The organism is Turicimonas sp. TL08 (genome assembly GCF_054660695.1).
In genome coordinates this window covers 57,139-114,809 of record NZ_BAAGDP010000009.1, presented here as the reverse complement: position 1 = coordinate 114,809, position 57,671 = coordinate 57,139, and the positions used below count along the sequence as shown (strand labels likewise).

General features: G+C 46.1%; 48 protein-coding genes, 1 other RNA gene and 2 pseudogenes (2 of these 51 only partly in view). 22 read left to right on the top strand and 29 right to left on the bottom strand.

Going from position 1 to position 57,671, the window contains the following annotated elements; genetic code table 11:
- Positions 1-264 carry the 3' portion of a DUF6429 family protein gene (locus ACYQ4O_RS06445; RefSeq protein ID WP_460175116.1) on the top strand. Its footprint begins 9 nt before the window's first position, so only the last 264 of its 273 coding nucleotides appear in the window; the start codon falls outside the window, past its left edge; it ends in the stop codon at positions 262-264.
- Positions 265-423: 159 nt separating this feature from the next.
- A complete protein-coding gene (locus ACYQ4O_RS06440) occupies positions 424-1,386 on the top strand; it encodes a LysR family transcriptional regulator (protein WP_460175115.1) in 963 nt (320 codons plus the stop codon).
- Between the two features lie 49 nt (positions 1,387-1,435).
- On the opposite strand, the gene dcuC (ACYQ4O_RS06435) is transcribed toward ACYQ4O_RS06440, so the two are convergent.
- Together dcuC (ACYQ4O_RS06435) and ACYQ4O_RS06430 are read right to left on the bottom strand one after the other, a co-directional pair.
- The gene (gene dcuC / locus ACYQ4O_RS06435) at positions 1,436-2,779 is read right to left on the bottom strand and encodes a C4-dicarboxylate transporter DcuC (protein ID WP_308513262.1); all 1,344 of its coding nucleotides are present in this window, start codon (positions 2,777-2,779) and stop codon (positions 1,436-1,438) included.
- 25 nt (positions 2,780-2,804) lie between these two features.
- Positions 2,805-4,283: an argininosuccinate lyase gene (locus ACYQ4O_RS06430; RefSeq protein WP_308513261.1), complete on the bottom strand. Its 1,479-nt coding sequence runs from the start codon at positions 4,281-4,283 to the stop codon at positions 2,805-2,807.
- A 307-nt stretch (positions 4,284-4,590) separates the two neighbouring features.
- Between ACYQ4O_RS06430 and ACYQ4O_RS06425 the strand changes: the two genes are divergently transcribed.
- Complete coding sequence (locus ACYQ4O_RS06425) at positions 4,591-5,673, top strand: RloB family protein (RefSeq protein ID WP_460175114.1); 1,083 nt, start codon at positions 4,591-4,593, stop codon at positions 5,671-5,673.
- Between the two features lie 95 nt (positions 5,674-5,768).
- On the top strand, positions 5,769-6,308 hold the full coding sequence (rbr, locus tag ACYQ4O_RS06420; RefSeq protein WP_308513259.1) for a rubrerythrin: 540 nt from the start codon (positions 5,769-5,771) through the stop codon (positions 6,306-6,308).
- 67 nt (positions 6,309-6,375) lie between these two features.
- Here rbr and ACYQ4O_RS06415 read toward each other — a convergent pair whose 3' ends face one another.
- Entirely contained in the window at positions 6,376-7,128 is a 753-nt protein-coding gene (locus tag ACYQ4O_RS06415) for a 4Fe-4S dicluster domain-containing protein (RefSeq protein ID WP_308513258.1), read from the bottom strand.
- A 222-nt stretch (positions 7,129-7,350) separates the two neighbouring features.
- On the opposite strand from ACYQ4O_RS06415, the gene coaE reads away from it, so the two are divergent.
- The 3 genes from coaE (at position 7,351) to ACYQ4O_RS06400 (ending at position 9,124) form a co-directional block, all read left to right on the top strand.
- Positions 7,351-7,962, top strand: a complete 612-nt coding sequence (coaE, locus tag ACYQ4O_RS06410) for a dephospho-CoA kinase (protein WP_308513257.1) — start codon at positions 7,351-7,353, stop codon at positions 7,960-7,962.
- 151 nt (positions 7,963-8,113) lie between these two features.
- Positions 8,114-8,887, top strand: a complete 774-nt coding sequence (gene zapD / locus ACYQ4O_RS06405) for a cell division protein ZapD (protein WP_308513256.1) — start codon at positions 8,114-8,116, stop codon at positions 8,885-8,887.
- Positions 8,888-8,893: 6 nt separating this feature from the next.
- Entirely contained in the window at positions 8,894-9,124 is a 231-nt protein-coding gene (locus ACYQ4O_RS06400; RefSeq protein ID WP_169711908.1) for a DNA gyrase inhibitor YacG, read from the top strand.
- On the opposite strand, the gene ACYQ4O_RS06395 is transcribed toward ACYQ4O_RS06400, so the two are convergent.
- The 4 genes from ACYQ4O_RS06395 to secA all read right to left on the bottom strand — a co-directional run bounded on the left by ACYQ4O_RS06395 (position 9,111) and on the right by secA (position 14,398).
- Complete coding sequence (locus ACYQ4O_RS06395; protein WP_460175113.1) at positions 9,111-9,509, bottom strand: (deoxy)nucleoside triphosphate pyrophosphohydrolase; 399 nt, start codon at positions 9,507-9,509, stop codon at positions 9,111-9,113. The genes ACYQ4O_RS06400 and ACYQ4O_RS06395 overlap by 14 nt on opposite strands.
- Positions 9,499-10,380 (bottom strand): ATP-binding protein, encoded by an 882-nt coding sequence (locus tag ACYQ4O_RS06390; RefSeq protein WP_460175112.1) that lies wholly within the window; start codon positions 10,378-10,380, stop codon positions 9,499-9,501. The genes ACYQ4O_RS06395 and ACYQ4O_RS06390 overlap by 11 nt, the downstream gene beginning before the upstream one ends.
- A 6-nt stretch (positions 10,381-10,386) precedes the next feature.
- On the bottom strand, positions 10,387-11,616 hold the full coding sequence (gene argJ / locus ACYQ4O_RS06385) for a bifunctional glutamate N-acetyltransferase/amino-acid acetyltransferase ArgJ (protein WP_460175111.1): 1,230 nt from the start codon (positions 11,614-11,616) through the stop codon (positions 10,387-10,389).
- Between the two features lie 79 nt (positions 11,617-11,695).
- The gene (secA, locus tag ACYQ4O_RS06380) at positions 11,696-14,398 is read right to left on the bottom strand and encodes a preprotein translocase subunit SecA (protein ID WP_308513252.1); all 2,703 of its coding nucleotides are present in this window, start codon (positions 14,396-14,398) and stop codon (positions 11,696-11,698) included.
- A gap of 173 nt (positions 14,399-14,571) precedes the next feature.
- On the opposite strand from secA, the gene ACYQ4O_RS06375 reads away from it, so the two are divergent.
- On the top strand, positions 14,572-14,967 hold the full coding sequence (locus tag ACYQ4O_RS06375; RefSeq protein ID WP_460175110.1) for a hypothetical protein: 396 nt from the start codon (positions 14,572-14,574) through the stop codon (positions 14,965-14,967).
- A gap of 32 nt (positions 14,968-14,999) precedes the next feature.
- Here the strand turns inward: ACYQ4O_RS06375 and ACYQ4O_RS06370 are convergent, their stop codons facing one another.
- Positions 15,000-15,746: a GntR family transcriptional regulator gene (locus ACYQ4O_RS06370; RefSeq protein WP_460175109.1), complete on the bottom strand. Its 747-nt coding sequence runs from the start codon at positions 15,744-15,746 to the stop codon at positions 15,000-15,002.
- A gap of 275 nt (positions 15,747-16,021) precedes the next feature.
- Here ACYQ4O_RS06370 and purB point away from each other — a divergent pair, with 275 nt between their 5' ends.
- Together purB and ACYQ4O_RS06360 are read left to right on the top strand one after the other, a co-directional pair.
- On the top strand, positions 16,022-17,368 hold the full coding sequence (gene purB / locus ACYQ4O_RS06365; RefSeq protein WP_460175108.1) for an adenylosuccinate lyase: 1,347 nt from the start codon (positions 16,022-16,024) through the stop codon (positions 17,366-17,368).
- Positions 17,369-17,424: 56 nt separating this feature from the next.
- Positions 17,425-18,837 carry a DASS family sodium-coupled anion symporter gene (locus tag ACYQ4O_RS06360; protein ID WP_308513248.1) on the top strand — a complete coding sequence of 471 codons (1,413 nt, stop codon included), beginning with the start codon at positions 17,425-17,427 and terminating at the stop codon, positions 18,835-18,837.
- A 97-nt stretch (positions 18,838-18,934) separates the two neighbouring features.
- Here ACYQ4O_RS06360 and lpxC read toward each other — a convergent pair whose 3' ends face one another.
- From lpxC to rnpB, 17 genes and pseudogenes are all read right to left on the bottom strand, one after another.
- Positions 18,935-19,852, bottom strand: coding sequence for a UDP-3-O-acyl-N-acetylglucosamine deacetylase (gene lpxC, locus ACYQ4O_RS06355; protein ID WP_308513247.1), 918 nt, complete (start codon positions 19,850-19,852; stop codon positions 18,935-18,937).
- Between the two features lie 729 nt (positions 19,853-20,581).
- Positions 20,582-21,652: pseudogene (ftsZ, locus tag ACYQ4O_RS06350) on the bottom strand (cell division protein FtsZ); the annotation flags it as partial.
- Positions 21,653-21,721: 69 nt separating this feature from the next.
- Positions 21,722-23,044, bottom strand: a complete 1,323-nt coding sequence (gene ftsA, locus ACYQ4O_RS06345) for a cell division protein FtsA (protein ID WP_308513246.1) — start codon at positions 23,042-23,044, stop codon at positions 21,722-21,724.
- On the bottom strand, positions 23,034-23,834 hold the full coding sequence (locus ACYQ4O_RS06340) for a cell division protein FtsQ/DivIB (RefSeq protein ID WP_308513245.1): 801 nt from the start codon (positions 23,832-23,834) through the stop codon (positions 23,034-23,036). Before ACYQ4O_RS06340 ends, ftsA begins: the two co-directional genes overlap by 11 nt.
- Before the next feature lie 3 nt (positions 23,835-23,837).
- Positions 23,838-24,788 carry a D-alanine--D-alanine ligase gene (locus ACYQ4O_RS06335; RefSeq protein ID WP_460175107.1) on the bottom strand — a complete coding sequence of 317 codons (951 nt, stop codon included), beginning with the start codon at positions 24,786-24,788 and terminating at the stop codon, positions 23,838-23,840.
- Positions 24,778-26,181 carry a UDP-N-acetylmuramate--L-alanine ligase gene (murC, locus tag ACYQ4O_RS06330; RefSeq protein WP_460175106.1) on the bottom strand — a complete coding sequence of 468 codons (1,404 nt, stop codon included), beginning with the start codon at positions 26,179-26,181 and terminating at the stop codon, positions 24,778-24,780. Before murC ends, ACYQ4O_RS06335 begins: the two co-directional genes overlap by 11 nt.
- An 8-nt stretch (positions 26,182-26,189) precedes the next feature.
- A complete protein-coding gene (gene murG / locus ACYQ4O_RS06325) occupies positions 26,190-27,266 on the bottom strand; it encodes an undecaprenyldiphospho-muramoylpentapeptide beta-N-acetylglucosaminyltransferase (RefSeq protein WP_460175105.1) in 1,077 nt (358 codons plus the stop codon).
- Complete coding sequence (gene ftsW / locus ACYQ4O_RS06320; RefSeq protein WP_460175104.1) at positions 27,263-28,498, bottom strand: putative lipid II flippase FtsW; 1,236 nt, start codon at positions 28,496-28,498, stop codon at positions 27,263-27,265. Before ftsW ends, murG begins: the two co-directional genes overlap by 4 nt.
- Positions 28,492-29,922, bottom strand: a complete 1,431-nt coding sequence (gene murD, locus ACYQ4O_RS06315) for a UDP-N-acetylmuramoyl-L-alanine--D-glutamate ligase (protein WP_460175103.1) — start codon at positions 29,920-29,922, stop codon at positions 28,492-28,494. The genes ftsW and murD overlap by 7 nt, the downstream gene beginning before the upstream one ends.
- A gap of 7 nt (positions 29,923-29,929) precedes the next feature.
- Positions 29,930-31,093 (bottom strand): phospho-N-acetylmuramoyl-pentapeptide-transferase, encoded by a 1,164-nt coding sequence (gene mraY, locus ACYQ4O_RS06310; RefSeq protein ID WP_308513239.1) that lies wholly within the window; start codon positions 31,091-31,093, stop codon positions 29,930-29,932.
- 2 nt (positions 31,094-31,095) lie between these two features.
- Complete coding sequence (locus ACYQ4O_RS06305) at positions 31,096-32,457, bottom strand: UDP-N-acetylmuramoyl-tripeptide--D-alanyl-D-alanine ligase (RefSeq protein WP_460175102.1); 1,362 nt, start codon at positions 32,455-32,457, stop codon at positions 31,096-31,098.
- Positions 32,450-33,910, bottom strand: a complete 1,461-nt coding sequence (locus tag ACYQ4O_RS06300) for a UDP-N-acetylmuramoyl-L-alanyl-D-glutamate--2,6-diaminopimelate ligase (RefSeq protein ID WP_460175101.1) — start codon at positions 33,908-33,910, stop codon at positions 32,450-32,452. Before ACYQ4O_RS06300 ends, ACYQ4O_RS06305 begins: the two co-directional genes overlap by 8 nt.
- Positions 33,903-35,834, bottom strand: a complete 1,932-nt coding sequence (locus ACYQ4O_RS06295) for a peptidoglycan D,D-transpeptidase FtsI family protein (protein WP_308513236.1) — start codon at positions 35,832-35,834, stop codon at positions 33,903-33,905. Before ACYQ4O_RS06295 ends, ACYQ4O_RS06300 begins: the two co-directional genes overlap by 8 nt.
- Positions 35,831-36,157, bottom strand: a complete 327-nt coding sequence (gene ftsL / locus ACYQ4O_RS06290) for a cell division protein FtsL (protein WP_460175100.1) — start codon at positions 36,155-36,157, stop codon at positions 35,831-35,833. Before ftsL ends, ACYQ4O_RS06295 begins: the two co-directional genes overlap by 4 nt.
- Before the next feature lie 20 nt (positions 36,158-36,177).
- Positions 36,178-37,140 (bottom strand): 16S rRNA (cytosine(1402)-N(4))-methyltransferase RsmH, encoded by a 963-nt coding sequence (gene rsmH / locus ACYQ4O_RS06285; protein ID WP_374041556.1) that lies wholly within the window; start codon positions 37,138-37,140, stop codon positions 36,178-36,180.
- A 15-nt stretch (positions 37,141-37,155) separates the two neighbouring features.
- Positions 37,156-37,587 carry a division/cell wall cluster transcriptional repressor MraZ gene (gene mraZ, locus ACYQ4O_RS06280; protein WP_277030124.1) on the bottom strand — a complete coding sequence of 144 codons (432 nt, stop codon included), beginning with the start codon at positions 37,585-37,587 and terminating at the stop codon, positions 37,156-37,158.
- Positions 37,588-37,818: 231 nt separating this feature from the next.
- An RNA gene (gene rnpB, locus ACYQ4O_RS06275) (RNase P RNA component class A) lies at positions 37,819-38,115 on the bottom strand.
- A 207-nt stretch (positions 38,116-38,322) separates the two neighbouring features.
- Between rnpB and ACYQ4O_RS06270 the strand changes: the two genes are divergently transcribed.
- From ACYQ4O_RS06270 to ACYQ4O_RS06255, 4 genes are all read left to right on the top strand, one after another.
- On the top strand, positions 38,323-39,471 hold the full coding sequence (locus ACYQ4O_RS06270; protein WP_460175099.1) for an outer membrane beta-barrel protein: 1,149 nt from the start codon (positions 38,323-38,325) through the stop codon (positions 39,469-39,471).
- A gap of 70 nt (positions 39,472-39,541) precedes the next feature.
- Positions 39,542-40,834, top strand: a complete 1,293-nt coding sequence (gene hemL, locus ACYQ4O_RS06265) for a glutamate-1-semialdehyde 2,1-aminomutase (RefSeq protein WP_460175098.1) — start codon at positions 39,542-39,544, stop codon at positions 40,832-40,834.
- Positions 40,835-40,959: 125 nt separating this feature from the next.
- A complete protein-coding gene (locus ACYQ4O_RS06260) occupies positions 40,960-42,921 on the top strand; it encodes a protein-disulfide reductase DsbD family protein (RefSeq protein ID WP_460175097.1) in 1,962 nt (653 codons plus the stop codon).
- A gap of 162 nt (positions 42,922-43,083) precedes the next feature.
- Complete coding sequence (locus ACYQ4O_RS06255) at positions 43,084-44,418, top strand: sodium-dependent transporter (protein ID WP_460175096.1); 1,335 nt, start codon at positions 43,084-43,086, stop codon at positions 44,416-44,418.
- Positions 44,419-44,553: 135 nt separating this feature from the next.
- Here ACYQ4O_RS06255 and ACYQ4O_RS06250 read toward each other — a convergent pair.
- Positions 44,554-46,173 (bottom strand): annotated as a pseudogene (locus ACYQ4O_RS06250) (NAD-dependent malic enzyme); the annotation flags it as partial.
- Positions 46,174-46,293: 120 nt separating this feature from the next.
- On the opposite strand from ACYQ4O_RS06250, the gene ACYQ4O_RS06245 reads away from it, so the two are divergent.
- The 5 genes from ACYQ4O_RS06245 (at position 46,294) to pyrF (ending at position 51,878) form a co-directional block, all read left to right on the top strand.
- Positions 46,294-47,310 (top strand): LysR substrate-binding domain-containing protein, encoded by a 1,017-nt coding sequence (locus ACYQ4O_RS06245; RefSeq protein WP_460175095.1) that lies wholly within the window; start codon positions 46,294-46,296, stop codon positions 47,308-47,310.
- A 452-nt stretch (positions 47,311-47,762) separates the two neighbouring features.
- On the top strand, positions 47,763-49,172 hold the full coding sequence (gene leuC, locus ACYQ4O_RS06240; RefSeq protein ID WP_460175094.1) for a 3-isopropylmalate dehydratase large subunit: 1,410 nt from the start codon (positions 47,763-47,765) through the stop codon (positions 49,170-49,172).
- Positions 49,173-49,176: 4 nt separating this feature from the next.
- The gene (gene leuD / locus ACYQ4O_RS06235) at positions 49,177-49,785 is read left to right on the top strand and encodes a 3-isopropylmalate dehydratase small subunit (protein ID WP_460175093.1); all 609 of its coding nucleotides are present in this window, start codon (positions 49,177-49,179) and stop codon (positions 49,783-49,785) included.
- Positions 49,786-49,826: 41 nt separating this feature from the next.
- Positions 49,827-51,041 carry an MFS transporter gene (locus ACYQ4O_RS06230; RefSeq protein ID WP_460175092.1) on the top strand — a complete coding sequence of 405 codons (1,215 nt, stop codon included), beginning with the start codon at positions 49,827-49,829 and terminating at the stop codon, positions 51,039-51,041.
- 24 nt (positions 51,042-51,065) lie between these two features.
- Positions 51,066-51,878, top strand: a complete 813-nt coding sequence (pyrF, locus tag ACYQ4O_RS06225) for an orotidine-5'-phosphate decarboxylase (protein WP_460175091.1) — start codon at positions 51,066-51,068, stop codon at positions 51,876-51,878.
- Here the strand turns inward: pyrF and ACYQ4O_RS06220 are convergent.
- Entirely contained in the window at positions 51,875-52,843 is a 969-nt protein-coding gene (locus tag ACYQ4O_RS06220; protein WP_308513223.1) for a LysR family transcriptional regulator, read from the bottom strand. The two genes, pyrF and ACYQ4O_RS06220, sit on opposite strands and share 4 nt — an antisense overlap.
- Before the next feature lie 389 nt (positions 52,844-53,232).
- Between ACYQ4O_RS06220 and ACYQ4O_RS06215 the strand changes: the two genes are divergently transcribed.
- On the top strand, positions 53,233-54,663 hold the full coding sequence (locus ACYQ4O_RS06215) for a lyase family protein (protein WP_460175090.1): 1,431 nt from the start codon (positions 53,233-53,235) through the stop codon (positions 54,661-54,663).
- 2 nt (positions 54,664-54,665) lie between these two features.
- Positions 54,666-56,036 (top strand): C4-dicarboxylate transporter DcuC, encoded by a 1,371-nt coding sequence (gene dcuC / locus ACYQ4O_RS06210; protein WP_460175089.1) that lies wholly within the window; start codon positions 54,666-54,668, stop codon positions 56,034-56,036.
- A gap of 75 nt (positions 56,037-56,111) precedes the next feature.
- Here the strand turns inward: dcuC (ACYQ4O_RS06210) and ACYQ4O_RS06205 are convergent, their stop codons facing one another.
- The gene (locus tag ACYQ4O_RS06205) at positions 56,112-56,435 is read right to left on the bottom strand and encodes a hypothetical protein (protein WP_308513220.1); all 324 of its coding nucleotides are present in this window, start codon (positions 56,433-56,435) and stop codon (positions 56,112-56,114) included.
- A gap of 61 nt (positions 56,436-56,496) precedes the next feature.
- Positions 56,497-57,117, bottom strand: coding sequence for a hypothetical protein (locus tag ACYQ4O_RS06200; protein WP_460175088.1), 621 nt, complete (start codon positions 57,115-57,117; stop codon positions 56,497-56,499).
- Positions 57,118-57,515: 398 nt separating this feature from the next.
- Between ACYQ4O_RS06200 and fdnG the strand changes: the two genes are divergently transcribed.
- On the top strand, positions 57,516-57,671 hold the beginning of the coding sequence (gene fdnG, locus ACYQ4O_RS06195) for a formate dehydrogenase-N subunit alpha (RefSeq protein WP_460175087.1). It continues 3,027 nt past the right edge of the window; only the first 156 of its 3,183 coding nucleotides appear in the window; the start codon lies at positions 57,516-57,518; its stop codon lies off the right edge, out of view.

The window sequence follows — 57,671 nt, the reverse complement described above, 5'->3', positions numbered from 1 at the left end:
AACGAAACGACTAAAGAAACTCTCGTTGAGAACTTGACTCTCGTCCTCCTGTATCTCACTAGCAGGTGCGAAGAGCTTCCGGTAACTCATGAAAAAATTTACTCGGCTTGGAAAAGTTATGACTGGAATGCTATGGATAAGCTAATTGAAGACGGCTGTGTGTTTCCTCCAAAATGTAGAAGAACACATACGAGATACTTGACCGAAGAAGGCGTAAAAAAAGCAAGAGAACTCCTGGAAGCACTACATCTGACAACAAAATAGCGTTCATAGCAGTTAAGCTCTTCTCCTGCTAAAAAAGCTCTCGTTTTGCTATGAGAACTTTTACTTAAAGAAAGACTCAATCAATTGATTCTTATGCTCCTATGCAAATGAGTCTTTGAATTAGAATGATTTCTGATCTTGGTTGTCCTAAGGTGTTTCATGCTAACAAATCAATGGAAATCCAAACATTTAGGAATGTGGGAACTCTTATTCAAAGTTTTTGAGGAAGGTTCCGTAAGTCGCGTTGCTGATGAAAATGGAATCGATCGAGGACAACTTTCTCGCATGATAAAGGCCTTGGAGAGCGAAGTCGGTTGCGAGCTGGTTGAAAGAATTGGCCGAACCGCAAAACCTACTCTTGCCGGTACCCAAGCAAGAAAGGAAATTTTACCGTTACTGGAATCTCTGGATAAAACCATCGTTGACTTAACAGCCTCCCAGCAGCTGTCCATCGGCAACATTAGATTCGGAGCCATGCCAGGCTTTCTTCAAACTCAAATCGTTCCGTTGATTGCCGAATTCCAAAAGCTTCATCCAAAAGTGACTTTTGATGTCATTGGTGACGATGATCCGAAAGCCATAATGTGCGGCCAAAGCGATGTCATGCTCTATTACGGACCAAACAATAATCCGCACCTCGTCGAACACTGGGTGACACGCTCTCTTTTCATTCCTTGTGCAGCGCCAAGTTACTTGGAACGCTATGGTTCTCCAACCTCGCCTACTCAACTCGTGGATCACGCCGGAGTGGTTTATAACGGCAAAGTCCGACCTCTCTCTCCCGTCTTGGTAAAAGGATCCCTCCAAGAAACGATCCATTGGAAATCCGAAATTCGGTTCAACAATATTTTGTTAGCCAAAACGGCTGCGCTTGAAGGCTGCGGAATAGTGCTGGATATGCCTCTGCATCACTGCTACCAAGAAATCCTCGCCGGGAAATTGGTCCCAATTCTCAACGGCTGGCATATTCCCAATCTTGATAATTACATTGGCACCACCTTAGAAGCTCATAAACTTAAAAGAGTTCAAACCTTTATCGATTGGTATGTGATGAGAAGAAGAGAAATAGAGGGAGAGCAGAAGAGGCTCGTCCAAGAAAAATTTCCTTTCATTGTTTACTAGAAAGCCTGAGCTCTTCAGGTAACAGCTCAGGCTTTCAAAAGGAAATAATTTAGAAAACGAACATACAGAAAGTTGTAACCACTAAGGCTGCGATAACGGGAATTGCTGTTCGTTTAGCAATTTCCATTGGATTAACGCCAGCCAATCCTGCAAGAATAATTACGCCGCCTGCCACTGGAGACATTGTACGGCCGAGACCTGCTGCAATTTGGGCAACCGCACCCAACTGCACAATGGTTAAGCCGAAATCTGCAGCATGAGGAGTAATTGCTTCGTTGAAAGCCAGAGCGGCGGCATTTCCGGAACCGGAAATTGCGGCCATGACAAATGGGCCAGCCGCAGCAGCGAACATAGCAACTGACTGAGAACCCTTCATGGAGTCAACCAGCGCTCCGGTAAGACCAATTGATTTCATACCGGCAGCGAATAATGCAGCTGCAGCAATAAGGATGACAACGTCACAGAATCCGTCACCGGCGCCTCGGCAGAAACGTTTGGAACAGTCGCCTATTTTTTGTTTGTTGATAATGGCAACAATCAAACCGATCGCTGTACCAATAAGCATGCAAACCGGAACAGAAAATGCTTTTGTGGGTAAGACTCCTACTTGCTTTGAAGCCAAAACAAGAAGAATAAGAGGAACGACAGGAACGACGGCGTAGATAGGATTTACCTTGAAATCCTTTTCGGTCTCTTCTGCCAACCCTCCTTCCAAAGCGTCTCCGGCGGTAGATAATTGAGTTGAGCCCACGCCTTCCTTCAAGAACATGCAAATGAGAGCGAGCACGGCAGCGACGACTAGCGCACCAATTGCGCAAGGCAAAAACTCTTGCATGATGACGATCATCGCATCAGGAGCACCAATCTCCTTTGCTTTGAATGCTATGTCGGCAATCTGAGGATTAAACATCAAGCCCGGGCTAACGACCGAACCCCAGGTTCCTGCGAACACTGCAGATGCTGCCATTACAGGTCTAACTTTTAAGGCGATCAGAGCCGGCACCAGCAGTACACCGACAGCCGCAGCAATTCCGGCAGCAGAAGGAAGGACGATATTCAGCACCCACGTAATTAATACTGCACCTGGAATAACAATCGCCGGTACGTATTTCAAAGGCTTAACCAGAGAGTTGACCAAGTGATCTGAGCACTTTGTGAATGTCATGACATATCCGAAGCCCATTACTGTTACGATGGTCGGCACTAAGCCGCCATTTACCAGCTGCTTGATGAAAGCGTCAACAGCAGCGCTTAAAGTAACATTTGATCCGCAAACGTATTGTCCTATCAAAGCCATCACAATGCCTGATAAGCACAAAACGAGACGAGCTTCATAATTCTTATATATGAGCCAAAAAGTAACGATAACTATTGCTAATCCAATCCAGATCATATGTGTCTCCTGAGATTTATTAGGTTTATAACTTTGCAAACGCTGTATCTAAATTGATTGCAGCTTCTGAGAGGTCTTGCTTTTTCTTATTTAGCCAAAGCTCATCCTGCTCGAGTTGTTTGGCAATTGAAATTAAGTTTTTAGAAGTACTTAAAGGTGAAGGAGCTCCGGTTCCGATGCGGGACCTCACAACATTTTCAGGCGCGAGATAACCTCTGAATTCCTGCTCGGAAAGTGGCAGCCTCAGGGCTTTCCCCTCCAATTTCTCTGTTATTTCTTCATAACTTTTTTGAACCGTTTCGAAAGGAATATTGTTGGGAAGCCAACCGTTTTTGCGCCCTTTTGACACCACATCGCTAGCGAAGTTATGTCCAACCCTGAAAGGCACCTTGTAGTGCATTTGAAGGGCCTCAGCCAATGCCATTGTGCATGTCCAGTCATTTTCCAGTTCTTCTAAGGCACGTTCTTTATTGACGCGCAGCATAGAAAAAGCCTGCGTAGTGAGAGCCAGCATGGATACAGTCAAAGAAAACACCTTGGCATTGTCTTCAAGCACACTTTCCTTGTTGTCATACATCCCGAGATTAAGGTTGTGCGCTCTAAAAAAAGCTGTGGTGGTGGCGCCAATTACGTCCGAGGCTCGGGCCCGAGTCTTGTTCAATATTCCGGGATTTCTTTTTTGAGGCATTGCCGATGATCCGTAAGCATCCGAATCGTCCAACATAATCCAGGGCCTGGTCTGAGAATACTGCTGAGCCAAATCTTGTATTAGTACCGTTATTCTTACGGCGATATTGGATGCAATTGAAGCCGCCTCCAATGGAATGTCGAAAAGGCTTACTTGAGAGCTATCCAATCCATTGATAATAGGTGCATCAAATCCAAGTAACTCGGCCAATCTTTCTCTTGAAAGAGGCCACGCTGAACAAGCCAGGACGCCGCTTCCCAGCGCGCACTGATTTACACGCACCCAGGCCTCTTTAAGTCTAGCTGCATCTCTTTCGAACGATTCCAAAAATGCCCAGAGATAGAATCCTAGAGTTATGGGCATTGCCTGGACACCATTGGTATAAGCCGGCATCCATGTTTCTACATTGCACTCTGCTATCGCCAACAGCTGCTTTCTTAATTTGTTCAGTTCGTCAAAAGTATCGATAACTGCTCTTCTTAAACGAGCTTGGTTGAGTGTGGCGAAAATATCCTGGCGACTTCTTCCGGTATGAATGAGAGTTGCTTCTTGTCCGCAATGTTTGATTAGAAGTTTTTCGAGAGGCATGATATCGAAAATTGGAGATGCCCCCGGCGCATTTAACTCTTTCTCAGCTTCTCGCTGTGCCTCTGCAATCTTCTTCGTTTGCTCTCTAGAAAGAATTTTCTGTTCGCTTAACATCACTAGAGAGGCTCGGTTTATTCTGTTTTGCCAATACTGCCAAGTCTCAGTAGCTGCCTCTTCACTGGTTGGGCTTAGCGTATCCGGTCCCCAAGGAATTCGAGAATTTGTCATAAGGTACCTCAAATTTGTTTCCTTCAGTCTAATTTGAGGGCTCGAAGATCGAAATGAATTTTTAAACAATAAAACGTTCAATATTTCTTCAAATAATTCTTGGAATCGACTTAGTTATTCTGCTTTTCTTTTTATATTCATAGAAAAACATGGCATACAAAGTTAATCAAAAATATTAAGTGAGGGATTTATTATTCTTACTATGTGTATTTTCTCATCATATAAGGGAATATACTTATTGAAGCTCAACCTTTACTTGTCATTATTTGTCGCAGGGGGCGAGAAAAATATAGAAAAAGGACCTCCTATGCGATTCAAGAAAAATAACAACAACTCATATAACGTGTACTCGAGTGCAAAGTCTGGCTCGCCTCTTCTATGCAAAATTTCTTTTTGTCCGTTAAAAGAAAATCCTGAAGAACAATACCAATTCGATTGGAAAATCGAGGATGAAAAAATTCGACAACAGATTTTTCGAGAGTGGAAATCCAAACAAAAGAAAATTCCGTTTCTCACTATTCTCTGCGAAGGTAAAACGGAGCTGATTTATCTGTCGGAAATTATCAAAATCCTCGGTCTTACCAATAATGTTGCCATCTCCTCTTACAACGGCGGCGATCCAAAAGTTCAATTTATTCCAGCTACGAATAATTTCCTTTGGCAAAAGCAATTCAAGCCTGACTTCAACCAGGAACTCTGGTTTGTCTTCGACAAAGACGGACATCCCGGATATAAAAGCCTGACCGAAATGCCCAAAATTAATTCCAATGGAATCTTTCTAGCTTGGTCTAATCCGTGCATTGAGTATTGGTTCTTACTTCACTGCGAAAAATTCAAGGACGAAGATCTGCCTAGGACACAAAAAGAAGAAATTGAAAGGAAGTCGTGGGTTGAAGCCGGAAATGGTGATCACGTTGAGAATGTCCTTACGCAAGTCACATACCAGTTTCACGTCTCTCCGGAAGACTGCTTTGCCAAACTCAGGTCTCTCTCTACAGGCTATAGCAAAACTGCTCCGGATCTTTTTTTTCGTTTTTCTACTCATCTTCCATTCGCACTGAACAACTGCAAAAACAGAACCAATCCGGCTCAACATGGAAGCGCAATCCCGCTTCTAATTGAACGCTTGATTAAATATTCACCTTATTCTCGTACTGCTGCTTTGGCATTGCTGGCAAAGGCCAAACCTGTAGCGAAGAAAAACAAAACTCCTCCTAAATGGTCAACACAGGAATTCAATCGTTTCAAGAGCCTGGTAGGATCCGTGCAAAGTTCTAAAACAATTAGCGATGACAATTCAGAATTTATGGTTTGTTTCCTAAAAAAACTTCTTACGAACATCTCTCAGAAAACCAAACCGGAAATTGTCAAAAACTACTTTCCTAATTGATTACTTCTATACGCTAATTTGCGTATTAACGATTTGGTGCCGAGCGTGTAGAATGAGCCAACCGTTAACTACTTCTTTCAAACTAAGGAGAACTCATGACTAAGTCTTTAAAAGGGACAAAAACTGAAAAGAATCTTTGGACAGCATTTGCCGGCGAATCCCAAGCCCGCAACAAATACGACTACTTTGCAGGAGTAGCTAAGAAGGAAGGATTCCAACAAATCGCTGCCATTTTTGAAGAAACCGCTTCCAACGAAAAAGCCCACGCTAAGATTTGGTTTAAAGAATTGCAAGGTATCGGCAACACAGCTGAAAACCTGAAAGCAGCTGCAGGCGGAGAACACTACGAATGGACCGACATGTATGACACATTCGCCAAAGAAGCTGAAGAGGAAGGATTCCCTGAATTAGCAGCTAAGTTCCGCGGCGTTGGCGCCATCGAAAAACACCACGAAGAACGTTTCTTGAAGCTTCTCGACAACATCGAAATGCAGAAAGTATTCGAAAGAAGCGAAATCGTTATGTGGCAATGCAGAGAATGCGGCAACTTGGTAATGGGCCCAAGAGCTCCAGAAGTTTGCCCGGTTTGCAGCCACCCGCAAGCCTACTTCCAGTTGCAGGAAAAGAACTTCTAATTCAACGGTTCTGAATTAGGAATAATGGCCGACGAGTCGAATGACCGCCGGCCTTTTGTTTGGTTAATTAATAGAAAAACTCATTAGCCTTTCTCACTCCGACCAACGGAGAAAGTTTTGTCAAAAGCATTTCCTGCACTTTTTGCGGAAGTGCCCTTCCTTGACTAGGACAGTTCTGCACACAGCGCATGCAATCAATACATTTCAGAGCATCAGTCTGAGTCGGATCCTCTTTTGAAATAGCGCCGACGGGACAGTTGGTCGCACAAGTCCCACATTTAAAACAAGAGACCGGATCAGCTATCGGTGCCACCGGCATTCCGGTAAATTCTCGATATGGCTGAGAGCCGGGTACTTTTGGCTCTGAGTAATCCATCTCATCGTATTTATATTTTGCGCGGTTAGCAAACGCCTCTGCTTCCTGGAAGTCTTGTTTATCCGGTCTGTCAGCGGCAACCTCCGGATGGAAAACATGTCGGGCCACAAACGCGGCACTGGCGAACACCTCAAAACCTTCGCCAACAAGAATGGTATTCAGTTCTAATAAAGCATCGTCATAAGCTCGATTTCCATACACAACCATAGTGATCGCGAGTGATAGATCTCCGCGCATGCGCTGCAATTTTTCTGCCAAAGGAACCGGAAGCCGTCCACCATAAACCGGCGCAGCAAAAATAACAATGTCTTCTCTCTGAAAGTCGAGAGGACCATCAGAACGTGTTAGATCGACGTAAATAGGATTCGGACCGAAGGTCTCAGCAACCTTGGCGGCATACTCTTGAGTGCTTCCGCACGGGCTGTAGTAAAGGCAGTAGAGCATATTTGTTTTTTTGATTTAGGTTGAGGATATTGATATTTTCTCAGAAATTCCTTGTATTGAAGAATGCAAATGCTGATTTTCCTTATCGGGATTGCGAGAGCTATACGCCGCTTTTATCCGTTCTCTGGAGCGAGTGCCGGTACTACGAGAACTCGTTGCTGGTCCATCTCGTTTTCCTCTCGACTACAATTAGTCAACTCTCTAAACATCTAAGGTGCAGCTTTGTTAATCGGACTAACTGGCGGAATCGGCTCCGGCAAAACAACGGTCTCCGATCTTTTTGCCGAGCTTGGCATAAAAATTATTGACACCGATGTTATTTCTCAGAATTTAACAGCTGCGGGCGGAAGTGCAATTTCTTTGATCTTAGAAAACTTCGGCCCGAAATCTATTGCTCTTGACGGAAGCATGGATAGAAAGTTTATGAGAGAAAAGGTCTTTAACTCTTCCGATGAAAGAAAGAAACTCGAAAGCATTCTGCATCCTCTTATCCGTGAAGAGGTTAAACGTCAAATTCAAAATTTAGACGGCCCCTACTCCATTCTCGCTGTCCCTTTGATGAATAAAGATTCAAGTTGGATTCGGCTTTGCGACAGAATTCTTTTGGTGGACTGTCCGGAAGAAGAACAAATTCGCAGAGTAAAGCATAGGAGCGGACTTGAGCCTGCAGAAATAAAAAAAATTATCGATAGTCAGTCTTCGGTTCGGGACAAACTATCTTTCGCAGACGATGTGCTTTTCAATTACAGTGAAAGAGACTACCTCAAAAAAGAGATTCTGCACTTACACCAAATTTATTTAAAGCTATCGGGACTCTGCCCAAAATCGGCCTAAATAAGACTATCCGTACTTCTATTTGGCTTTTGTTATTTAGAATGCAAACTTTTAAAAATTCCCTTTATTTGTATGCTCGGCGACTTGATTTTTAATATTTAGTCTTGGCGGTATGCTAAATTATTAAGTGGTGAATAGGGTCACAGAACACATGAGTAATGATCTTTTGAGATATGAGTTTCCGTCTACAGAAAAGACTCGTACTTTTCTGAGACTTTCTTATCTCTTTAAACAATTGGAATGGTTTGCCGAACAGGAGTTTCCGCAAGATCATCAAGCTGCAATACGAAAATATTTTGAAATCCAAGAAGTAACAAACCGCGGAGATCAAAAAAATGATATTTTGCAGGAACTAGAAAGGTTTAGAGTCTATCTGTCTCCTCTTGCCTCCAGTCCAAATGTCGATCAGTCTTCTCTTAAGAACACTCTCAATGAGATTCAAGCTTGCCGCACCGCTCTTACTAGTGTTGGAATCCGAATCTCTCATTTGGCGACCTTAAACGAATTTCTTAAGCTTCTCGCTCAGCGCTCTTCCATTCCCGCCGGCACCTGTGAGTTTGATCTCCCTATCTACCACCATTGGCTTAATTTACCGGCAGAAAGAAGAAAAGCAGACCTTCAGGGTTGGATAGCTCCCTTAAAACCTTATCACCAAGGTATCGACCTGATTCTTAAGCTTCTTAGAGGAAGTGCTGAAGTCACCGAAGCCATTGCTGCAAAAGGCGGATATCAGAAAGATCTTCAGGGTAAAACCTTCACACTTTTACAGATTTACGTAGACCCAAAATACGAGGTTGTTCCGAAAGTCTCTGCCAACCGGTATATGCTTTCTGTACGCTTTATACCGGTATCTTTTGATAAACCCGCCGTCACGGGCGCAATTTCTCAAGATATTCCTTTTAAATTGGGAATCTGCAACATTTAAAGAAAAATGGCTATCCAAGTTAAATGTCCGCAATGCGGAAAGATGACTGAGTATTCAGATAAAAACCCATGGCGCCCGTTTTGCTGTGAGAGATGCAAAATTATTGATTTAGGCGCATGGGCTAATGAGGATTACGTAATTCACGGACGTCCCATTGAAGGCGACGACGATCTGGATATCTCAAAAGATTCTTTGGCAAAAGGAAAAATCCATACCAAAAAATCTATCGAGCATTAATCAAAGAAGGCAGTAACGGCACTGTTGCCGGCAGAATAGGATCAGGAAGATTACTCTCAGAAAAGAACCCGTACTCCTGTCCCTCTTTACAAGTGATACTGCCTTCCCAGTCAGTACATCTGAAAAAATGAAGGCACACATCTGCGTGAGGATAGGAAAATTCTTCGCAATCCACCTCTTTAAAATCTTTGGGAATGATGCCTAACTCTTCTTCGAGTTCCCGGGAGAGGGCCTGCACCAAACTCTCTCCTTTTTCAACTTTGCCACCGGGAAGTTCCCAATAACCGGCATAGACCTTTGGTTCCGGACGGCTGGAAAGAAGAATTTCTCCTTCCTTGTTGATCAGTGCCGCGACTACAACTTCCGTAAACTTCTTATTTGTCATCCTTGAGCTTATTTCTGCCGGTCCAATCTCTTGCGAACTGATAAGCGACTCGTCCGGAACGAGAACCTCTTTGCAAGGCAAACTGCAAAGCTTCTACCTTCCATTCTTCATTGATTGGCCCGTTAAAGTGTCTTGTCCAACCTTCTGCAATCCTCAGGTATTCCTCCTGACTGAAAGGATAGAAACTGAGCCAAAGTCCAAACCTTTCGGATAAGGACATTTGCTCTTCCACCGTTTCCGCAGGATGAATTAATCCGGTTTCATCCATGCCGCAGTCCAAATTGTCCTGCATCTTCTCAGGCATTAAATGACGTCTGTTGGAAGTTGCATAAATAATCATGTTCTCGCTCGAGGCTGAGATAGAACCGTCAAGAATCGCTTTTAAAGCCTTATAAGCCGCCTCCCCGGGCTCAAAGGACAAGTCATCACAGAAGATAATGAACTTCTCCGGACGAGTCCGAACCAAAGCTGTTATTTCTCCGAGATACTTCAGATCAGACTTATCGACTTCGATGAGACGCAAGCCCTCAGGATAGAACTTAGACAAACACGAACGAATCAATGAAGATTTTCCGGTTCCTCTTGCACCCGTCAGCAATACATTGTTTGCCGGAAGTCCCTTCACGAACTGTTCGGTATTCAATAAAAGAATCTCCTTCTGTCTTTCGACGTTCTGAATGTTTTTTGGATCGACGAATGCAACTTCTGCGATAGGTTCCAGAGTTCCTAGCTCCACGCCGAAATAACTTTTCTGTCTCCAACGGAAGGCAGGTTTAGACCAGTCAATCTCATCAGGAGAAGGAGGCAGAAGAGGTTCGATCTTTTCGATGAAATGACCAAACCTTTCATAAAACTCTTTTCTTTGGCTCATAGACAATTAGCTGCGGTAATCGGCATTAATGGAAACGTAATCGTGAGAAAGATCAGTTGTCCATACGGTTTCGCTGGCTTCCCCTCTTCCGAGGTTGACGGTGACGAAGATTTCCGGCTTATTCATAACGGCTTGGCCATCTTCTTCTCGATAAGAGGCATAACGGCCTCCATTCTTGGCAACAAGAACGTCATCAAGCCATAAAGAAATTTTATTGGCATCCAAGTCATCGATACGAGAGTTTCCGACGGCAGCCAAAATTCTTCCGAGGTTAGGATCGGAAGCAAAGAAGGCTGTTTTGACTAAAGGAGAATGAGCAATAGCGTAAGCCACTTTAAGAGCTTCTGCTTCGTTCTTTGCACCGTCTACAGTAATTGTAATGAATTTTGTAGCACCCTCTCCGTCTCTAATCATGGACTGAGACAATTTCTGAGCCACTTCAATTAAAGAATCAAGAAGATCGTTGTATCTAGGATCTTCATCGCTTTCAATCGGAGGGCAATCCGCGCGACCGGTCGCGATAAGAATAAAAGAGTCATTCGTTGAAGTATCGCCGTCAACTGTGATGCGGTTGAATGAAGCATCTGCAACGGCACGAACTGTATCCTGAACGAGCTCAGCAGACATTCCGATATCTGTAGCAATAAAGCCGAGCATTGTTGCCATATTCGGTTCAATCATTCCTGAACCTTTGCTGATGCCAGTAACGGTAATATCAACTCCATCCAGCTCAACTCTCTTGGAAGCTGCCTTTGGCACTGTATCGGTTGTCATGATTGCTCTGGCAGCATCAATCCAATTGTTTCTGCCCATATTCTGGGCCGCTTTGGGGATGCCGGCCAAAAGTTTTGTCATGGGCAGCGGTTCCATGATCACGCCTGTTGAGAAAGGAAGAACCTTAATAGGAAGCGTGTTAAAGATATCAGCCACGGCCTGGCAGGTTTCTTCTGCATCGTGCAAACCGGTCAACCCGGTACCGGCATTAGCGCATCCTGTGTTAACTACAATTGCTCGGATGTCATTAGTCTCAAGCAAGTGCTCTCTGCAAATCTGTACCGGAGCTGCTGCAAATCGGTTCTTTGTAAAGACCCCAGCCACCTTTGATCCGGGAGCCAGTTCCATCAACATTAAATCTTTTCTGCCGACTTTCTTGATGCCAGCTTCAGCGGTTCCTAGAACCACCCCGGAGACCGGGAGAATGTCTTCAGCGACGGGAGCCTTAAGATTGACTGCCATGTTTTTTCCTTTTTAAAGTGATCTTTTTATTGTATAAAAAGAAAACCGACCATAAGGCCGGCTTCTTAAAGAAAAACCATTATTTCAGTTTTCCGTGGCAGTCTTTGAACTTCTTGCCGCTTCCGCACGGACAAGGATCATTTCTGCCTACATGAGCAAATTTCTCTGCTTCATCAGCTTCTTGTTCGAACATCGGTCCTTTCAGCTGACCTTCGGACTCATCAACATGAGCTTCCTGAGCCTGCATAGCCTGCTGCTGGGCCTGTTCTTCAGGAGTCGGCTGGCGGATCTGAACGTTCATCAGAACTCTTGTGACGTCCTCACCGACAGTCTGGAGAAGCGCACTGAACAATTCGAAAGCTTCGCGCTTGTATTCCTGCTTAGGCTGCTTCTGAGCGTAGCCGCGCAAATGAATGCCTTGACGAAGCATATCGAGCTGGCTGAGATGTTCTCTCCAATGCTGATCCAAGAACTGAAGAAGAACGTTTCTTTCGAATTCTTGCCAAGCCTCTTTGCCAACCAAAGCAACTTTACCGTCATAGACCTCATTGGAAGCCTTAATAACCATATCCAAAAGTTCTTGATCGTCGGAACTTTCAGATTTTTCAAGAGTAGCTTTCAGCGGAAGATCAAGGTTCCATTCTTCTTTAAGCACTTTTTCAAGACCGTCGAGATCCCATTGCTCTTCAACTGTGTCTTCCGGGACATAGCTGCGGAACAAAGAGGTGAAGAAGCCGTCCCTGAGTTCTTTAACCGGGCCGGATACATCTTTGTTTTCAAGAATTTCATTTCTCAAAACATAGATTTCGCGGCGCTGATCATTGGCAACGTCATCGTATTCAAGAAGCTGCTTACGAATATCGAAGTTTCTGGATTCAACCTTACGCTGGGCGCTTTCGATAGAACGAGAAACAATACCGGCTTCAATAGCTTCGCCTTCAGGGAGACGAAGCTTGTTCATCAAAGCCTGCATCTTTTCACCGGCGAAGATTCTCAAGAGAGGATCTTCCATAGAAAGATAGAATCTGGAGCTTCCCGGGTCGCCTTGACGGCCGGAACGGCCTCTGAGCTGGTTATCAATACGTCTTGATTCGTGACGCTCGGAACCAATAATTCTCAAACCGCCGAGAGCAACTACTTTCTCATGATCCAATTGCCATTGATTCTTGATGGCATCAATCTGAGCTTTCTTTTCGTCAGCAGTGAGATTCGGGTTGTTTTCTACTTCGGAAACAGCTTTGCTGATACCGCCGCCAAGCACGATATCGGTACCGCGGCCAGCCATATTAGTAGCAATAGTGACCATGCCGGGACGACCGGCTTCCAACACGATCTGAGCTTCTTTTTCATGCTGCTTAGCATTCAGAACATTGTGCGGAATGCCCTCTTTGTCAAGCATGTGGCTGATGAGCTCGGAATTCTCAATGGATGTAGTACCTACAAGAACCGGCTGTCCGCGTTTGTAGCAGTCTTTGACGTCATCGAGAATAGCTTTATATTTCTCAGCTGCAGTTCTGTAAACCTTATCCTGTTGGTCATCACGAATCATCTGGCGGTGAGTCGGAATAACAACAGTTTCCAAGCCGTAAATTTCCTGGAATTCGTATGCTTCCGTATCAGCAGTACCGGTCATGCCGGAGAGCTTTTCGTACATACGGAAGTAGTTCTGGAAAGTAATGGAGGCAAAAGTTTGGTTTTCCTGCTGGATCTTCACGCCTTCCTTAGCTTCAACCGCCTGGTGAAGACCGTCGGACCATCTTCTGCCCTGCATCAAACGGCCGGTAAATTCGTCAACAATAATGACTTCACCGTTCTGAACAACGTAGTGCTGATCCTTGATAAAGATTGTATGAGCTCTCAATGCTGCATTGAGATAGTGGAGAAGCATGATGTTCTGAGGAGAATACAAGCTTTGTCCTTCAGGAAGAAGGCCCATTCTGCTCATAATTGCTTCAACTTTTTCGTGACCGGCTTCAGACAACTGAACGGTATGAGCCTTCTCATCCACCCAATAATCGCCCTCACCTTTTTCTTCTTTCTGTCGAGTCAGCTGATCCGGAATCTTATCGATCTGGACATAAACGTCTGTCTTGCCTTCGGCAGGACCGGAAATAATCAAGGGTGTTCTTGCCTCGTCGATCAAGATGGAGTCCACTTCGTCGACGATTGCAAAGAAGAGACCTCTTTGGCGTCTGGCGTTGACGTCATATTCCATGTTGTCGCGCAGATAATCGAAACCATATTCATTATTGGTTCCGTAAGTAATATCTGCTTGATAAGCGGCCTGTTTTTCTGCATTCGGCTGGTTAGAGAGAATGGTACCGACCGACATGCCCAAGAAGTTATAAACCTTGCCCATCCATTCAGCGTCACGCTTTGCCAAATAGTCGTTAACTGTAACGACGTGTGCGCCTTTGCCGGGCAAAGCATTCAAATAGACGGCTAGAGTGGCGGTCAGAGTCTTACCTTCGCCGGTTCTCATTTCAGCAATTTTGCCGTCATTCAAAACCATACCGCCGATGAGCTGTACGTCAAAATGTCTCATTCCTAAGACGCGCCAGCTGGCCTCTCTTACTACAGCAAAGGCTTCAGGCAAAAGCTTGTCTAAGGTTTCACCGTCAGCGAGTCTCTTTCTGAACTCAACGGTCTTGGCCTTTAATTCTTCGTCACTCAGAGCCTTAATTGAAGGTTCGAGCTTGTTAATTTCTTCAACTTTACGGCGATATTGTTTGATAAGTCTGTCGTTGCGACTTCCAAAAATCTTCGTCAGAAAACTAGCCATTCAGTATTCTCTTTTAATTGAGGGCGTCAATATAGAACCCTGACACCCGATTTCTCACATATAAACTTGGTGATTTTACACTCTATCTTGGTACTTCTTGTCGGTAAATGTGAATTTAACTATTATTGATAAAACGTGTTGAAAAAATCTTTTCTAACTATTTCCGTAACGCAATGATTCCATTTGCAAAAAGAAAAATTTCTGCCTATGACAGATTGAAGAGAACTCCTATTGGAGTTGCGGTCATGAATGCTGAATTAGCCGACAGAATCGCGCGCATTATCAACCCTATTTGCAAACGAATGAATTTGGGTATGGAGATCACCGGAGCACAGTGCTTTTTGACTCGGGAGACGGTTAGAAAAAAAGATAATAACCCGTACGATATCGACCCGAACGAGGATCCGAACTTCGCTTATGAAAATGTTCTCGTTTTAAATCTTCTTTTTCCTCACCCTGCTTATCTCGCGAAATTTGCGTCAATTAAGCCGGAGGTAGAAAACGCTTTAATACTAAACGGAATTACAACGTTAAAAGTCGTAGGCAAAGTTGTCCATCCTCAGAAGTGAAAGTCTCTACCTTGGCTTCCGATTCTAAAAAATCACGACAAAAAACCGAAGGAATGCTTTTTGCGATTGACAACGGTAAAAGCAAAACGCTCTGCAGGATGAAAAGATTCTGAGGCCGTTATTGTATTTCCTTCGCGGTCCAAATAGCATCGAACAATTTTCAAAGCCGGTTCTCCCGGTTTCGAATTGAAGTGTTCAGCCACCTCCGGGCTCATATGCACCGCCGAAAAAGTTTGTCTTACTTCAGCACATTCAATGTCGAGAAGTCCTTCGATCAAAGACACGATCAGTTCTCTCGGATGTCTTCTCGCTTCCTCAGCCACGTAGGCTATGCTTTTTCTGACGTAGACATAAGTTACAACCACCGGCTCATTTAAGTTTTTATCGGCCACGCGAATATTTTTAAATCTGACCCACGGCTCATTTTCAGTCAAACAGAGCTGTTCGGAGAGCGCTTTTGTTACAAGCACATCCTCCGTCGCTTCTATAAGACGCGGAAATTGATTACCGTAGTAGTCAATCGCACGAATATCAGAGAGTTCATGGAGAAATTTGCCATTCTGGACTTTACTTTTAACTCGCGTTCCAATATGAGGACGTCTTTCAACAAACTCTGCCTTCACCATGGCATCCAGCGCCTTTCTAACCGTATCTCGGCTGACCGAGAGCTGCTCGGCCAGTTCAATTTCTCCCGGGATAATTGAGCCCACGGGCCAATCTCCGCTTGTAATCTTCGCAACGAGCTTTTCCGAGACTTCCTGCCACAACTTTTTTCTCATGCTTCCTCTTTTGTTGGGACGAAATAGACACAAAACCAAATTCATTTTCTTGTGAACTCACTGGGAATAAGGCTTCTTCTATTTGTTGCCTACATAATATGTCTTATTTGTTTGCCAACATATCACAACTATTTAATTTTTAAAAAGAATATAAACCCTAACCCCGAAAAAGTTTGATCAGCATCAAAACATATTCATTCTTTTGTACGTACATATACTCACTCCAGCACAATAACAACAACCTATTCATTGTTAAGTTTCTTAAGGAGATTAAAGTGCCTTCTACAGCTATCGACAGCCAAATCCACGGATGCATGTTCAGCACCGACGAAATGAGAAAAACTCTGAGTGACGAAGCGTGGGTCCAAAAATGGCTTGATACCGAAGCCGCTCTTGCAAAAGCTCAAGGCGAACTTGGAATTATTCCAAAAGACAAAGCTGACACCATTCAGAAATATGCCAAAGCCGAGCTTCTGGATATTCCTTCAATCGGAGAGTTCTACAAAAGCTCCATCACCATTGTTCCTTTGCTGAAAGCCTTCAAGAAGGTCCTTCCTGACAATGCAGGCGAGTTCGTTCACTGGGGTGCCACCAGCCAGGACATTGTTGATACAGGTATTGTTCTTCTTGAAAGAGATGCCTATGAAATCATCCTTCGTGATATAAAGCTTTGTCAAGAATATTGTTTGGACCTTGCCAAAAAGCACCGCAACACTGTTATGTCCGGGAGAACCCACGTTGTACATGCTCTTCCGATTACTTTCGGCTACAAGGCCGCTATCTGGGCAGATGAGCTCGGACGTGACATCGAACGCTTAGAACAAATCAAAGACCGAGTTTTTGTCGGTGAAATGGCCGGCGCGGTTGGGACTCTAGCATCCCAGCCAGAACACGGACTTGCCGTGCAGAAGAGGATGATGGAAATTCTCGGTCTCAATGTTCCTACAATTGCATGGCACGTTGCTCGTGATAATCAGGCAGAGTTTGTTTCCGTTTTAGCTCTTTGTGCCGGAACCCTCGGCCGCATCATCCATGAGATTCTGACTCTCCAGAGAACAGAAATTCTTGAACTTGAAGAGCCCTTCTTCATGGGCAAAGTCGGTTCTTCCACGATGCCACATAAACGCAACCCTGCCGTCCTAGAAAACGTTTTAGCCCTTCTTCGCAACGTGCGCTCTATTGCACCATCCATCGTTGAATCGATGATTAGCGAAAACGAAAGAGACTGGGGATGCTTCCTTTCCGAATGGGAAGCCATTCCTCGCGCCTGCCACATGATGGCAGCTGCCCTTGAGAAGTCCAAGAACATTCTCAAAAACTTGATTGTTTATGAGAAGCACATGGAACGAAATCTTTTCAAACAAAAAGGCCTGATGATGAGTGAATGCGTCATGATGCATATGGCTCCGCGTCTTGGCCGAATGACAGCGCATGAAATCATCTACAAAGGTGCTATGGAAGCCTACGAAAAAGAAATTCCGTTCAAAGATGTGCTGATGAATACTCCGGCAGTCAAGGAAGAGTTTACCGAAGAGGAAATTGATCACATGCTCAATCCTCACTCCTACATCGGATTGGCTCCGGAATTCGTCGATCGAGTTCTGGCCAAATATTCCAAATAATTTCTTTTCATCCGGCTGCTTTACCAGCAGCCGAACCTCAATTCAAAGGTATTTGTATGCCTCAACGTTCAATCAAGCTGTGGCAGGCAGTTGTTCCTGTCCTCGTGTGTTTACTCATATGGCTATATCCGGTGCCGGAAGGCCTAAAGCCTGAAGCTTGGCACATGTTTGCCATCTTCGTTGCAACCATTGTCGGTATTCTTTGCGCTCCGCTTCCGTCAGGCGCCATTATGTTCATTTCTTTGGCGGTCTGTATTTTTACAAATACGCTGACCTTTAAAGCGGCTTTATCCGGTTTTGCCTCCGGCACAGTATGGATGATTTTTGCCGCTTATGTTCTGTCTCTAGGCTTTGTCCAGTCCGGACTCGGCCGGCGCATTGCTTACAAGACACTTTCTTTATTCGGCGGTTCTTCACTTGGCATCGCGTACTCTCTAGGCCTAGCAGATTTATTCCTAGCACCTGCTATGCCGAGTGTAACAGCACGTTCCGGCGGCATCATTCTGCCGATTTCAAAGTCTATTAACCAAGTGCTCGACAGTGAACCGGGCCCGAAGCAGAAACGGCTTGGTGAGTTCTTAACCATGACCTGCTTTCAGTTCACACCGATCACCGGCGCTATGTTTATGACCGGTATGGCTGCAAATCCATTGTGCGCGACACTTGCTAAAGAAGGTCTAGGCCTTGAGCTCTCTTGGATTGGCTGGTTCTGGGCTGCCGTTGTCCCATCCATGATTTGTTTCTTCCTGATGCCTCTTCTTTCTTACAAGATTCTCAACCCCGGCTTGAAGAAAACTCCCGAAGCCAAAGTCATGGGAAAAGAACAGCTTCTTGCAATGGGTCCGATGTCCTCGCAAGAAAAGAAAGTAGCTCTCGGTTTCATCATCGCGTTATTAGGCTGGGGGACCACAATGTGGACCGGTTATAACGCCAATGCCATCGCTATCGCTCTTGCTGCTTTCTTGTTTGCAACCGGCGCAGTTAATTGGAAAGACGTCTTGAATGATAAGGCAGCTTGGGATACCGTAGTTTGGTTCGGCATCATTATTTCCTTAGCTACCGGCCTCACCTCTTTAGGGTTCATTAAATGGATGAGTGCAGGATTTGCTTCCATGCTCACAGGCATGGACTGGATGGTCGCGTTCGTCCTTCTCGGCTTCCTGTACATCTACCTTCACTATGTCTTTGCCACAGCCTCCGGCCATGTTGCAGCCATGTACGTTCCGTTCTCTATGGTTGCGATCGGCGCAGGCGCTCCTCCGATGATGGTTGCAATCTGTTTTGCAATCTTCTCGAACTTTATGTGGGGAATTACGGAATACGCCGGCGGACCAGGCCCGATCTATTACGGCCAGGGCTACTTCGAAAGACCTCGGTTCTACGGAATCAACTTTGTACTGGTAACCATTAACGTTCTGATTGTTTTTGCCAGCGGTATGCTTTGGTGGAAACTTATCGGCCTCTATTAAGCCTAGAGCAATCTTGAAAACACAGAGGATGCCATCAGGCATCCTCTATGTTTTTGGCGTCTAAAGTTCTTTTGAAAAGTATCAGAAGAACAAATGATCAGATATTTGGAATAACAAGTGCATTGGTAAAGGCAGGAGGGGCCTTTGAGCTGTCTTCAAAAGTCACGAATTCCCAGCTGTCCGGTTCGGACAATAGTTTCCTGAGAAGCTTATTGTTCAAATCATGACCGGACTTGAAGGCCTTGTAATGAGCAACGAGAGGATGTCCTAAAACATACAGGTCTCCCATGGCGTCAAGGAGCTTATGTTTGGCAAATTCGTCATTGGAGCGAAGACCGTCCGGGTTAAGAACGTGGTAATCATCCATCACAACGGCGTTATCTAATGTACCGCCCTGGGCCAAGCCGTACGAGCGAAGCATCTCCAAATCATTGACGAAACCAAAAGTACGGGCTTTGGCGACATCGTTGATATAGGTATGGTTGTCAAAGTCAACTTCGACAAACTGTGCTGTTGCATCAATAGCGGGATGACCGAAATCAATGGCGAAGGACAGCTTATAACCGTTAAACGGTTCTAAGGATGCCCACTTATCACCGGCGTGAATTTCAATTGGCTTTTTAACGCGAACAAATTTTCTTGGTGCGTCTTGTTCTTCAACGCCTGCCGCTTTAATCAAGAAAACAAAGGATGCACCGGAACCGTCCATGATTGGAATCTCAGCACCGTCAACTTCAACGTAGCAGTTGTCAATGCCAAGTCCGGATAAAGCACTCATCAGATGCTCAATCGTTGCAATCTTGGCTTGGCCTTTATCCAGAGTCGTTGCCATACGGGTATCGTTAACTCTTTCAGGTTCGGCTTTAATTGCAACCGGCGGATTCATGTCGATTCTTCGGAAAACAATCCCGGTATCGACCGGGGCAGGACGCAAGGCTAATTTAACTTTGCGTCCGGAATGCAAACCGATACCGACAGTTTCAAAAGCTTTTTTAATCGTTCTCTGTCTAATCACTGAATTAAGTTCCTTGGATTAGTTCTTCTTTCTAAGAAAGGCCGGAATTTCATGTTCGAACTGCGGCTTTTCTTCTTCCTGCTGGGCCTGTTCGGCAGTGTTAGGAACAGAAGCATTGTTGGACCATAGTCCGCTGCCTTGTCCATTGCGAGGATTCAAACTGGCGAAACCTCCTTGGTTGAAGCCCATACCGCTGTTCATCATGCCGAAAATAGTATTGTCTTTGCGTGCTGGAGGCACTTGGAAGCTGTCATCGGGTTGTGCGATTGGTCTTGAAAATGCTCCAGCCGCCCCAAAAGGGCTATGAGCTCCTTGATCCTGCTGAGGATGTTGAGGAGGACGCGGTTCAGCTGCTCTCTGAACTTGCGGTTCCGGCTGAACCGGCTGAGAAGCAGGGGCCTGAGTCTGGGAGAATTGAGAAACAAAGCTCGGTGCATTGGACTGAGGAGCAGCTGCAGGCTGCTGAACAGGCTGAACAACTTGCTTCGGCTCCGGCATAACATTGACTCTGACTTCAGCAATTTCTTCTACCTGTACAGGTGCCGGCTGTTGAACCGGTTCTCTGGGTTCAGAAGCGGGGAAGGGGGCTGCAGTCTGCTGTTTTAACGGGTTAGAAAATCCGGTTGGATTTCTGATTTCGAACGGGTTAACCGGAGGTTCTTGAACTGCCGGCTGGGGTTCTCTAGCCGGTTTTGCAGGCTTGTCCGGCTGACCAAAGAGGTCAACTCCCATCGCTGCAGGAGGAATCGGATCAGTATGGGCCTGAGGCTTCCATAAACCGGCAGCCTGACTCTGAGGAGCAGCAGTCGGTTGAGGTGTCGGAATGGTGTAGCTGGGATCGATTGAATCTTGATCCAAGCCTGTCGCAATAACGGTAACGCGAATCTTATCACCGAGGGTATCGTCATACACACTGCCGAATACAATATTGGCGTCCGGGTCAGCGAAGTTGCGCACAGTTTCCATAGCCATACGGATTTCAGACATCTTAATGGCCTCGCTGCCCGAAATATTGACCAATACACCGCGTGCACCCTTAACATCAAATTCTTCAAGCAGAGGGCAGCTGATGGCTTGAGAAGCTGCCTGCAATGCTCTGTCTTGGCCCTCAGCTTCTGCAGATCCCATCATGGCGGTACCGCGTTCGCTCATCACTGTACGAACGTCTTCGAAGTCTGCATTGACCAAGCCCGGAGCCTGAATAATTTCGGAAATACCTGCTACGGCGTTGTACAGAACTTCGTCGGCACGGGCAAAACATTCACCGATCGTGGCATCCTCGCCAAGCTCCATTTCGAGCTTGTCATTGAGAATAATGATCAAAGAATGAACTCGAGCCTTCAAAGCTTTGATGCCGGCCTCCGCATTTCTCATGCGGCGGTTGCCTTCAAAAGAGAACGGCTTGGTAACAACGGCAACGGTAAGAATGCCCAATTCCTGGGCGACTTCGGCCACGATTGAAGCTGCTCCGGTTCCTGTACCGCCGCCCATCCCGGCTGTAATGAAAACCATGTTTGCCCCACGCAATGCGTCGGCAATTTCTTCGCGAGCTTCATTGGCTGCTTGCTGGCCGACTTCCGGTTTACTGCCGGCGCCTAAGCCAGTGTGCCCAAGCTGGATTTGTATTTCTGCTTCACTTTGGGATAAGGCCTGTCGATCCGTATTAGCAGCAATGAACACCACATTGCCTTTGACCTGTTTACGGATCATATTGTTAATTACATTGCCACCGGCTCCGCCGACACCAATTACCTTAATCAGTGCACCGCTTTCGCCGTTTTCCATCATTTCAAACGCCATCTGCTACTCCAAATTTATGCGGCTTTACCCACATTAAAACTTCTTAATTCTATTAGGAAAATGAATTTCCTAAAAGTTTCCTGTAAACCAGCTTTTCAACATATTTTTTACCGTTGTAAGGCCGCCCTTCTTTCGTGGCGCTCCGCCTCCACCGTAGTATCTGGCAGTTTCGTCGGCCAGGTAACCGAATAAGGTTGCATACTCGGGAGAGGAAACTCCCGCTAGTTTCTCAGGCAGTGTCTCCGTTGAGAATTTATTAGGTGAATAAAAAATATTTGTTTCATACTCGATAATCGGATAACCAATACGAACGTTGATATATCCTCCGGCCATATATCCGCTGAATACTTCTCTTACCAGTCTTTCTATACCCTTGAGCTGTGCTCCGCCGCCGGTCAGAACCACGCCGTAAGAAATCAAGTGACGAAGGTTCTTATCGCGCAAACGGTTGTAAATCGCCTCAAGAATGTCGCGCAATTTCATATCAATAATTCCCGAGAGGGCTTGTCTTGTCAAGACTCGGTTATGTTCATGCGCAAACCCTGCGTAAGACGGTAAATCATAAGAATCGTTTTTGTCGCAATGCGGGTCAAAACGAACATGTCCCATAGAAACTTTGAGATTTTCTGCATCGATTTTAGACAATTGCGTCTTGATAGAAATCTCATTAGTCAAAGACTCTCCGCCTCCCGGGAATACCGCCGTGTACTGAACAGCATTGCCGTAATAAACCGCAACCTCAGTTAATTCAGCCCCAAGGTCGATCAAAATTACACCAAGATTCTTTTCTTCTTGCGTAAGAACGGCAGAAGCCGAACTCAGCGGATTAAAGTTCAAACGGCTTTCGATCAATTCAAGACCGCTTCTTCGAATAGCTTTACCAATGTTCTGACAAGGAGATGTCTGAGCCGTAATTACATGCAGTTTGGCATCCAAGCGGTTTCCGTCCATACCGACCGGATGATGGTATCCCCATTTAAAATCAATAGCATACTCCTCAGCCAGAACTTGGAGATACCGCATTGACGGCGGCAAACTAGTTTGCTGAACGTTTCTGAAGATTTCATCCACATCAGACTGTTCAATCTCTCCTCTGCGAGTCACGACCGTCATATGAACATTGTCTGACATGATATGGGTGCCTGAAATGCCCGCGGCCACCCTGGATATATTCACATCGGCAGACTTTTCAGCTTCTTCTACGGTTTGTCGAATAGCATCGACCAAAGGATTAATTTCAACTACTACACCTTCTCTTACGCCGACACTGCCGCACACTCCCATCCCGACAATGCGATAAGTTCTGTCGGATAACGGTTGGGCAATTGCACAGGCAATCTTAGAAGAACCTATGTCCAACGCGGCTATTAAGTCATCTGCCTTACTTGGCATCTTTTATCTCCGTTTCCAATACGTCTGAATCGTCCGGTTCAGGTTCTATTTCCGGACGTTGAACAGCTACGCCTTTTGTATACCTTGCGTCAATTTTTCGCGGATGCGCCCCCAAATGGTCCTTCATCTGAGGCATCATATTCAATACTCTTTCCAGCCTCAAACTCATAGCCTGATTTGTATCGCTCCCTTTAAAAACAACTTCAACATTCTTGTCTTCGGAATTTTTGAAAACAAGATACCAACCGCTCATCGGAGTCAGTGTCAGAGACACAATCTTCAATCCTCTCGGTTGGCAGATTTTGTCGAAATCTAAATACTGCTGGTAAATTTTTGCACTTAGTTCAGGCGGTCCGTAGATATGGGGAAGTTCCCCTTCGCTTTCGGCCACCGCCTGGTTTTCTTCAAAAATTACACCGTCTTGCGACAAAACCTCTTGCTCTCCCCACAGCGCTACCGGCTTATGAAGATACAAGAAGATCTTCAGCCGATTCGGCCACTCTCTCTTTACCGAAACATCCTTTACCCATGGAATCTCTTTCAAGGTATCTCGGATCTTCGAGATATCAACCGTAAAGAAAGTTCCGCTGATCTTGCCTTTTAATTTTTCTGCAACAACGGGGGCCGTAATGGCTTCTTGATTGCCGTGAACCACAACATCGATTCCCTTTAACCAAAAAACCGGTTTCTGGATTGCCCACCACACGGCAAAAACCAGCAGTACGAGGATGATTAAAATCGAGACGAAATCCGTCAGGAAATTAAAAGTTTTATCACTCCACTTGGACATCCACTAACCCTTTAGTGCAGCCCCTTCTGCCACGAGGCAGACCAGTTCCTGATAGCTGAGACCGACGGTCTTAGCGGCTAAAGGCACAAGTGAGTGCGGCGTCATGCCAGGTGCCGTATTGATCTCTAAAAGAACAAAACTGCCGTCAGGTCTAAGCATAACGTCTACTCTTGACCATCCTTGAATTCCTAAGACTGCAGCTGCTTTTTCTACTGCGGCCAAAATAGCGTCTCTGACATCATCTCTGACTGCGGCAGGGCAGATATACTGAGTCTCATCCGAGAAGTACTTATGTTCGTAGTCGTAGTCTCCCTTAGGTGCAACGATTTCAATAATCGGCAGCGCCTTAAGGCCTTGCCCGTCATGTTTATCCAACACGGCAACGGTAAGTTCTCTCCCGACCACCAGCTCTTCTACCATCACCTGCATGCCGTCTTCCGTAGCTTTTGTAACGGCTTCCAAAAGAGATTCAGGAGTAGCGTCGTTGATACGATAAAGACCAATGCTGGAACCTTCTTTGCTAGGTTTCACAATCAAGTTTTTGCCGAGCAGGCGAATAATTTCAGCCATATTGCTGTCAGCAGTGACGGTGGTTCCGCGGGGGACAGGGAGACCAACGGACTCCCAGACCTTCTTAGTCATGACTTTATCAATACTGATAGCTGAAGCAAACACGCCGCTGCCTGTGTACGGGAGTTTGATGTATTCCATTAAGCCTTGGATTACACCGTCCTCTCCTCCCTTTCCGTGAAGAATAAGAAATGCTCTGTCATAATCCTTGCTGACGAGCTCTTCTATGTCCTGTTCCTGAGGGTCAAAAACCTCTGCATCAACATTAGCATCACGCAATGCTTTGAGTACGCCCGAACCACTCATCAAGGAGACTTCTCTTTCGGCCGAAGTTCCGCCCATCACAACGGCAACTCTGCCTAATTTTTTTTCTTTACTTGCCATAATTCTTTCCTTTAGCCATTAATTTAGACGGAATACCTCCGATACTGCCGGCACCCATCACTAGCAAAACGCTGTCATCGGACACATGCAATTCAATTTGTTCTTCTACTTCTTCAAGATTGGCGGCAAAAATAGGTTCCACCTTCCCTGCCAGTCTGATTGCTCTGCAAAGACTGCGGCTGTCAGCTCCGACAATCGGTTCTTCCCCTGCCGGATAAACTTCACACAAAATCAGCTTATCGACCGTAGAAAGCACTCTTACCAGATCTTCAAAACAGTCGCGGGTACGAGAATAGCGATGCGGCTGGAATGCCAAAATAATTTCTTTATCCGGATAGGCTCCGCGCGCAGCCTTAATCGTGGCAGCCATCTCCGCCGGGTGATGACCGTAGTCATCAACCACTAAATATTTCTTTCCTTCTTTTGTCTTGGCTTGGCCCCAGATAGAAAACCTTCTTCCAACACCGGTAAATTCCGTCAAGGCCTGTTGAATTGCTTCAACCGGAGCTTCCACCGAGAGAGAAACGCCGATTGCTGCAAGAGCATTCAAAACGTTATGCATTCCGGGGAGATTCAATACAATTTCAAACGGTTTCACAGGGAACTTAGAAGTCTCCACTGTAAATTTCATCTGAGTACCTTCGGCACGAATATTGGTCGCTCGAATCTGCGCATCTTGTCCGAATCCGTAAGTAATAACCGGTTTGGAAATCTTCGGCAAAATAGAGCGGACATTTTCGTTCTCAATACAGACGACCGCTTTTCCATAGAAGGGTAGACGCATTGTGAAATCAATGAACGCCTGCTTCAGTTTATTGATGTCGTGGCCGTAAGTATCCATATGGTCGGCATCAATGTTGGTTACAACAGCCACTACAGGGGTCAGATACAGGAAGGAAGCGTCGGACTCATCTGCCTCCGCCACAATAAATTGACCTTTTCCTAATTTTGCATTGGAGCCGGCGGCATTTAACCTTCCGCCAATCACAAAAGTCGGATCAAATCCTGCAGTCTTCAGAATGGAAGTAACCAAAGAAGTCGTTGTCGTCTTTCCATGCGTTCCTGCAATAGCAATGCCGTTCCGCAGTCTCATCAGCTCCGCAAGCATGATTGCACGGGGAACTACCGGGATGTTATTTTCCTTAGCGTAGACAACTTCCGGGTTGTCTCCGTGCACGGCGCTGGAAATCACAACTACATCGGCATCGCCAACATGCTCTCCCGAATGGTTATAGAAAATACGCGCGCCTAACCTTTCCAGACGTTCCGTCGCAGCATTGGCCTTCAAATCTGATCCGGAAACTTCATAACCAAGGTTTAACAAAACCTCAGCAATACCGTTCATTCCGGTTCCACCAATGCCAACAAAATGTAGCCGTTTGACTGCAAACATGCTTTTTCCTAATCCGTAATGTGTTCAATAAAATCCGCAACTGTAGTTGCAGCGTTGGGCTTTCCGAGCCCTTTGGCTTTCTTAGCCATTTCCAATAACTTTTCTCTGTCGAGACTTCCTATAATTTCAGCCAGTTTCGGCGGCGTCAATTCTGTTTGCGGCAAGTAAATGGATGCACCGGCATCCTGCATGTACTTGGCATTTCCGACTTGATGAGAAGTAGTTTTAACCACAAGGGGCACTAATATAGCAGGAACACCGGCTACCATTAACTCAGAGACGGAAATTGCACCGGCTCTGGCCAGCACTACGTCTGCTTTCATGTAGGCGGCTGCCATGTCATCGATAAAAGGAACGACTTCAGCTTCGACACCGAGCTCCTTATAAAGATTTTTGACCTTTTCCAAGTCGTTTACGCCGCACTGGTGGACGATCACCGGTCTTACCTCTTCCGGAATCAGAGCGATTGCCTTCGGAGCATTTTCATTGAAAACACGTGCTCCTAAAGAACCTCCGAAAATCAATAGATTCAGCTTACCGCTCCTGCCGGCATATCTTTCTTCCGGAGAGGGCAAAGAGACAATCTCTTTTCTGACAGGATTACCCGTCACGACAGCGCGTTTGCCCGCTTCTTTAGCGGCTTTTCCGTCGAAACCGCACATCACGCCGCTGGCATTGCCCTGAATCATCTTGATGCTCAGCAGCGGATCCGCATCACTGTTCATCAAAACATAGGGAATGCCTTTAAGACCCGCGCCTAGACACACAGGTACGGCAATGTACCCGCCGGTAGAGAAAACAGCATCTGCTTTCACTTCAGTCAAATACTTTTTGGATTGGAAGATCGATGAAAGAAGTTTAAATCCGCCGAATAAAAGAGTTTTAAGACCTTTTCCTCTTAAGCCTTCAAAGTCCAATGCTGTAAAAGGTATTCCGTGCCTTTCCACAAGACGTTTTTCCATACCGGCCTTTGTGCCAACCCATGAAACGTCCCAACCGCGTGAGATCATGATCTTAGCCACCGCTATACCGGGCATCACGTGACCACCGGTACCGGCCGCTGCTATAACTAAATGCTTCTTCATACCATTCCCCCACGCATAGTAAGTTTATTTTCGTAATCGACCCGAAGCAGCAAGGCTGCAGCCGCTAAACACGCCAGCAGCGCCGATCCTCCGTAACTGACAAACGGAAGAGTCAACCCTTTCGTCGGGAGCAAACCGCTGGCTACGCCGACATTGATAAAGGCTTGCACACCAAACCAAATGGCTATACCTTGAGCGACAAGTCCTGAGAAAAAGTGTTTCAACAAAATAGCCTTTCGGCCGATTTCGAAGGCTCTCTTAACGAGCCAAAGGAAAAGAGCAAGAACTACTAAAACACCGACGAAACCCAGTTCCTCTCCGATAATGGCCAAGATAAAGTCCGTGTGAGCTTCAGGCAGATAATTTTGTTTTTCAATAGCGTCTCCCAGACCCACTCCGAATATCTCTCCTCGACCGAAAGCTATCAATGAGTGAGAAAGCTGGTAAGACTTACCTAGCGCATGATCGGCTGACCAAGGATCCAAGTAGGCAAAGATGCGGGCCATACGCCATGGAGACGTCAAAATAACGCCGATAAAAATACTTATCAGCACCACAAAAATGCCGATAAAGATCCCGAAATTGATTCCTCCTAAAAAGAGGATGCCCATCGAGATACAGACAATCATAATCAGCGCACCAAGGTCAGGCTCCAACAGCACAAGCAAACCAACCAAACCGATAACGATTCCCATCGGCAGGAAACCTTTCTTGAAGCTGTGCATAAAGTTCTGCTTGCGGACGGTAAAATTCGCCGCAAACAGAAGCGCCGCCACTTTCATGAATTCCGTTGCCTGAAGCTGGAAAGGCCCGACTTGAATCCAGCGATAAGAACCATTGACGTTCTTACCAATCCCCGGGATCAGCACGGCAATCAGCAACCCAAAACCCAAGAAGAAAATAAGAGGCGAGAACTGCTTCCAAACTTTCATCGGGATTGTACTGACTATCACCGCAACCACGGCAGCAACCCCTAACGAAATGGCGTGCTTGACAAGGAATGCATCGACGGCAACTTTGTACTTGGGAGAATCAGACAAAGAGATTGACGCTGAAAAAACCATCAGCGTTCCGATTAGCACTAAGCTGAAGACAACAAAAAGCACTCCCCAATCAGGAGAAATCCCGGTCATTGATCGGCTCGGTGCGTAGGGAATCGCGGCCTCGCTGGCGTCTCCCACCGTTGTGTTGATCTGGAGATCGCCTTCTCCTTTTCTAAAATACTTCAGCACAAAGTTCCTTCATCTTCTGCAATTTGCTTGGCGCAATCAATAAATTGCTGCGAACGATCGGCGTAATCTCTGAACATATCCCAGCTAGCACAGGCCGGAGACAACAAGATCACATCACCTTCTCTGGCATTTTGACGGCATGCCGTTACTGCCCCTTTCATATCCTTGGCGTGAATCTTGGGAATATCCACATCAGCCAGCACCTCTTCAATTTGAGGAGCATCTCTTCCAATCAAAACAACTGCACGACAATGTTCTTGGATCGGTTTTTTCAGCGGAGTGAAATCCTGACCTTTTCCGTCCCCGCCGAGAATAATGACTACTTTTCTGCCTTCAAATCCTTCTAAAGCAGCCGCAGTAGCGCCGACATTCGTACCTTTTGAATCATCAATATATTCAATGTCTCTGGAAGTCAAAACCGTCTGGACACGATGAGGTTCTCCTCGGTAAGTTAGCAGTGCCTTCTGAAGATCCGAGAGTTCAATACCCGTAGACGAAGTTAAAGCAGCCGCAGCCAACGCATTGGCCTTATTGTGATTTCCTCGAATCAGGAGAGAATTAGCCGGAACGATGTTGAAATCTTCTCCGTCTTCGTCCACATAGGAGAGCCAGGGGAAGGCGCCTACTTGTTCAACACCGAAGTCGCCTTTATTTTCCGGGGCGTTCAAGCCGAAAGTACGGACTAAAGCAGGGTTTACTGCCTGTGCAAAACTAATCGACACCGCATCTTCACGGTTTAAAACGCGAATCGTATCTTTCGAAAAGATCTTAGCTTTGGCAGCAGCATAAGCTGCCATCGAACCGTGCCAATCCAAGTGGTCTTCCGTTACGTTCAAAAGCGCTGCTGCATCACATCTCAAGGAAGAAGTTGTCTCGAGCTGGAAACTGGAGAGTTCTAATACCCAATAGTCCGGCAGCTTCTGCTCTTTTTCCAAGCGAGTAACCTCGGCCAGAGCGTTAGGACCGACATTGCCTGCAAAGCACACGCTGTGGCCGCTTTCGCCGACAATATGGGAACTCAGCATGGTCGTCGTAGTCTTACCGTTAGTTCCGGTAATTCCAATTACCTTAGGGGCGTAACCGGTTTCTTCTTTAAGTTTTGCCAAATGACGGGCAAAGAGTTCAATTTCTCCGACAACATCAATTTCTTTGGCTTTCGCAGCGGACACCAGCGGAGCGATTGCCGAAAAGTACGGGGAAATACCCGGCGAAAGAACAAGCAGTGACTCGTCAGTTAACTGAATATCGTCCAAATCTCCGCCGATAAACTTGACCTGCGGAAATTCTGTCTGCAGAAGTTTTAAATTTGGCGGACATTCTCGAGTATCCAACGCAGTTACGTTCCAGCCGTTTGACACCAAGTATCTTACGGCTGTCATTCCGGAGGCTCCAAGGCCAACTACTATTGCCTTTTCTTGCTGCATAGCAATCCTAACGAATCTTCAAAGTTGAAAGACCAATTAATACCAATACAATCGTGATAATCCAGAAACGGACTACCACCTGAGTTTCTTTCCACCCCTTCATTTCGAAATGGTGGTGAAGAGGCGCCATTAAGAAAATTCTTTTACCGTGAGTAAGTTTGAAATAACCGACCTGCAAAATCACAGACAAGGTTTCCATCACAAATATGCCGCCCATGATGAAGAGCACCAATTCTTGTCTGGTGATGATAGCCATGGTTCCTAATGCACCGCCTAAAGCCAAAGCCCCAACATCGCCCATAAATACTTGAGCAGGATAGGCATTAAACCAAAGGAAGGCCAAGCCGGCTCCGATCAAAGCTGCTCCCACCACTACAACTTCACCAGCTCCCGGAACATAGGGGAAGAGTAAATAGTTAGCGTAGTCCACACGGCCAACCACATAGGCAAAGATACCAAGAGCAACGCCTACCAGAGCACTCGGCAGAATTGCTAAACCATCCAGACCGTCAGTTAAATTAACGGCGTTGCTTGTTCCCACAATGACAAAATAACTGAGAATAATGAAACCCCAAATTCCAATAGGAATCGAAACACCCTTCAGGAACGGAATTAACAATCCGCTTCTATCCGGAAGCTGAATAGAACCGAACCCATTTGCAATCCAGTCTCCAACCAGAGACCAAATACTTGAAGTATCAGGTGCGGCCACTGCAAAGGCCAAGTAAACGGAAGCGATTATTGCGATAAGGGACTGCCAGAAATACTTCTCTCTTGATTTCATCCCCTCCGGATTGTGATGAACAACTTTTCTGTAGTCATCTACCCATCCGACGGCTCCGAGCCCGAGGGTCACGAATAGAACAACCCAAACGAAACGGTTGCTCAGGTCCATCCACAAAATCGTCGACAATCCGACGGCAATCAAAATAATGATGCCTCCCATTGTCGGTGTGCCGTCTTTAACCAAATGAGTTTTAGGCCCGTATTCGCGGACGGCTTGTCCAACTTTCAGAATTCTTAGTTCCTGAATGACTTTCGGCCCGATAGCCAGTCCAATAAAAAAAGCGGTAAGAGCTGCAAAAACTGCTCTTAAAGTCAAGTAGTTAAAGACTCTTAGCCATCCCCACCCACATGTGTCAGCCAACCACTGAAACAAAGCTAATAACATGTTTATTCCTTTCCAACCTTTTCTTCCAGTTTTGCAGCGATGTTATAAAGTTTCATGAAATTTGAAGCTTTTATGAGGATTGCATGAGGACCGCTGTTTAAAAGTTCTAACACTGCTTCAAGCAGTTCTTCTTTATTTTCGAAATGCTTTGCGCCGGGACCGAAGCTTTCGACTGCATCGATCATTCGATTACCGGTACAGAACAGAGTTTGAATACCGACGTCTGCAGCATACTTACCAATTTCTTTATGACAATCTACGCTTTGGACCCCAAGTTCTCCCATATCTCCCAAAATCGCCAGGGTGGGCATTTCATTTGCTGCCAACATTTTTAAAGCAGCAATCATAGAGTCAGGGTTCGCGTTATAACTGTCATCAATCAGAAGACTTCCGTCTTTCAGCTTGAAAGTTTCGCCTCGATGAGCAACGGGTCTGAAATTTTCCAACCCCTTCTTAATATCACAAAGGTCTCGGCCGACTGCATACTCAACGGCAGCAGCACAAACGGCATTAACAATATTGTGATCTCCCAAAACATTCAACGCGATATCGATTTCTCCCGACGGTGTTATCAAGCGGAAACCTTTATCGATTTTTTCACCGGAGACATCGCTGCACGGAGTCCCGAAAGAAACAATTCTTCTGGGACCGGCTTGTTCATGCCAAAGATTGCAGTACGGATCGGCTTCGTTAATAACGGCAACCCCGTTAGGAGGAAGCATTTCATAAACCAATCCGTTTTCTCTCGCGGTATCTTCCATTGACAAGAGGAACTCTTGATGGTCACGCATCGTATTGGTGACCACGGAAACTGTCGGTGCCACAGCTTTAACGAGCGCTTCCATCTCTCCGACATGGTTCATACCAATTTCAAAAGCGGCCACTTGGTGATGAGAGCGCAGACGCCATAGCATCAGAGCCACGCCCATGTCGTTATTAAGATTGCCTAATGTGCCAATCCATTGTGTTGGTTCGTAGCGGTTGCTGATGATGGACAGAATCATTTGAGTAGTCGTGGTTTTACCGTTGCTTCCGGCTACAGCAATAACCGGCAGAGAAAAACGCTTTCTCCACAGACTAGCCGAATCCAAAAGGGCTTTTCTCGTGTCGGGCACTACCACCTGCGGGATGGAAACGGGGACGATATGAGAAACTACAGCAGCCGCTGCACCGTTATCAGCAGCGTCCTGAACAAAATCATGTCCGTCTCTTTCGCCTTCGATGGCAAAAAACAGCCCGTTAGGCTGAACTTTTCTTGAATCAATTTCTACAGAGGAGAATTTAATTCCCGAGGCTCCTTTGACGGATGCTTCCGGGCCTAAAGCCTGGGCCAACTCACCAATCGTCATTAGGGGTTCACTCATTCAAATTTTCCTTTCTATTCTTTAAGTTTTTACGCGCTTCTTCCACATCTGAGAAATGGTGTTTAATTCCATTTATCTCTTGATAATCCTCATGCCCTTTACCGGCGATTAGAATGACATCTTCAGGAGCAGCGTTCTTTATTGCAAAGCGGATAGCTTCTGCGCGATCAGGAATTCTGGTTACTTTCTCCGCACCGGAAGCCACTTGCTCAATAATTTTTAGCGGATCTTCACTTCTTGGATTGTCGCTGGTGATAATGGGTTCATCTGCCGTGGCGGCTACCCGTCCCATCAAAGGACGTTTACCGGGGTCGCGATCTCCTCCGGCACCCACCAATACCCAAAGTTTGCCTTTGCGCTGGGTTTTTACTTCCTGCAATGTTTCAATCGCTTTTTCCAGCGCATCGGGAGTATGAGAGTAGTCGACAACCACTAACGGATTGGCTCCGACTTCTGCTATCTGCATACGTCCCGGCGGCGGCACCAACTTTTGAGAGGCTTCGCAGACCTTCTCAAAATCAATTCCTGCGGCTAGAGCACACCCAACGGCAGCAAGATAGTTTTCGACATTAAAGTTTCCGACAAAGTTGCACCGGATGCTTTTAACTTTATCTTGCCAATGCAGGTCGAATGCTATTCCATGCTCCGTGTGACATAGATTAGAAGCGTATAGATCCGCTTCTTTCTTGCGGCTATAGATAATCCGAGTCACATCGCGGTTTCTGATCTGCTGGATATAACGTTGTGAATACTCATCATCGAGATTAATCACTGCACTTTCCAACTCAGGCCAGTTAAACAAAATTCCCTTGGCGGCCGCATAGTTTTCCATCGTCTCGTGATAGTCGAGATGGTCACGAGTCAGATTTGTAAAGGCGGCAATTTTGATGCTCAAGCCTTCCATGCGCCCCTGTTCCAGACCGATGGAACTTGCTTCCATCGCAAACGCCTGACACCCTTCATCTCTGAGCTGAGAAAGTGTTGATTCCAGAGTCAGAATGTCCGGTGTTGTCAGCGAAACAGTCGGTATCTTTTTACCTTCGAAATAGCATCCGATGGTTCCCAGAACGGCACAAGGCACTCCGCAGGAACTTAGCAAGTAAGAAATCCAGTGAGTCGTTGTGGTTTTGCCGTTTGTTCCGGTTACGGCAATCCCTGTCATGGATCGTGACGGATTACCGAAATAAGCTGCGGATATTTCAGGGAGCATCTCTCTGAGATTGCTGACTTCCAGCTGATTATCAGGAAGTTCCAAATCTCCTAGACCTTCCCGTACAACACAAGAAGCACCGTTTTTTAAAGCGATTTCAATAAAATCTCGGCCGTCATGGGCTCCTCCCGTGACGGCAAAAAACACATCGCCGGGCTTAACCATTCTGCTGTCAAGGCACAGTTTGGATTCAGCCCGCGCGTATCTAGTTATAAAGTCCAATATATCTGAAAGGTCAGGCACCGCCAGTCTCCTTCTTCAGTCCTTTGCCCACGTCGTTAGAGGCGCGAATTCTCGGCGGCTTCTTAACCGGCGCAGTTTTATTACTTACAGGCTGCGGCGCAGCCTTTTTAGCTTTGCCTTGGGCAACCGCCTTAAGCGATTTGTCCTTCCCCTGCTGTTTAGCATCATTCTTTACGTAGGTTGTCTTGGGTGTGACGGCCTTATCCGGGTTGACAGCCATAATTCTTAAAGTTCCCGCAACAATCTGGGAAAACAGCGGCGCCGCTGCAGTTGAACCCCAGTGTTTGCCCTTCATCGGCTCATCAATCATTACACCAACGACAATTCTCGGGTTAGAGGCGGGAGCATAACCGGTAAAGCTAGCCACGTATTTCTTCACATACTGACCGCCCTCAAGCTTATAAGCAGTTCCGGTTTTGCCGGCAACGCTGAATCCTTCAACCTGTGCTCGAGTGCCTGTCCCGCCTTTTTCGACTACGCTGGCAAGCATAGCTTTCATTTGATTCGCCGTTTTCGGACTGTACACAACCTGAGGCTGTGCCGGCTCTCTATCTTTCATAATAGACAGAGGCACCATATCGCCCTCTCTGGCAATAGCGGTATAAGCTTGGACCAGTTGGAGCAAAGAAACCGTCACGCCGTGCCCGTAGGACATTGTCGCCTGTTCAATCGGACGCCAGCTCTTGGCCGGTCTCAATCTGCCCGGAACCGCTCCCGGGAAACCGATATTGGGGGCCTTGCCGAAGCCTAACTTGTCATAGTAGGACCACATTGTTTGCGGCGACATCAACAAAGCAACCTTTGAAGTTCCTATGTTGCTTGACTGCTGAATGATTCCGGCAACAGTAAGTTCTTTGCTGTAGTGAGAGTCCCCAATGCTTCGCCGTCCGAAAGTCATGCGATGACCTATTTGGAATAATGTATTGGGCGTAACTTTCTTTTCTTCCAGGCCGGCAGCTACCGAGAACGGCTTCATCGTCGAGCCCGGTTCATACGTATCGGTGATCGCTCTGTTGCGGATAGCCTGACGGCCAATCTTTCTTCTAACATTGGGGTCAAAGCTTGGATAATTAGCCAAAGCCAAGATATCTCCCGTCTGTGTATCAGCAACGACGACGGCTCCCGCTTTAGCGTTTAAATCCTTGACTTGTTTCTCGAGTGCTGAATAAACCAAGTACTGAATTCTGGTATCGATCGTCAGTCTTATATCCTCGCCATTTTGAGGTTCTCTAATCCATACGTCATCGATAATTCTCCCAAGGCGATCTTTCATCACACGGCGGGAGCCTGTTGTCCCTGTCAGAAGCTTATCAGCCGAAAGTTCGACACCTTCGACTCCGTTCCCGTCTATGCCGGTTAAACCGACAATCTGAGCAGCAATGACGCCGTCCGGGTATTGTCTTAAGTATTCACGGGTGGAATGAAGTCCTGCAATATTCAATGCAAGAACTTCATTGGCTACATCATTAGGAACCTGACGCTTCAAATAAACGAAAGTTCTCTTTGAAGAAAACTTCTTCTTAAGCTCTTGCTTAGGAACTTTCAGCAATGAGGAAAGTTTTTTAAGCTGTTCTTCCGTAATATCGGTGTCCTGCGGAATAATCCACAAACCTTTTCCGGGAACGCTGGAGGCCAGAACGGCGCCGTTTCTATCCAATATTCTTCCGCGCACGGCAGAGACGTCTAAAGTTCTCTGAAAACGCATCTCTCCCTGTTTTTGAAGAAATTCGGTATTGAATCCGAGCTGAAGGTAAGCTAAACGACCAATCAGAACCAAAAAAGAAAGGACGATGATGAAATACAGAAACCTAACGCGTCCGGCAGGTACACGAATAGACAACAGATCCTGAACGCTGTCGTTAGCGCCTCTGATTTCCTCGGGAGAAGAAGATATCCAACCTTTGATTTTATTAATTATTTTCATGGTGCGGCAGCCTCCTTAGTTGGCTTGACACCGGCTGCCCCGCTGGAAGATGGATTTTTAAGCGACGGGGTCGGGTGGATGATGACTACCTCGTTATTGTTAACAGGGGCAAGTCCTTGGAACTTCGCCGATGACACAATGTTTGACGGCTGTTCCAAAGAGGCGAGTTCTACTTTTGCCCGATTCAACTCATCGATCAGGGAATGATAAGTCTGCTGCTCTCTCTCGAGCTGAATAAACATCGTTCTATAGGTATGGCGGTTGTAGACAATACGAAGCCCGCAGGCGAAAATGCCTACTTCGATCAAGATGATTACAAACACCAAAAACCTGAACTCTTTCATTATGCTAACTCCAGTCCCTTCCAAGGAGTACTTGTTCTGGATGCAAAGCGAAGAATTGAACTTCGAGCTCTAGGATTGATTTCTAACTCTTCTTTTGAAGGCACGACTTTCTTGCCTTTGCTGAATAAAGGCTGAGGAAGCTGCTCTGCACGCAGCGGCAATCTAGGATCAATTCCTTTGTCAGGATTTGCGCACATATCAAAGAAGTGTTTAACAATGCGATCTTCCAAAGAATGGAAGCTGATAACTTCTAGAATTCCTTCGGGCTGCAGCAGAGAACCGGCAGCATTGAGAGCTTGTCTCAACTGTCCTAGTTCATCGTTAATAAAAATACGGATACCTTGGAAGGAACGCGTTGCAGGGTGCTGATCACGATCCTTCTTATTTCTCGGTACTACCGATGCAATCAAATCTGCCAAAGCCTTGGTTGTAGTAAAAGGCTCTTTAGCTCTTTTTTCACAAATAGCGGCCGCGATCCTGGAAGAGAATTTTTCTTCTCCGTAAAGCTTTAAGACGGAGGCTATTTCCTCAGCGGCTGCTTGATTGATCCATTCGGCTGCCGTCATTCCGGTACTTGTATCCATGCGCATATCGAGAGGGCCGTCAAATCTGAATGAGAAACCTCTTTCTGCATCATCGATTTGCGGACTTGAGACACCGATATCTAGGAGGATGCCGTTGACAGAAGTAATGCCAAGCTCGACGAGCTTTTCTTCCATTTCTGCAAAAGGAGCATGAATGATCCGGAAGCGAGGATCCGTTATCTCTTCGGCCGCTTTGACAGCAGTCTCATCTCTGTCAAACGCGTACAGCTTCCCCTCGGGAGAGAGTTTTTCAAGAATTAGTCTTGAATGTCCTCCTCTTCCGAAAGTGCCGTCTACGTATATGCCTGAAGGATCTCTAACCAGAATGTCAGGAACCTCTTTAGCCAGCACAGGAATGTGTTTGAAATTCTTTGCGATGTCCAAAGCCAATCCTTAAAAATTAAATGCAGCTGCTATTTCGGACAGATTCTCTGACTTTGCTTGTTCTTCGCTCTCTTCCAATTTCTGGGCATCCCATAGTTCGAAATGCTGACCCAAACCGACTAAAACAACCTCTTTACGGTTTAGGCTGCAGCTGCTTCGGATCTCTTGCGGAATCAGCAGGCGACCGTTAGCATCCATCTCAACATCTATAGCCGAACCCATAACAATTCTTTGGAATGCGCGGGCAGCAAAAGGAAGGGCCATTAACTCTTCTTTCTTTTTCTGCCACACAGGACGAGGGTAAAGAAGTGCGCATCCATCAGGGTGTCTTGTAAAAGTAAGTTGTCCGGAGCACAACTCCTCCAGGGCCTTGCGAAACCTCGCAGGCACTGAGAATCTCCCTTTAGAATCGAGAGTAATGTGAGGAGAGCCTTGGAACAATTTTTATTTCCGAAACATTAATACACCATGGACCTCTAATTTTATCCACTTTTTAGCCACTTTTTTCCACTTTTTAGCGCTCTGCCCTATCGGTAGGACGCTAATATAGATTCAGAGATAAAACTTTGTTCCCAAAATGATTTTTCTTTAACGTAAAAAAATTATTTTTTCCACTGGGTGAACTTTGTTTTCAAAAAACGAAACAAAACGTGAAGAAGAGGAGAGAAAAGAAGAAAAAGTTTGCCGTAAGCCGGATTCTGTCCGCAATAAATTGCGCGATGATCATTCATCTAGAATATAAGTCGCCTTATATTTCGAGCCACCTACCCACAGTCTCGCCGGACAGGGTCAATAACTGTCTATTTGGTGTTGCTCCGCGTAGAGATTGCCCGTTTCAACCGGACTTAACCGGCTCGTCTCTGTTGCTCTAATCCTCGCCTCACGGCGGAGAGGTGTTACCTCCTACGCTGTCCTATGGAGTCCGGACTTTCCTCAGAGCTAACGCCCTACGATCATCCGGCAAACTTCAGGCGCTACTTTAGTTGCTTTTTACAAAAATTTCAAATGGCCAACATCGAGTAACTACTCACTTCAAAATCTCGGGATACATTTTCATTTTCTTTTAACAAGTTATTGACGATCTAGAAACACGGCCTTCCGCCCGTTTAAGAAAATCGTGCTAAATCGCAATAGAATTGAACCGTAGAAAAATCATATAAATTTGTTGGGAATCAAGTGAAAACAAAAACAAAGGCTCTTCTGGCACTTCTACCTCTTGTTGCGTTTCCTTCGATTGCTTTTAGTGCGGGATGGGATTCTTTTTGGTCGGCAATCGGTGAGACGCTTCCGGCGTCTGTCAGCGACAGTGATGAAGGTTATTTTTCTAAAACCTGGGACGGTTTAAAAACCATCATGCGGGATGGAAACACCGGCCTTTTAGTGCCTGCTTACACCATTCATCCGGCGTGGGACTATCCGAACAGGCGTCAGGAAAACGGCTACACATGGGGTGGCGGCATCTCCAGCAACTACATTGATGCTCGCGGCAATCGCCGAATTCTTTATGCGATGGCGTTTTCCGATTCCCACAATATTATTGAACCTTTCATGGGCTACGCGTGGTTGGCTCGATGGAAGCTCGGCTCAAGTCCTCTGCATCTGGAGACGGGATACACCCTCGGTTTAACGGCCCGTGCCGATTACCGATGGATCCCGATTCCTGCACCCCTGCCTCTGCTAGGAGTTGGAACCGACAACTTAACTTTCTACGGAACTTATGTTCCCGGAGCCAACATTTTCTTTTTCTTCGGCAACTTAGTCTTTTCCGACAAGAGCTTCAGCTATTCCGAGCTTCCCGAAGAATCTAAATTCAATAACAAAGTTATGCTTTACGGAGGGGGCGGTTGGCAGAAAACAGATATGAACGGCCTCGGAGGGGCGAGCATATCTTCGAATCCTGCTTGGACAGCTGGTGCTCGTGTATTTCTAACCAAAAACTGGGCAATTGACGCCAATGTCATCCAAAGCAAACATAATGTTAAATATTTCGGTCAAAAAATAGGTTCTTACAAATTGACCGGATACTCTTTGGCGCTTCAATATCATTTCTTAGCCTCCAAAGACGTTTCTTTATATGCCGGCATCGGCGCAGGTTTCTTCCGGCTGAACAATCTACAGCAGAACCCCGGCTGGCACTCTCGGAAGAACGCCTTCTCGCCGGTTATTCAGATAGGCACAACCTTTGCTTTGACCAAACATATTCAATTAACCGGCGGTTTGGATATGGCATTTCCGCGATACAAAGGACGAAATTCCTACGGGGAAACATACTCTTTGAGGCCTTCTCCTGCCACGTTCAAGGCAGCAATCGGCATTACATTTTAAGGTTTGAATTAAGTTTTCGGATTAGTATAGCGTCCTTACTAGGACGCTTATTTTATTAATCGGAGTCAACATGGATCGCAATGAAGCTCTTTTTGACAGAGCCCAAGAATCAATTCCCGGAGGCGTGAACTCTCCTGTTCGTGCATTTAAGTCAGTTGGCGGAGTTCCTCCTTTTATCAAAAAAGCTTTAGGCCCTCATCTTTATGATGAAGAAGGCAAAAAATATATCGACTACGTTGGCTCCTGGGGTCCGATGATTCTCGGCCACAACAATCCTGCAGTTATTCAAGCCGTCAAGGAAGCCGTTGACAACGGTTTAAGTTTCGGCGCTCCGACTCAAGGAGAAGTTTTAATCGCTGAAGAAATTAAGAAGATTATTCCTTCCATTGATGAAGTCCGCCTTGTTTCCTCCGGCACAGAAGCCGGCATGAGCGCCATCCGCTTAGCCAGAGGCTACACCGGACGCAACAAGATTATTAAGTTTGAAGGCTGCTACCACGGTCACAGCGATGCTCTTTTGGTCAAAGCCGGCTCTGGCTTACTGACCTTCGGTACACCGAGTTCTGCCGGTGTCCCTGCAGACGTGACTAAAGACACCATTGTTTTGGAATACAACAATTGCGACATGCTTGAAGAAACCTTCGAAAAAGAAGGTGACCAAATCGCCTGCGTTATCGTAGAAGCAATCGCAGGCAACATGAACATGGTTCCTGCTACTCGCGAATTCATCACCAAGATGCGCGAACTGACAGCAAAACACGGAACCGTGATGATTGTAGACGAAGTGATGACAGGCTTCCGAGTCGCTTTGCACGGCGCACAATCCTTATACGGCGTAACTCCTGATCTGACCATGTTCGGCAAAGTCATCGGCGGAGGCATGCCTGTTGCAGCCTTCGGCGGCAAAAAAGAAATTATGGACTGCATTGCACCGCTCGGCCCTGTCTATCAGGCCGGCACGCTCTCCGGCAACCCGGTTGCCGTTGCCTGCGGTCTTGCTACGTTGAAGGCCATTCAAGAACCGGGCTTCTACGACAGACTGTCCGTTCAAACAACCAAACTCATCAGCGGCTTGGTGCAAATTGCTAAAGAAGAAGGCGTTGCTTTCTCCGGACAATGTACCGGCGGTATGTTCGGCATTTACTTCCGTCCGACTTGTCCTGCCAGCTTCAAAGAAGTTATGGAATGCGACACCGATAAATTCAAGACTTTCTTCCATGCCATGCTTGATAACGGTGTTTACCTTGCTCCAAGTACTTTCGAAGCCGGCTTTGTCTCTATCACTCACGACGACTCCGTTCTGAGCAAGACTTTTGAAGCTGCACGAAAGGCCTTTAAAGAAGTTAGAAAGGTTCACGGATAATGAGAAGTTCTCTGCTTTTTCGCCTATTCTTTATTTTTATTTTTCTTTTTGGCATTCAAATTCAGGCCGCTCCTTGGGCGCCAAAAACCAAAAGCAATTTCGTAAAAGCAGAGCTTATCTCTTCTATGGCCGAAGCCACGCCCGGCTCGACCATAGAAGTCGGCCTGAAACTAACTCACGATCCTCATTGGCATACTTATTGGAAAGCCACCGGCGACAGCGGCCTTCCCACAGAGATCCAATGGACGCTCCCGGACGGATGGAAAGCCGGCGACATTCAGTGGCCGATTCCCAAAGTATTTAAGCTCGGGACGCTTATCAATTACGGTTATGACGGAGAAGTCCTTCTTCCCGTACAGATCACTATTCCCGCCGACCAGCCTCTTGGCTCCTCAGCCTCATTGAAAGCGGAGGTTTCTTGGCTCATGTGTGCGGAACAATGCGTTCCGGGTAGAGCCTCTCTTTCCTTAGATATTAAAGTTGGACCAAAGTCCGTTCCCTCTGACGCCTACGACATCTTCCAAGAAACACTCAAGGACATCCCATCCGACAGCATCCCCGTTACTGCAAAAATTGACCATTCAAAGAAACTTATTGAGTTGTCTTTTCCGGATAAAGGAGCATTAGAGAACGTCTACATCTTTGCCCAAACGGCAGATTCCATCTCTTATGGAGCACCGCAAGAGATTGTCCCAATGGCTAATGGTTTTTCCGTTTTCCTACACGCCACCGAATTTATTAATACAGGGGACACTTTCGAGGGATTAATTCTGGTTAACGACGGCAAGGAATCTCAAGGCGGCTGGGCTAAAAACTTCAGTGCACCGTTAAAAGAAGCCTCCTTAACGATTCCGGTTAAATCAGAACAACTGAATTTGTCTCAAGGCTCATTACTGATTTCAGCCTTCTTTGCCTTCCTCGGCGGCTTAATTCTGAATTTAATGCCTTGTGTCTTCCCTGTTCTTTCTTTGAAGATAATCGGCATCGTTGAAAACCGAGGCACTAAGAACTTGTTGCCTCACGGATTCGGATTCTTAGCAGGCATTTTGCTCACAATGCTTGTTCTGTCCAGCCTGCTTATTGCGGTTAAGTCGACGGGTGCAATGATCGGTTGGGGCTTCCAACTGCAATCTCCTTTCTTTGTCTGCGCTTTAGCAACCTTATTTATTGTTCTCTCGGTAAACCTTCTCGGATTTTTTGAATTTAGCTTCACCCCGCGAATTTCAGGAACTGCTGTAGCGAAAAAACGTTCTCCTTTTCTGGAGAGCTTCCTCACCGGGGTTCTTGCGGTTTTTGTGGCATCCCCCTGCACTGCTCCTTTCATGGGGGCTGCTCTGGGCTATGCGTTAAGTGCCTCTTATATTGAAACTTTGTTCATCTTCTTAGCCTTAGGCTTAGGCATGGCTCTGCCTTGGTTTTTACTCACCGTTTTCCCGTGGCTTACACGCTGGCTTCCTAAGCCGGGGCAATGGATGATCACATTCAAAAAGTGGATGGCTTTGCCTATGGGGTTAACAGCCCTTTGGCTCCTTTGGGTTTTATCTCAACAAATCAGTATTCTTGCGTTTGCCTGCATTTGTACAGGTCTTCTCTGGTGCTGTGCTGCCCTCTATTTTTACGGAAAGTTCCAATTCGGCAAGCTTTCGGCGAAACCCGTTGCCGCCGTTCTTGCTGCCGCAACATTATTTTTCGTAGGAGGAGGCTTAACGCTCTCAGCCATCTCTCCGGTACAAGAAGTCTACCAAGGAGCAGACAGTTGGTCCCCGCAAAAGGTGGACGATGCCCTCAAACAAGGAAAACGAGTATTTGTGGACTTCACGGCATCTTGGTGCTTAACATGTCAGGCCAACAAATTAGCCGTTCTGCGCACCTCTGAAGTCCAAAAAGCTTTCAAAGACAATGACTTTGTCGTGCTTGAAGCCGATTGGACGAACTACGATGAAAGAATCACAAAAGTCCTGGAACATTTCGGCAGAAGCGGAGTTCCTCTATATGTCGTTTATGAACCGGATGGGTCTACGGAAATTCTTCCGGAACTGCTGACACAAGAAATTGTTCTCAAGGCCATCAAAAAGAATACGAAATAATCGCCTGCTGATGAGTTCAACATGGAAAAAGGATGAGGAGGAGATAGACGCTTCTCCTCATTGTTTGTCCTCATGCGTTAACAAGTTCATAGTTCAAAACTCTAAATTCGAGGAGGAAGCCTGTAACATTCCTTACAGTTAAAATAAAAAGAAGATTCAATCATGGCTGTCGCATCCTCCTGGACATCTCGCTTAGGCTTCATTCTCGCCAGCGCCGGTTCTGCCGTGGGCTTGGGAGCAATTTGGAAATTCCCGTACTTAGCCGGAAACAACGGCGGTTCCGTTTTCCTTTTATCGTACTTATTATTCACCTTTACCGTTGGTGTAGCCATGCTCATCAGCGAGTATGTTGTCGGAAGAGCCGGGCGTGCCGGCCCTATCGGTTCCCTTACTAAAGTAGCAGGAAAGGGATGGAGAATTTTCGGTGCGATCGGAGTTCTGACGGCTTTCTTGATTCTGTGCTTTTACTCTTGTGTCGGCGGCTGGTGCATTAAGTACTTCATTGACGCATTATTCGGAAACGGCTTAGTTTCCAATGCCGATGAACTCAATAAAAATTTCGGCAATTTCGTCAGCAACGGCGTAATCGCCTATCTCTACCAGTTGGTATTCTTAGCCATCAACGCGTGGATAGTATCTCGCGGAGTCCAGAAAGGAATTGAACGTTTGGCAAAAGTTTTAATGCCGGTTCTTTTCGTACTTATGTTAATTCTTATTGTCAGAGGATTAACTCTTCCTGGTGCGATGCAAGGTCTGGAGTATTTGTTTAAGCCCAATTTCTCGGCTTTCACTACTGAAGCCGTCTTCAATGCGATGGGATTCACATTTTTCTCTCTGTCGCTTGGAGCAGCTGTGATGGTCACCTATGCCGGTTATCTTTCGGAAAAAGTTAACCTAGTCTCTTCGACTGCTTGGATTGCATTTTTAGCGATCTTATCTGCAGTCCTAGGCGGCTTAATGGTCATGCCCGCAGTGTTTGCTTTCAATCTCAGTCCGACAGCAGGCCCCGGTTTAACATTTGTCACGATGCCGGCCATTTTTTCCCAGATGCCTTTCGGCGCATTCTTCGCTGCTTTGTTTTATTTCTGCTTGGTAGTAGCTGCCATTACCAGCTCCATCTCAATGCTGGAAGCCGTAGTGGCGGCCGTTCTCACCTCCAGAGGAACTGACAACCGCTCAATTATTACTTGGATTATTACCGCTGTTGCGGCCGTCATCGGACTTTTCTGCACGTTAAGTTTCGGATCTCTGGCGGACTTTAAGATCTTCGGCAAGAACGTTTTCGATCTCCTCGATTTCCTAACAAGCAACGTCGGCATGCCGATTTCTGAGATCGGCTTCAGTCTAGTCGCCGCTTGGATTGCTTGGGAAGTCACCGCTAAACAGCTTGCGAGTGCCAAACCTGTAAACAAGACTCTTCTCTGGGTTATCAGAATTGGCATCGGCGTTTTAGCACCGCTGCTCATCATCACAGTAGTCCTCACCGGCATCTTTTAATAGCTTTTCATCAAGTTCCTTCTACGCCTATAACCGCAGAAGGAACTTTTTATTATTCACAATGAAATTATTTAACCCAGCAATGGGGATTTCTGTATGCGTGAGAGTGGAAAATTCCGCTTGTTTCGTTAATAATCAGTGATAAGAAGGCTCGTACATTTGTTCCTTAACCCAGGCTTTTATATCAACAGGAAACGTTATGGAGCACCGGCCGTTTCTTTGCGCGTTGCTAAGAATGTTAGCCGCTATTGAGCAACATACCTCTCTTACCTTTTCAAATGGAGGGTAAAGAGCTCCGCTGGCAAGATCTTCCTTGGTCACCATATCGGCTACAGTAAGGGATGCAATAAGAAAGTCTTCATCTTCTATTGTTGAAAGCTTCCCTAGAAGAGCAGCAAGACCAATAGCAGGATAGATATAAGCATTGTTTCCTTGGCGCGGAGTTAGTGTTTTGCCATTTAGATTCCATTGAGGAAATGGAGAACCGGTTGCTACCAACGCCCGACCTTCGGTTGCCCGATACGCCTCTTCCGGAGAACATTCAGATTTACTGTTTGGATTGGAAAGAGGAAAAATGATGGGCTGTTTGTTGAGTTTTCCCATCTCTCGGAGAACTTCCTCCGTAAAGGCACCCCCTGCAGTTGAAAGGCCAATAAGAGCGGTCGGTCTGATGGTACGAATACACTTTAGCAAATCTCGTTCCGGGGCCATCGATTTAGCATAAGGAGCATGACCGTGAGCACAATTAACACGATCTGAAGTAACAAGTCCATCTACATCGAAAAGATACATTTGGCTTCGGGCCTTCTCCAAAGAGGTGCCGTCAATGACATTCATAGCAGTGCAGAGCTGATCCGCAGATCCTGTTCCTGCCTCTCCTGCTCCGAAAAAAAGAACTCGTTCATCCGAAAGTTTCGAACCTTTTGCTCGTGCCGCTGCAATAAGGCCGGCTACTACTATACTGCCTGTTCCTTGAATATCATCGCTAAAACAACTGTAACGGTGTCTGAAGCGGGAAAGGAGAGCGAAAGCGTTTGCGTTGCCAAAGTCTTCGAACTGGATCACAGCACCAGGCCAGCGCTTTTTAATGTTGTCAACGATCTCTTCTAAGAACAAAAAATAGTCTTTTCCAGAGATCCGATGATGCCGATGACCGAGATAAAGCGGATCCTTGAGATAAGCCTCATTGTTTGTTCCCACGTCAATTGTAATAGGCAGCGTGCGCGATGGGTCAACACCTGCAAATGCAGTATAGAGGCCCAGTTTTCCAGCTGGGATCGGCATTCCGTTGATACCGAGATCTCCAAGTCCCAGAATGCGCTCTCCGTCGGTCATTACAATCATGTCTACATTTTTCTGAGAAACATTGGCGAGAATCTCATCTATGCGACCTCTTTCCTCCCAACTCAAAAACAAACCCTTAGGGAATCTCCAACAATGTGAATAGTTCAAGCAAAGTTCTGCTACAGCAGGTGTGTAGGCAATAGGAAGTATTTGGGAAACATGATTAATGAGAAGATAGAAAAAAAGTGTTTCGTTACTTGCATGGATTGTCTGGAGAAATAGTGCCTTTTGAAAAGGTGTATCGCATAACTCCAGTGTGCTAAGGACAGCCTGGGCTTGCAGCTGCAGTGTAGTTGGCACAGGGGGCAAGAGGCCCTCTAGATTGAGTTGGTGGCGAGCCTTCATCGTATACGCCGTGGAATGTGTGTTAGCCGCATCCAATAGTAAGTCAAGTCCTGTTTTCATATTTTTCTCCTTTGGTGAAGACTGTGATTCTGGCGTCCACTATAGGGCGTTGCACTGCTCTTGAAAATGGAAGATTAGAAACTTAAACTTGCAAAAACTACAACAAATAGTTGAGAATACATCCTGATGAAACCTTCAGAAAATATCCAAAACTGGCGCTTGTTGCATGCTCTAAATAAAAAAGGAACACTATCCTCTGCTGCCGAGGTGCTTGGAATTGAACTGTCGGAAGCCTCACGGAGAATTTCAAGTTTAGAGAAAGAGTGTCAAACGATTTTTTTAGATCGTAATAGTCGTCCGGCAAAAATCACTCTCGAGGCTAAGCGCCTAGACGTTCAGGCAGGGCGTATCGCTCGAGCTTATAACGCCGCTTTATTGCAGCTAGAGGCAATTCAGAAAGAACAAGTCGGTCGAAAACAAATACGAAATATCCGTATTAGCCTCCCGGCTAATTTTGACAAAGTACCGTTGCTTTGTGCTTTGTACGAATACGAGCAGAAGCATACCGACCTTCATTTGGAATTTTCCGCTGACAGCGGGATTGAAGCTCTTCTCGAGCATTTAACCGACATCTCAATGGCTGGATATCTTTGGCGTGGGAAAGGAGTCTACGCGCTCCCGATCGCCCAATGTTTTAATTTCATAATGGCCTCAACTCATTATCTAAGACGCTGGGGAGAGCCTCGAACCATTGATGAACTGCTCTCGGGCAAGCATCGCATTCTTATGCGCAATCGTAACAATCGCTTCTTTTCGGATAAGCTCACAAACGGTGAGCATACCGCCTACGTCCCTTCCTCTGCCGACATTTTTTACGGAGATGCAGCGGCTTGCCGTGAAATGTTGCTTTCAGGTTCAGGCATAGCCACCGATCTGAGTATTGGCTATGTGAGTGAATACATTGCGCAAGGGCTAGTTAAGCCGATTCTGGTGGGTTGGCACCGTGAGCCCTGGACTTTCTATGTGTATTGCCGCGCTGAGGATTCAGAAAATAACCTTATACGCACAATAATGGCTCATATAGCTCAAAAGGCTTTTAGCCAGATTTCTAATCAATGGGAATTTTGGTATGAAAGATTAGGTCTTCCTCGGCCTCCGGAGTTATCTCGGCCAGCAGACAAGAACGTAAGAATTACCAAATAACTTCTCTGTTATGTTGAGAAAAATTTCATAGTTGCGGAAAGAATACCTGAGTACAAGCTAGAAGGTCTTCATCGATAACTTCAGGAGGAACTTTTTATTATTCAAAATCAAATTATTCAAATTTAAATAATCTAGTTTTAAATAATTTGAAACTAAATTATTTAACTGTCAAAAAGTTTAACCTGTCTTCCGTAGGCTTGACTCAATCGGCTACGAGCTCCCTAATCGAAAAAAGAATCTTGAGAAAAACGGATAAAGGTTTATCGATTTATGACTTTCTGTTTGCAGCTTGGATAAAAAAACATTACTTTCAAACAAAACCTACTTACGGCCTCTAATTGCGATTCATGCGAGTTGCTGCAGGCTGCCTGTATGTTTTCCTAATCGCTCCATGCCTCTGCGTCGTAAAAAATGTCGGAAATAGTAAAATCTACCCAATCCAAGGAGTTTTTATGAAAGCCCAAACCTTATACGACAAAATAATTGAGCTTCACACTATTGAGAACTTAACAGCCGACGGTAAGGAGAGACTTGTATACATTGACAGAACGGTAGTCAATGAGTACACCAGTCCGCAAGCCTTTTCTCTCTTACGGGAAAACAAACTTCAAGTTTGGCGTCCCTGCGCCACACTCGGCACGGTAGATCACGTTAATTCAAGCGCTCCTGATCGAACCGAATTTCCTTCAGAAGAGAATTCATGTACCCAAGTTAAATATCTTCTGAAAAACGGCACGGATTTTAATTTTAAAGTCCTCAATAACGGCAACCCAAAGCAAGGCATTGAACATGTCGTCATGGTCGAACGAGGAAAGGTTCTTCCCGGAATGCTTATCGGTGCCGGCGACAGCCACACAGCCATGTACGGCGCTCTCGGAGCAGTTGCATATGGAATCGGGACTTCTGATATTTATCATTACCTCGCAACTTCTACCCTTCGCTATAAAAAGCTCAAGAATATGAGAGTCTGCGTTACCGGCCAGAGAGGCGCAGGAGTTTCGGCCAAAGACATTATTCTTTTCATTGTCAAAAAACTCGGAGCCGGCGGATGTACAGGTCACTGCGTTGAATTCTGCGGTCCGGTCATCAGCGACTTAACAGCAGAAGAAAGACTTACTCTATGCAATATGGCGGTCGAATGCGCAGCTCGTTCTTCAGTCATCGCCCCGGATGAAAAAGTATTCGAATATCTGAAAGGCAAGGAATGCAGTCCCACCGGCAAACTTTGGGACGAAGCCGTCAGCTTTTGGAGAACTTTAAGATCCGATTCCGACGCCGCTTTTGATAAGGAAGAAACTATTGACATCACAAGCTTAGAGCCCTCTGTTACCTGGGGCACTAGTCCCGATCAGAATTGTTTTATTTCCGAGGCTATTCCAAATCCGGAAGAAATCGAAGATCCTAAAGTTAGAGCCGATTTCGAAAGAGCCCTCTCGTATATGGGATTGAAAGCCGGACAAAAAATTAAAGGCTTGCCGATTACTCATGCGTTCATTGGTTCCTGCACAAATTCAAGAATCGAAGATCTTCGGGCTGCTGCCGCTGTCTTAAAAGGCAAGAAACTGGCCCCAGGTGTCTGGGCAATGGTCGTCCCGGGGAGCACACAAGTCCGTGCTCAAGCTGAACGGGAAGGAATCGACAAAATTTTCAAAGATGCAGGTTGGGAATGGAGAAATTCCGGCTGCTCTCTTTGTTTAGCAATGAACGGGGACATTCTCGGCGCACAAGATCGTTGTCTCTCGGCGACCAACCGCAACTTTGAGGGACGGCAGGGAGTTCAAACCAGGACTCACTTAGCCAGTCCTCAAATGGTCGCTCTAGCCAGTGTTAAGGGTTTTATTGCTGACATTCGGGAGGAATAGTTATATGTCTCAATTCACACAACTGACAGCTGTCGCTGCTCCGATGCCGGCATCCAATATTGATACTGACATCATCATGCCCAAAGCCTTCTTAAAAAGAATTGATAAAGAAGGCCTCCTCGATGGGCTTTTCCATGACGTCCGCTTAGACAAAGACGGGAGCGAAAGAAAAGATTTTGTTCTCAATCAAGAAGAATTTAGACGTGCTGAGATTTTGGTAACGGGTCCTAATTTCGGATGCGGTTCTTCTCGTGAACATGCCGTATGGGGTCTTCAAAAGAGAGGCATTAAATGTCTGATCGGATCCTCATTTGCCGGTATTTTCTTTGACAACTGCGCTAATAACGGCATCTTAGCTATCGTTGTCGGACCGGAGTGTGCGTCCTCTTTGATGCAAGAGCTGTCCACAAACGAATCAAAGAGTATTACCATAGACTTGGAGGCACAGACTATAAATACGCCTTCGGGAACCGTCATTGCTTTCGACATTGAACCTTCAAGGAAGGAAAAGCTGCTTAAGGGCTTAGATCCTGTAGGTTTAACGCTGAAATCTAAAGACAAAATAAAAAGATTTGAAGAAAAATACTTTAAGCAATTCCCTTGGCTTGCTTGATAAAGAATAACTCTCTCGCATCATTTAGTGTTGAGGTTTGAATGAACTGGAAGATTTCGCTAGGAATTCTGACAACTTGTACGGTTCTCATGTCGATGAGCTATACCATGCTCATTCCTTTCCTACCCATGTACCTCATTCAAGATTTGGGAGTGGCCAAAGCAGATGTAGACATGTGGTCGGGCCTTATCTTTTCGGTTACCTTTCTTATCAGCGGCATCATGGCTCCTATTTGGGGGGCTCTTGCCGATAAGAAGAGCAGAAAGTTAATGGCTTTGCGCGCTGGGTTCTGTTTAGCGATAACTTATTTTCTCGGTGGTATTGTTACCAATCCTTGGGAACTATTCGGAGTTCGATTCATTCAAGGCCTTTCAGCCGGCTTATGGCCTGCTCTTCTAGCCATTATTTCGGCAAGTTCTCCAAAACTAAAACTTGGATTTTGTTTAGGCGTAATGCAAGGAGGCATGACTGCCGGAGGCGTTCTCGGACCCCTATTCGGCGGTTTGTTGGCTGACCAGTTCGGGATGCGCGCCTCCTTCTTTATCGCGGGCGCCGCACTTTTCATTATTTCCTGCGTCATCCTTTTCTACATTAAAGAAGAACCCAGAAAGCCAAACCCGAACGCCAAACCTGTCAAAGTTTGGGACTTCTCGTTGTTAAAGATTCCTGCCGTCAAACGTATGCTGATCTGCGCCGGAATCGTTCAAATGAGTATTTTGCTTACCCAGCCAATCATGCCGTTATACGTTGCAGAACTCCAGGGCTCAATGGATAAAATCGTTCTGGTTTCCGGAATTGTGTTTTCCATCGTTGGTGTTTCGGGCGTCATTGCCTCTCCTATTTGGGGCATTCTGGGTCAGAACTGGGGCTATCGCCAAGTACTTTACTTGGCTCTTTTCGGCTCGGCAATTTTCGGCATTGTTCAAGTCTTTCCGTCTTCTTTAGAGGGATTTACTATTTGGCGTTTCATCGGCGGATTAACTTTTGCCGGAATTTTCCCTGCTATTAATGCAGTTCTTACAATTTCGACATCTCCGGCTGACAAAGGCCGTGTTTTCGGGTTATCTTACTTAGCCCAGCAGATCGGTTCAGTGATGGGACCAATTTTCGGCGGTATGCTCGCCGCGGCTTTCTCCTACAAGATTATTATCGGAGTCTCCGGTGCTATTCTTCTGCCGTTAGTGTTTTATCTCTGGATTAATCGACCGAAAGAGAAAGTCATGGCAACCGGCACACCTCTGGAAAAAGACCACTAAACTCAATTTTTACGAAAGAACATTATGAAATTCAGTCAGATGCTTAGCTCCTGTTGGGAGAAAAATGATTCCTTACTGTGCATCGGTTTGGATCCGACACCGGCAAAATTTCCGGAAAAGTTTAAAACTTCCTCTCGCCCGATCTTCGATTTCTGCACTGAAATCGTAGATGCAACAGCAGATTTAGTCTGTGCTTTTAAGCCTCAAATTGCCTACTTCTCGTCATCGAGCGCCGAACAGGAACTCATTGACATTATTGACTGGATCCACACTAACCACCCCGGCATCCCGGTCATTCTCGACGCAAAAAGAGGAGATATCGGAAGCACGGCGGCTCATTACGCTAAAGAAGTTTTTGAACGCTTTAAAGCTGACTGCGTTACTCTGTCACCGTACATGGGCAAAGACTCTGTTGAACCTTACCTTGAATACGCTGAAAAGGGAGAATTTGTTCTTTGCCGAACCAGCAACAAAGGCGGCGATGACTTCCAGATGCTTGATGTCGGAGGAGTCCCTCTCTACATCAAGGTTGCTGAGAAAGTCGCCGAATGGAATACCAATGGTCAGATGGGTTTAGTCATCGGTGCCACTTATCCTGAAGAACTAAAAAAAGCCCGTGCAGTCGTTCCTGACCTTACATTCTTAGTCCCCGGCATCGGAGCACAAGGCGGCGACATTAACGCCGCAGTAAAAGCCGGAATGAACAAGGAGAAGACAGGTTTAGTCATCAACTCCAGCCGTGCCATCCTTTACGCATCTAAAGAAGCGGATTTTGCCGAAAAAGCCAGAGCTGAAGCACTAAAGACAAGGGACGCAATCAATAAAGCACGCGGTTAAACTTCCCGCGTCACAGTCTCTCTAGGGGGCTCCCAGTAGGGACGGACTATATCTTCTTTCTGAGAAAAGAATTTCTTCAGTCTGTCCCGGAACCACTCCATAAAGATCCGATGACGCCGCACTCTCCAGTGAGAAGTCGACGTTATGATAAAACATTCATGAGGCGGATTTACCCAACCGGGAAGGATAGGAATCAGCTTTCCTGCGGCAATTTCTTCCGCACAATGAATTAACGGCAGATCGACGGCTAGACCCATTCCATCAAGCACGGACCTTCTGATTGCCAGGATATTGGCGACTTTCATAATGTTGCCGCAAACCACTTCTTCTTCGATCCCGTTCTTCACGAGAACCTTCGTGGGGTTTCTAACGGTTCCCGAATAAAGCAAAACGCGGTGATTTACCAAATCTCTCGGATGCAGCGGCATCCCGTACTTTTTGATGTATTCCGGTGAAGCAACCGGGACGTAGACGTTTCTTCCGCGGGAGAAACTAACGATTCTCGCGTCCTTAGGCTTGTAGGTAACCACGGCAATATCAGAACGGTATTGAAGAATATCTTGGATTGCTCCGCCCCCTCCGACTTCAAAGCTGATATCCGGATACATCACGTTAAATTCCATCAGCATCGGCATCATGAATCGAGTAACGAACCCAGGAGCTAAGGAAAGCCGGATTTTGCCGCTAAGTTGAGAAGAGCCCTGCTGCAAATCTGAAATCATCTCGTTGTGCATTTGAAGCAAAGGAACGATGTGACTCCTGGCTCTTTCGCCGACTTGCGTTAACTGCAAAGGCCGAGAATTACGCGAAAAAAGATCCTGACCAAGGGCTTTTTCCAGCCCTCCGATTGAACGCGAAACCGTAGAGACGTCAATGTCAAAATCGGCGGCAGTATCGGAGAAACTTCCAGTCCTGCAAAGGCTCACGAAAATTCTCCAGGCGTTGAGATCGTTTAACTTAGTCATTGGGATTCCTTTTTCGCAGAGTCTAATTACCTCTTGCAATTTCAACAATAACTTTGCATTTCACGCAAAACCGCCTTGCAGAAATCGCCAGATGTGGTGAGAGAAAACCTCAATACCAAAACAAGGGATATTTTATTTAAGCAATTTAAGTTAGAGGTTTATATTTCGGGATCTCACTGATTTTTAAAGGGGTATCCCTATTAGAGATACCGAGGATTTAAAAACCTTCGTCCTCGCATCTTTCTTTTATTCTAGGTAAAAAGAATCCGGCTTTGCGCCAACAATTTGCATTCTCCGCAAAGTGCTTTTGAAGAACTTGCCTAGTCTTTTCTCTGAATCAAAGGCAATATAAAAGAACAAAAATATTCATACTTTCCCACGGAGTTTCTATGGCAGTAAGAGACGAATTCTTTTGGTTAAGCAAGGTTAACCAAGCCACAATAGTTATCAACAGCAAGCTCGGCCTTCTTCCTAAGCCAATCGCAATTGAAGCGGCCAGAGCTCTCAGAGAAGTTATCGCCGACGGCGAAAAAGATCCCGCTCTTCGTCCTAAGACTTACATCACCTTTGAGCCAAAGATGATTGCAAAAAGCGGCCCTGAAATCACGATTATGCATGCAGGCAGATCCAGCCAAGACATTCATGCTACCTACCGTGCAGCCACTCTTCGTGAAAAGGCCCTTGAAGTTGCCGACGGTCTTCTTACCGTCTTGAAAACTATCGAAAAACTGGCTATAAAACACAGAGATGTTGTATTGCCCAACTACACCAACGGTGTTGCCGCTCAGCCCAACGCCTACAGCCATTACTTGATCGCTTTCTTGTACGGATTCCTGAGAGATTTCGCCCGTTTGGAAGAATTCTACGAAAGACTTAATGTCTGCCCGATGGGTTCAACCGTATTAAACGGTACTTGCTGGCCTCTGGACAGAAGAGAAATGGCCAAGAGACTCGGTTTCTCCGGCATTGCCTACAATGCTTTTGACGCCACTCAGGTTGCTCAATCCGATTTGCCTGTTGAATTCTCTTCCATTGTTACCGCTATCGCCATCCATATCACTTCTTTCCTAACAGACTTGATGGTGCAGTACGCCCAACCTCGTCCTTGGATCCTTTTACAGGAAGGCGGAGACAATACTTACGTTTCTTCCGCAATGCCTCAGAAACGCAACCCCGGCTTGGTCAACAACTGCCGCACGGAAGCCAGCGAAGTTATCGGACAAGCACAAGGCGTGGTATTCCGCGCCCACAACCTTGAAACCGGTATGCTGGATCCGAAAAAACAAGATCTCCATGCTGCTTTAGGCAATCGTGCCGTCAATATGCTCAAGCTGTTCAACAAGGTCCTCAATGCCCTTGTCGTTGATAAAGAACGTGCTCTTGAAGAACTTAATAACGACTGGACCGCGAGCCAGGAAGTCGCTGATGTCTTAATGCACGAATTCGGTCTTCCGTTCCGCGTAGGCCATCACGTTGCCAGCCAGATGGTCAGCTTCGCCCGTGCCAACAAGATTCTTCCTCTGGACTTCCCTTATGAAGAAATGAAGAGAATCTACAAAGAAGTCATTGAAAAAGAATATCCGACTGCCAGTTCAGAGCTTCCGATGTCTCTGGAAAGATTTAAGGCTGCCTTGGATCCCGTTGCCATCATCAACAACCGCAAAACCGAGGGTGGTCCTCAGCCGGCTGAAATTGAGAAGATGCTTCAGGATGTCAAAGATAAAAACGAAAAACGCACACAATGGCTTGAAAAACAAGTCACTCAAATTAATCAATCCCTTCAAAACCTTGAATCTGAATTTAATCAAATAGGAGAATAACCATGTTAATGCTTATGCCATGGTTTGCTTTAATTGTCACGATTATTACCGGGTGGCTGATTATCAAACGCTATCCGACGGCAATGGTCTTATTATTTGCCGGTTTAGCAATGTTTGTTTTCGCCGTTCTTTGCGGCGTTAGCGGCTTTCTTCCGAAAGGCGTCAAGCCATCAGGCTTCATCTGGTTTGACATCTTTGATTTACTAAGAACAATTGCTACCAAACAAGCTTCAGGCATCGGCTTCCTGATTATGGTCGCCGGCGGCTTCGCAGCTTATATGGATAAGATTGGCGCCGCCAGAGCTTTGGTTAATGTCTGCATTAAGCCCTTAAAAGCTCTTTCTTCTCCGTATCTCGTTTTAGTTCTCGGCTACTTCATCGGTCAGACTTTGGTCCTTGTTATACCGAGTGCGGCCGGTCTTGCTATGCTGCTCTTAGTGGCTCTTTTCCCGATTCTTCTCGGTGTAGGCGTCTCTCCGGCAGCTGCTGCATCCGTTATCGGTACAACAGCAGGCATGGTTCTCGGGCCAGCCGGCGGAACTGCAAACCTTGCCGCTAAAACAGCCGGTTTAGATCCGATTATCTACTTTGTAGAATGCCAGCTTCCGGTTGCGATTCCAACATTGATTGTTGTCGGCATTGCCCACTACATTGTTCAGAAGTACTACGACAAGAAGAATGACGATGTTTATACTCAGGCCATTCTTACTCAAAAAGAAGATGTTCGCGATGTTCCTAACTGGTATGCCATTCTTCCATGCCTGCCAATCGCTTTGATGATCATCTTCAGCAAACTCGTTTATTCAGCAATCAAACTCAATACTATTTCTGCGCTCCTTTTGGTTTGGATCCTTACTGTCATCATCGAATTAATCAGAAGAAGACAACCTAAGGAAGTATTGAAAGACGGTCAGCTCATCTTCAAATCCATGGGCGGAATGTTTGCTTCCATCGTTGCCTTGATTATCTGTGCCGAGTTCTTTGCCAACGGTCTTAAAGTTACCGGACTTATCGATGCCCTCATTTCTCACGCTCAGCATTTAGGTCTCGGTTTGAACGGCATGACCATTGTTCTCACAGGTGTTGTCGGTCTCGTCACATTCCTTACCGGTTCCGGTGTAGGTGCCTTCTCCAGCTTTGCTGCATTAGCTCCTGACGTTGCAGGCGGTTTAGGCGGAACAGCTGCCGCTTTCGTTACCCCGATGCAGTTTGCTTCCGGCATGCTTCGCGCCATGTCTCCGGTTGCCGGTGTGATCATTGCTGTGGCCGGTGCAGCAGGCGTCTCCCCGATGGCAATCGTCAGAAGAAACTGGATCCCGATGATGGTCGGTATGCTCTCTGTCTTCATCTGCAACTATATCTTCCTAGGATAGCAATCTTCTCTAGGACGCAAAAACCGCCAAAAGGCGGTTTTTGTTTGTCAACATAATTTGGAATTCGTACGGCTATTACACACCGTCAGGACTAGTCCAATTTGGTTCCTGCAGAGGCATCTTGGGGCTCTTCAAGGCCGACTCAGGGAAGTCCAATCTTTCAGGCAGCTTCTTTTCTTTGGCAATTGCCAAATGAAGTACGCTCAAAGCAATAGAAGGCCAAATATCAAACACCCATTGAGGAGGCTCGGCCTGAAGTTTGGCTTCATAGTCCTTAACGGCAGACTTCACGCCTTTCTTTGTATTGTCTGATTCGTAGCCCATCTGATGCATAAAAGCCAAAACCAAAGCGTCAAAATCCGCATTGGGATCTTGTGAGGGCGGCACTTTAAACGTCAAAATAGTCTCCTTTTTTCTGTTAAAGCTAAATAGACAAGTCTTAGCTTACAGTCTTAATCAGTTATTGCTGAGCACTCGGGGCATTTTGAGCAGAGGGAGCACCTTGCTGGTACTGTCCCGGTTGAACAGGAACCAAGATTTCTTCCTGAGGAACCGGCTGCGGAGCTATTTGCATCTGAGAAGGCTGTTGTACCTGAGGAGCTTGTTCGCTCGGTTGTACCTGCGGTGCCGGCTGAGCAGGCTGCTGTGGTTCTACAGACGGAGCAGGCATTACTTCAGGAGGTAGCGGTGTGACAGCCTGAGGAACCATCTCAGCTGCTTGCTTCTGGATGTCCATGAATGTAGCCAAAGAACCGGCGATATAACCCATACCGACCAAAGCTTCGTCGCGGGTCACGTCAACACCTTCTGCCTTAGCTTTGTTCATTAAAAATTCAGTAGCTTTGTCCAACTCTTCCTGAGTAACCGGGAACTTGCCGCTGTTTTGCATAGTAACGAGTTTATTGATGACTACAGCAGCCGGACCAAATTGATTTGCATTTTCAAATTGATTTGCACTTTGTGGTGCCGGAGCTTCAGCTTGCGGCGCAGGGATTGGAGCCTGTGCTTGCTGAGCGAAAGCAGTAGAACCAAAAGCGAGCGCCGCTGCAAGAGAAACAGCTACTAATTTGAAACCTTTCATTTGTGTCTCCTAAAACACATTCGGATGCGGGTCAATATACTCTTTGGCCTGAAAAACGATCACCTCCAGGGGCCTTATATTTCCCGAATTGGTATTTAATTTTTAAGGAAAAATCCTCGAAAAGCCACACCGCAAAAGAGTTCCGAGCCTCATGAAATTCACTGCTCCAAAAAGTAACGTTTGTTTCAAAGTTTCTCTTTCTGGGATCTTGGAAAAATCCTTTGAAAACGTTTGAAAGAGAAGAGACAACGATATTTTTCCAACCTGAGCGGCACTGTTTAAATTTTCAAATTGCTTATTTTAGTGGGTATTTCTACTTATTTTCTAAGGGTTGTCCATAATCGAAAGAAACAGGAATATTTTTTGTTAATTAACTAACTATACGCATAAGGTTCACTATGATTACTATCCAAGATGTATTAAGCCCGCGTACAGAATCGAAATGCTCCCGCCTTAGAGGAGCCAAAGTTGGTTCAACTCTCTGCCAATACTGCGCAGTCGGTTGTTCTCAGTTGGCCTTCTTCCAAGACAAAACGTTGGTGGACATTGAAGGA

Bases quoted from the DNA above. Each gene is read 5' to 3' on its own strand.
- ACYQ4O_RS06440 (WP_460175115.1), top strand. From the start codon at position 424: ATGCTAACAAATCAATGGAAATCCAAACATTTAGGAATGTGGGAACTC.
- dcuC (WP_308513262.1), bottom strand. From the start codon at position 2,779: ATGATCTGGATTGGATTAGCAATAGTTATCGTTACTTTTTGGCTCATA.
- ACYQ4O_RS06430 (WP_308513261.1), bottom strand. From the start codon at position 4,283: ATGACAAATTCTCGAATTCCTTGGGGACCGGATACGCTAAGCCCAACC.
- ACYQ4O_RS06425 (WP_460175114.1), top strand. From the start codon at position 4,591: ATGCGATTCAAGAAAAATAACAACAACTCATATAACGTGTACTCGAGT.
- rbr (WP_308513259.1), top strand. From the start codon at position 5,769: ATGACTAAGTCTTTAAAAGGGACAAAAACTGAAAAGAATCTTTGGACA.
- ACYQ4O_RS06415 (WP_308513258.1), bottom strand. From the start codon at position 7,128: ATGCTCTACTGCCTTTACTACAGCCCGTGCGGAAGCACTCAAGAGTAT.
- zapD (WP_308513256.1), top strand. From the start codon at position 8,114: ATGAGTAATGATCTTTTGAGATATGAGTTTCCGTCTACAGAAAAGACT.
- ACYQ4O_RS06400 (WP_169711908.1), top strand. From the start codon at position 8,894: ATGGCTATCCAAGTTAAATGTCCGCAATGCGGAAAGATGACTGAGTAT.
- ACYQ4O_RS06395 (WP_460175113.1), bottom strand. From the start codon at position 9,509: ATGACAAATAAGAAGTTTACGGAAGTTGTAGTCGCGGCACTGATCAAC.
- ACYQ4O_RS06390 (WP_460175112.1), bottom strand. From the start codon at position 10,380: ATGAGCCAAAGAAAAGAGTTTTATGAAAGGTTTGGTCATTTCATCGAA.
- argJ (WP_460175111.1), bottom strand. From the start codon at position 11,616: ATGGCAGTCAATCTTAAGGCTCCCGTCGCTGAAGACATTCTCCCGGTC.
- secA (WP_308513252.1), bottom strand. From the start codon at position 14,398: ATGGCTAGTTTTCTGACGAAGATTTTTGGAAGTCGCAACGACAGACTT.
- ACYQ4O_RS06375 (WP_460175110.1), top strand. From the start codon at position 14,572: ATGATTCCATTTGCAAAAAGAAAAATTTCTGCCTATGACAGATTGAAG.
- ACYQ4O_RS06370 (WP_460175109.1), bottom strand. From the start codon at position 15,746: ATGAGAAAAAAGTTGTGGCAGGAAGTCTCGGAAAAGCTCGTTGCGAAG.
- ACYQ4O_RS06360 (WP_308513248.1), top strand. From the start codon at position 17,425: ATGCCTCAACGTTCAATCAAGCTGTGGCAGGCAGTTGTTCCTGTCCTC.
- ftsA (WP_308513246.1), bottom strand. From the start codon at position 23,044: ATGCCAAGTAAGGCAGATGACTTAATAGCCGCGTTGGACATAGGTTCT.
- ACYQ4O_RS06340 (WP_308513245.1), bottom strand. From the start codon at position 23,834: ATGTCCAAGTGGAGTGATAAAACTTTTAATTTCCTGACGGATTTCGTC.
- ACYQ4O_RS06335 (WP_460175107.1), bottom strand. From the start codon at position 24,788: ATGGCAAGTAAAGAAAAAAAATTAGGCAGAGTTGCCGTTGTGATGGGC.
- murC (WP_460175106.1), bottom strand. From the start codon at position 26,181: ATGTTTGCAGTCAAACGGCTACATTTTGTTGGCATTGGTGGAACCGGA.
- murG (WP_460175105.1), bottom strand. From the start codon at position 27,266: ATGAAGAAGCATTTAGTTATAGCAGCGGCCGGTACCGGTGGTCACGTG.
- murD (WP_460175103.1), bottom strand. From the start codon at position 29,922: ATGCAGCAAGAAAAGGCAATAGTAGTTGGCCTTGGAGCCTCCGGAATG.
- mraY (WP_308513239.1), bottom strand. From the start codon at position 31,093: ATGTTATTAGCTTTGTTTCAGTGGTTGGCTGACACATGTGGGTGGGGA.
- ACYQ4O_RS06305 (WP_460175102.1), bottom strand. From the start codon at position 32,457: ATGAGTGAACCCCTAATGACGATTGGTGAGTTGGCCCAGGCTTTAGGC.
- ACYQ4O_RS06295 (WP_308513236.1), bottom strand. From the start codon at position 35,834: ATGAAAATAATTAATAAAATCAAAGGTTGGATATCTTCTTCTCCCGAG.
- hemL (WP_460175098.1), top strand. From the start codon at position 39,542: ATGGATCGCAATGAAGCTCTTTTTGACAGAGCCCAAGAATCAATTCCC.
- ACYQ4O_RS06260 (WP_460175097.1), top strand. From the start codon at position 40,960: ATGGCCGAAGCCACGCCCGGCTCGACCATAGAAGTCGGCCTGAAACTA.
- ACYQ4O_RS06255 (WP_460175096.1), top strand. From the start codon at position 43,084: ATGGCTGTCGCATCCTCCTGGACATCTCGCTTAGGCTTCATTCTCGCC.
- ACYQ4O_RS06245 (WP_460175095.1), top strand. From the start codon at position 46,294: ATGAAACCTTCAGAAAATATCCAAAACTGGCGCTTGTTGCATGCTCTA.
- leuC (WP_460175094.1), top strand. From the start codon at position 47,763: ATGAAAGCCCAAACCTTATACGACAAAATAATTGAGCTTCACACTATT.
- leuD (WP_460175093.1), top strand. From the start codon at position 49,177: ATGTCTCAATTCACACAACTGACAGCTGTCGCTGCTCCGATGCCGGCA.
- ACYQ4O_RS06230 (WP_460175092.1), top strand. From the start codon at position 49,827: ATGAACTGGAAGATTTCGCTAGGAATTCTGACAACTTGTACGGTTCTC.
- pyrF (WP_460175091.1), top strand. From the start codon at position 51,066: ATGAAATTCAGTCAGATGCTTAGCTCCTGTTGGGAGAAAAATGATTCC.
- ACYQ4O_RS06220 (WP_308513223.1), bottom strand. From the start codon at position 52,843: ATGACTAAGTTAAACGATCTCAACGCCTGGAGAATTTTCGTGAGCCTT.
- ACYQ4O_RS06215 (WP_460175090.1), top strand. From the start codon at position 53,233: ATGGCAGTAAGAGACGAATTCTTTTGGTTAAGCAAGGTTAACCAAGCC.
- dcuC (WP_460175089.1), top strand. From the start codon at position 54,666: ATGTTAATGCTTATGCCATGGTTTGCTTTAATTGTCACGATTATTACC.
- ACYQ4O_RS06200 (WP_460175088.1), bottom strand. From the start codon at position 57,117: ATGAAAGGTTTCAAATTAGTAGCTGTTTCTCTTGCAGCGGCGCTCGCT.